Below are 54,577 nucleotides of genomic sequence, written 5' to 3'. Positions count from 1 at the left end.
CGGCCCGGCCCCGCCACATCCGGACCGAGCCCGGCATCGGCTACCGCCTCGAGCTCTGACCGCGTCAGCCTACGGTTGCCGATATGTCTCGGTAACCGTAAGCTCGCGCACATGGCCGCCATGCGGGAACCGACGTTTCTCATCCTGACCGCGCTCGCCGCGGGGACGCTGCACGGATACGGGCTGATCCAGGAGGTCAGCGAGCTGTCGCGGGGCGAGGTCGTGCTCGGCGCGGGGACGCTCTACGGGGCGCTGGACCGCCTCGCCGAGCAGGGCCTCATCGCCGTCGACCGCGACGAGGCGGTCGACGGCCGCCTGCGCCGGTACTACCGCCTGACCGACGAGGGCGCCGCGGCCCTGGCCACCGAGGCCGAGCGGCTGCGCCGGCACGCGGCGGCCGCCGTCGAGCGCCTCCGCGGCCGCTCGGGCCTCGCCTTCGGCGGGGCGAACGCATGAGGCCGCTGCAGCGCCGCTACGCGCGGCTGATGCTGGCCTACCCGCGCGCCTACCGCCGCACGCACGGCGCCGAGATCGTCACCACGCTCATGGACGCCGCCGGCCCCGATCGCTCCCGGCCCACCGCCGCCGAGGCCCGCGACCTGCTGCTCGGCGGCCTGCGGCAGCGCTTCCGGCTGCCGGTCGGCCGGCTGGTCGTCGTGGCCGCGGTGCTCGCCGCGCTCACCGTGGGCGCCCTCGGCGCGGGCGTCGGCTCGGCGCTGGGCTGGACCGCCGCCCGGCGCCCGCCCACCGACGCGGCCGTCGCCGAGATCGCCGAGCTGGCGCTGGGCACAACGGCGCGCCCCATCATCTCGCGGGAGGAGCACGGGCTGACCTACGAGGTCCTGGTGGGCACGGGGCGGGCCCCGATCGGGCCATGGTCGGCCGAGCAGGCCACGGACCGGCTCCAGGCCGCCGGCTGGGCGGTGCGGCCGGCCCGGAGTGTGCCGACCGACGTCACGTATCTGGACTCGGGCCGTGTCACCCACTGGACCGAAGAGTCGATCGACCTCGTCGCGCAGCGCGACGGCCTGGTGCTGGACGTGACCGTCAGCCGGCCTCCGATCGGCGGAAAGGTCGGGGTCCTGTCGATCCAGCCGGCCGCACCCGCGCCCGTGCTGCCGCTCACCCTCCTCGGCGCCGTGGCCGGCCTGATCGCCGGCTGGCTGCTCACCGCCCGGGTCGGCTACCGGCTGCGCCGCGTGGAGCCGTGGCCGCGGTTCGCGATCGCCGGCGTGGCGGTCGTCGCCGGGCTGCTGCTCGCGCCGTGCACGCTGCGCTCCTGGCTCATCAGCGGGTGGGCGGTCACCGCCGCGGCCGGGTCTGATTGGCACGGGCTCGGCGGGCGGCCGCTGCCGGGCGCGTACACGGGCTATCTGGGCCCCGTGGGCCCGCTCGCCGCGGGCGGCCTGCTGCTCGCGGCCCTCGCCGTGGTCCTGGCCCGGCTGACCCGCCCGGCCGAGGCCCGGGCCGACCCCGAGCCGGCCGGGTAGCTCAGGCGCGGGGCAGGGTCAGGGTCATCGTCAGGCCGCCGCCCGGGGTGGGCTCCGGGACCAGGCTGCCGCCCATGGCCTCGGCCAGGCCGCGGGACAGGGCCAGGCCGAGGCCGACCCCGGTGGCGTTGTCGCGGTCGCCGAAGCGCTGGAAGGGCTGGAAGACGCGGTCGTGGTCGGCGGCCGGCAGGCCCGGGCCGTGGTCGACGACCCGGACCTCGACCCGGCCGGCGTGCTCGCTCGCGCTGACCGTGGGCGGGCGGTCGGCCGGGCTGTAGCGCAGCGCGTTGGCGAGCACGTTGACCAGGATCCGCTCCAGCAGGCCCGGGTCGGCGCTCACCTCCGGCAGCGTCTCCGGCAGGCTGATCGCGACGACGGCGTCGAGGTCGTCGGCGGCCCGGGGCAGCGCGTCGGCCAGGTCGACCGGCTGCACCACCAGGGCCAGCGCGCCGGCCTGCAGCCGGGACATGTCGAGGAGGTTCTCCACCAGCCGGGCGAGCCGGTCCAGGGACTCCTCGGCGGTGGCCAGCAGCTCGGCCTCGTCCTCGACCGAGAACTGCACGTCGGGGCTGCGCAGGCTGCCGACCGCGGCCTTGGCCGAGGCGAGCGGGGTGCGCAGGTCGTGGCTGACCGCGGACAGCAGCGCGGTGCGCAGCCGGTCGACCTCGGCCAGGGTGCCGGCCTCCGCGGCCCGCTCGGCCAGCCGCCGCTGGCGCAGCGCGATCGCGGCGTGCGCGGCGAACGCCTCGACCAGCCGGCGGGCCTCGGCCGGCAGCGGGTGCCCGCGCAGCACCATGGCGACGTCGTCCTCGACCGGGACCTCCGTCTCGCCGTCGGACGGGCTGGCGCTCGGTTGCCCGCCGACGGACGCGGCCGTGCGCCACGGGGCGTGCTCCCCCTCGCGCTCCAGGAGCGTGACGGCGGTGAGCCCGAAGGACTCCCGGACCCGTTCGAGCAGCGCCTCGAGGGGGTTGTCGCCGTGCAGGACGCTGCCGGCGAGGGTGGCCAGGGTCTGGGCCTCGGCCGAGGCGCGGGCGGCGTCGCGGGCCCGGCGGGCCGCCCCGTCGACGACGGTGGCCACGGCGACGGCGACGAACACGAAGGCGACGAGGGCGAAGACGTTCTCGCGCTCGGCGATCGTGAACCGGTACAGCGGTGGCGTGAAGTACCAGTTGAGCACGACGAATCCGCCGATGGCGCAGATCAGGGCGGGCAGGAGGCCGCCGAGCAGCCCGGCGCCCACCGCCAGGACCAGGTACGCCAGGATGTCGCTGGGCAGCGACATGTCCCCGCGGGCGGCGCCGAGCGCGACGGTGAGCAGCGGCAGGCCGGCCAGCCCGAGGACCAGGCCGGCGAGGCGGCGGCGCAGGTCCAGGCCGCTGCGGCCGGCCCGCCAGGCGAACCGGCGGGCCTCCTCGTGGGTGACGAGGTGCACGTCGATCGAGCCCGACGCGGCGGTGGTGGTGACGCCGACGCCGGGCGAGAAGACCTGGGCGAGGCGGCCCCGGCGGCTGGCGCCGAGGACGAGCTGGGTGGCGTTGACGCCGCGGGCGAAGTCCAGCAGCGCCCGCGGCACGTCGGCGCCGAGCACCTGGTGGTAGGTGCCGCCGAGCGACTCGACCAGCAGCCGCTGGCGGGTCAGGTTGGCCGGGTCGGCGCCGGCCAGCCCGTCGCCGCGGACCACGTGCACGGCCAGCAGGTCGGCCGCCTTGGTGCGGGCCGCCACCCGGGCCGCCCGGCGGATCAGCGTGTCGCCCTCGGGCCCGCCGGTGAGCGCCACCACGACCCGCTCCCGGGTCTCCCACGTCTTGTCGATGGCGTGCTGGGCCCGGTAGCTCTCCAGCTGCTCGTCGACCTTGTCGGCCAGCCAGAGCAGGGCCAGCTCGCGCAGGGCGGTGAGGTTGCCGACCCGGAAGTAGTTGCCGAGCGCCGCGTCGACCTTCTCGGGCCGGTAGATGTTGCCGTGGGCCATCCGGCGGCGCAGGGCCTCCGGGGTCATGTCGACGAGCTCGATCTGTTCGGCGCGGCGCACGACGGCGTCGGGGAGGGTCTCGCGCTGGGGGACGCCGGTGATGGACTCGACGACGTCGTTGAGCGACTCGAGGTGCTGGATGTTGACGGTGGTGAGCACGTCGATGCCGGCGGCGAGCAGGGTGTCGACGTCCTGCCAGCGTTTGGCGTGCCGGCCGCCCGGGACGTTGGTGTGGGCGAGCTCGTCGACGAGGGCGACCTCGGGGTGGCGGGCCAGGACCGCGTCGAGGTCCATCTCGGTGAACTGGCTGCCGCGGTACTGCACCTGCTTGCGCGCCACGATCTCCAGCCCGTCGAGCATCGCCTCGGTGAAGGGGCGGTCGTGGGTCTCGACCAGGCCCACGACCACGTCGGTGCCGCGCTCCAGCCGGCGCCGCCCCTCCTCCAGCATCTTGTAGGTCTTGCCGACGCCGGGCGCAGCGCCGAGGTACACCCGCAGCGTCCCGCGCGTCGTCATCGTCAGCTCCTGTCCAGCGCCAGGTTGAGCTCCAGGACGTTGACCCCGGGCTCCCCCATGAATCCGAGCGTACGGCCGTCGGTGTGCTCCGCCACGAGCCTGCGCACCTGCGCCTGCGACAGGTGGCGGGCCGCCGCCACCCGCGGCACCTGCAGCTGCGCGTAGGCGACGCTGATGTGCGGGTCGAGGCCGCTGCCGCTGGCCGTCACCGCGTCGGCAGGCACGACCGGGTTGCCGGGCGCACCACCGCGCACGGGGGTGACGACTCCGCCGCTGTAGTCCTCGCCGTAGTTGGCGCACTCGACGGTGACGCCTTCCCAGGTGGTGACGAACGGCCTGGCCGGGCAGGCCTCGTTGAGGCTCACGGCGCGGGTCACCGGACCGGTGGCGCCGTCACGGTGGTAGACCGCCAGGACCGCCCCGACGCCGCCCGGGGTGCAGAAGGGCCGGGAGCCGTCGACGCCCTCCAGCTCGCCGACCGCCTTGCTGCGGGCGCACACCTGGGTCAGCAGGCCCTGCTTGCCCTTGTCCTGCTTGTCGGCCGGGTTGGGCAGGGTGTCCACGACGTACTCGGGGCCGAGGTTGCTGGCCGAGGTGGAGTCGGGGTCGTAGCCGGCGCCGGCCGCGGACGGGCGGGACTGGAAGTACTGCCGGAGCGGGTTGCCCTGCGCGTCGGTGAAGGACTGGCCGATGAGGGTGCTGCCGACGTGTCTGCCGTCCCTCGTGACGAGGGAGCCGTCGGCGTGGCCGGACAGGCCCGGGATGCGGGCGACGGCGACCATGAGCAGCGGGTAGGCGAGGCCGAGCACGACGGTCAGCACGACCAGGGCGCGCAGGGCGGCGAGGTGCTGGGCGATCCAGGCTGGGAGGCGCATCAGGAGATCCCCGGGATGTTCATGATGACGAGGTCGATGACTTTGATGCCGATGAACGGCACGATGATCCCGCCCAGGCCGTAGACCAGCAGGTTGCGGCGCAGCATCGCCGCCGCGCTGGACGGCCGGTAGCGCACGCCGCGCAGGGCGAGGGGCACCAGGGCGACGATGACCAGGGCGTTGAAGATGACCGCGGCCAGGATCGCCGAGGTCGGCGAGTGCAGCCGCATGATGTTGAGCGCGCCCAGGCCCGGGTAGATCGCGGCGAACATCGCCGGGATGATCGCGAAGTACTTGGCGATGTCGTTGGCGATGGAGAACGTGGTCAGCGCGCCGCGGGTGATGAGCAGCTGCTTGCCGATCTCCACGATCTCGATGAGCTTCGTCGGGTCCGAGTCCAGGTCGACCATGTTGCCGGCCTCCTTGGCCGCCGACGTGCCGGTGTTCATCGCCACCCCGACGTCGGCCTGGGCCAGGGCGGGGGCGTCGTTGGTGCCGTCGCCGGTCATCGCGACGAGCTTGCCGCCGGTCTGCTCCTGCTTGATGAGGGCCATCTTGTCCTCGGGGGTGGCCTCGGCGAGGAAGTCGTCGACCCCGGCCTCCTCGGCGATGGCCCTGGCCGTGAGCGGGTTGTCGCCGGTGATCATCACGGTGCGGATGCCCATCCGGCGCATGGCGTCGAAGCGTTCCCGCATGCCCCGCTTCACCACGTCCTTGAGGTGGATCACGCCGAGGGTGCGGGCCGGGCAGCCCTCGACGCGCTCGGCCACCACCAGCGGCGTGCCGCCCAGTGTCGACACGGCGTCCACGATGGACCCGACCTCGTTGGTCGGGTGGCCGCCGTGCTCGCGCACCCATTTCATCACCGCGGTCGCGGCGCCCTTGCGGACCTCGCGGCCGTCGATGTCCACCCCGGACATGCGGGTCTGTGCGGTGAACGGCACCCACGTGGCGCCGGTGACCTCCCGCTCGCGCAGCCCGTGGTGTTCCTTGGCGTAGACCACGATGCTGCGGCCCTCGGGGGTCTCGTCGGCGAGCGACGAGAGCTGCGCCGCCTCCGCCAGCTCGTCGATGCCGACGCCCTCGACCGGCAGCAGGTCGCCGGCCTGCCGGTTGCCCAGCGTGATCGTGCCGGTCTTGTCCAGCAGCAGCGTGTTCACGTCCCCGGCCGCCTCGACCGCGCGGCCGGACATCGCCAGGACGTTGCGCTGCACGAGCCGGTCCATGCCGGCGATGCCGATCGCGGACAGCAGCGCCCCGATCGTGGTCGGGATGAGGCAGACCAGCAGGGAGACCAGGACGATGCCGGTGACGCCGTCGGCGTTGAGCGCCGCGCTGTCGGGCGCGAACGCCTGCACCGCCTTGCTGTAGATGGCCAGGGGCTGCAGCGTCGCGACGGCCAGCAGGAAGATGATGGTCAGCGACGCCAGCAGGATGTTCAGCGCGATCTCGTTCGGCGTCTTCTGCCGGTTCGCGCCTTCGACCAGGGAGATCATCCGGTCGATGAAGGACTCCCCCGGCTTCTGGGTGATCCGCACGACGATCCGGTCGGAGAGCACCTTGGTGCCGCCGGTGACCGCGGACCGGTCGCCGCCGGACTCGCGGATGACCGGCGCGGACTCGCCGGTGATGGCCGACTCGTCGACGGAGGCGATGCCCTCGATGACGTCGCCGTCGCCCGGGATGATCTGACCGGCCTCGACGACCACGATGTCGCCCAGCCTGAGCTCGCTCGCCTGGACGGTGGTGCCGTCCTGGCGGTGCGCCACGGTTTCCTGCTTGGCCTTGCGCAGCGTGGCCGCCTGGGCCTTGCCCCGCCCCTCGGCGACCGCCTCGGCCATGTTGGCGAAGAGCACGGTCAGCCACAGCCACACGGTGATGACCCAGGCGAACACGCTCGGGTGGGCCACCGCGAGGACGGTGGTGAAGACCGAGCCGACCTCCACCAGGAACATGACCGGGTTGCGCCACAGCGTCGCCGGGTTGAGCTTGCGCAGCGCGTCCGGAGCGGACCGCCACATCTGTGCCGGGTCCAGCAGACCGCCGGCGATCCTGCGCGGCGTCGGGGTGGTCATCGGATTCCTTCCGCGAGCGGGCCGAGCGCGACGGCCGGCAGGTAGGTGAGCAGCACGACGACGACCGTGACGGCCACGACCATGCCGATGAAGAGGGGTTGGTACGTCCTGAGCGTCCCCGCCGACGCCGGCACCGGCTGCTGCCGGGCGAGCGAGCCGGCCAGGCCGAGGACGAACACCATCGGCAGGAACCGGCCCAGCAGCATGCACAGGCCCAGCGCGGTGTTGTAGAACTCGGTGTTCGCGCTGATGCCCGCGAACGCCGAACCGTTGTTGTTCGACGCCGAGGTGAAGGCGTAGAGCACCTCGGACAGGCCGTGGGCGCCCGGGTTGGCCATCGACGAGCGGGCCGCGGCGTTCCCCATCGCGATCGCCGTGCCGACCAGCACCAGCGCCGGGGTCGTCAGCAGGTACAGCGACGCGAACTTGATCTCCCGCGCGCCGATCTTCTTGCCCAGGTACTCGGGCGTGCGACCGACCATGAGCCCGGCCACGAAGACCGTGATGACGGCCAGGATCAGCATGCCGTACAGCCCGGAGCCCACGCCGCCGGGAGCGACCTCGCCGAGCATCATGTTCAGCATCGTCATCATGCCGCCGAGCGCGGTGTACGAGTCGTGGAACGAGTTGACCGCGCCGGTGGACGTGAGCGTCGTGGCCGCCGCGAACGTCGCCGACTGGGGCACGCCGAAGCGGGTCTCCACCCCCTCCGTGGCCGCGCCCGCCGCGGTCGGCACGGTGCCGGCGTGGTGCAGCTGCAGCGCGGTGAGCGCGACCACGCTGCCGATCGCGAGGATCGCCATGATGCCGGCGATGGCCAGGCCCTGCCGCTTGTCGCTGACCATGCGGCCGAAGACGCGGGGAAGGGAGAACGGGATCAGCAGGATCAGGAAGATCTCGAACCAGTTGGTCCACCCCGTCGGGTTCTCGAACGGATGGGCGCTGTTGACGTTGTAGAAGCCGCCGCCGTTGGTGCCGAGCTCCTTGATGACCTCCTGCGAGGCGACCGGGCCGCCGGTCACGTGCTGGGCGGCGCCCGCCAGGGTGGTCGCGTCGGTGCCGCCGGAGAGGTTCTGCACCACGCCGCCGGCGATCAGCACGATCGCGCCCAGCACCGCGACCGGCAGCAGAATCCGCACGCTGACGCGGACCAGGTCGACCCAGAAGTTGCCGAGCTGGTCCGTCTTCGCCCGCGCGAATCCCCGCACCAGCGCGAGCGCCACCGCGACGCCGACCGCGGCCGAGGTGAAGTTCTGCACCGCCAGGCCGGCCATCTGGACCAGGTGACCCATCGTGGCCTCGCCGGAGTACGACTGCCAGTTCGTGTTCGTCACGAAGCTCACGGCCGTGTTCCACGCCTGGTCCGGCTTCACCGGGTCGAACCCGAGGCTGAGCCACAAGTGGTTCTGGACCCGCTGGAAGAGGTACAGGAACAGGATCGACACCGCCGAGAAGGCCAGCACGCTGCGGGCGTAGACGCCCCACGACTGCTCGCCGTCCGGGTTCACCCCGGTCGCGCGGTACAGCACCTTCTCCGCGCGCAGGTGCCGGGCCGAGGTGACGGCCCGGTACATGAGGTCGCCGAAGGGCCGGTGTACCAGGACCAGGGCCGCGATCAGCGAGAGGATGAACAGCACGCCGGCTGTTGTCTGACTCATCAGAACCGTTCCGGGAAGAGGAGAGCGGCGATCAGGAAGACGGTCATCGCGACCGCGAGGACGAGGCCGGCGAGGTTCTCGGCGTTCACAGCCGCTCCACCGCCCGCACCGCCAGGCCGAGGACCGCGAAGGCCGCGATCGTCAGCAGCACGAACACCACATCAGCCACCGGGGGTGCCTCCTTCGTCGCGCACTGGGGACGCACGGCGTTCACCGGGACCCAGGGCCAGTGAAGGCCGGGCGGGTTCGGCCGCCCAGACGCGTTGACGAAATCCCTACGCGGGCCGGCGGTTTCTTGACGCGTTCTTTGCGCGGCCGGAGTCCTCCGTCACACGGGGCCGCCACTGCCCGGCCGCCGGTGATCGTCTTCGTTACGCTCGCCGCATGCTTCGCAGCGCCCGCCTACGGCGCGATCCCGGCCCGCCACCGCCGGACGCGCACGCGGTGGCGGCCGGCCACGACACCCGGCTGCTGTCCCACGGCGCCCGCCGCCCGCGCTCGATCCTGCTGCTGCACGGCTATACCCACTCCCCGGCCCAGCTCGACGGCCTGGCCGAGCGGTTCTTCGCCCGCGGCTACAACGTGCTGGTCCCCCGCGCCCCCGGCCACGGCCTGACCGACCCGGACGCGCACGCCACCGTGACCGCGCCCGCCCTGCTCGGCTACGCCACCGCGGCGCTGGACCGCATCGCCGAGATGGGCGAGGAGACCGGCGTCGTGGGCGTCTCCGCGGGCGCGGTGCTGGCCACCTGGCTGGCCGCGTTCCGCCCCGGCGTCGTGCGCCGCCTGCTCGTCCTCGCCCCGCTGTATGCCCCGCACCCGGGCCAGGTGCCGGCCGCGGTCCGCGTGCCGCTGCAGGTGCTCTACGGGCTGCGGGCGCTGCCGGACCGCCGCAACGCGCGCGGCTACTCCTACCGGGCCGTCGCCCAGTACCTGCGGATCGTGGCCAGCTACCCCTCCGTGTTCCCGGCGGATGGCGTGCGGCACGTGGCCGCGGTCCTCTCGCCCGGCGACACCACGGTCGACCCGCGGGCGGCCTTCGACCTGCCGACCCGGCTGGCCCGGCCGGCCGGCGCGACCCTGCGGCTGGACACCCTGCCGGCCGGCCTGGGCCTGGCGCACGACATCATCTCGGCCCACCGCCTTGGCCCGCACGCGCCGGTGCTCAACGAGCGCTACGTCGAGCTCTACGAGGACACCTACCGATGACCGGGGACACCTACCGGTAGCTCGGCCGCAGCGACGCCCACTGCTCGGCGTCGTGGTTGTGCACGACCAGGTCGACCGGCAGCCGCCGCGCCAGGTCCATGAGCCGCCGCTGGGCCTTGCGGGTCTCGCCCTCGTCGAGGTCGAACGGGCTCATCGGCCGGGTCTGCGCCTCGGTGCCCCGCGCCCAGGCGTCCCCGGCCAGCAGCACCGTCCCGGTCTCCGGCAGCCGCACGAGCACAGCCTGGTGCCCGGGCACGTGCCCGCCACACTCCAGCAGGGTGACCCCGGGCAGCAGCTCGGTGTCGCCGTCCACCAGCCGGTACCGCAGCCGCGGGTCGTCCCACTGCCCGCGGAACCACTCGTAGCGGTACAGCCCGGAGGTTCTCGCATGCTCGTACTGCGCCCGTTGCACGACGAACTCCGCGCCGGGGAACTCGTCGTTCGCGCCCGCGTGGTCGGGGTCGAAGTGGCTGACCACGACCGTACCGATGTCCGCGGGCGACAGCCCGAGCGCCCGCAGCCGGCCCACCACGTGCTCCTCCTCGGTGAGGACGAAGTGCGACTCGGGATCGCCGATGACGGCCCGCGCGCACCCGGTGTCGACGAGCGCGTGCCGCCCGCCGGTGAGCCGCAGCAGGTACACCGGGATCGGCACCCCGACCTCCCGCACCCGGCCTGTCTCGAGCGGTATCAGCTCCACAACGTCAGTCATGTACTCAATCTAAACATGAGTGACTTCAAGTTTTCGCCCCGTGCAGCGTTTATGCTGGTCTGTCGTGGATGGACTCCGCGAGCGCAAGAAGGCCCGCACCCGCCAGGCCCTGAGCGACGCCGCCACGCGACTGTTCGCCGAGCGCGGCTTCGAGGCCGTGACCGTCGCCGAGATCGCGGCCGCGGCGGACGTCGGCGTGGGCACGGTGTTCAACTACTTCCGCGCCAAGGAGGACCTCTTCTTCGACCGCGCCGACGCGATCGAGGCCGGGCTCGTCGACGCCGTCGCCACCCGGCCGCCGGGCCGGAGCGTGACGGCCGCCTTCCGCCGCTGGCACGAGGCCGAGCTGGACTTCATGCTGGACCCGCGCGCCGAGGAGCCGATCCGGCGGTACTTCACCGCCATCGCCGCCAGCCACTCCCTCCAGACCGCCGAGCACGCCCTCTTCTGCCGGCTGCAGTCCGCCCTCGCCGGCGCCGCCCGCGTGCCCACCCCGTCGCCGCCGGCCGACCCGATGCCGGACATCCTGGCCGCCCTGCTGATGGCCCTGCACCGCGCCGTCCTCGACGCGGTCCGCGACGCGCCCGCGACCGCCCGCCGGACCTCGCGGCTCGCCTTCGCCGCCCTGTCCCCCGCCGCCGAGGCCTGGGGCGGCACCCGGTGAGCCCGCGGTTCGCCGTCGGCAACGGCTACGCGGTGTACCGGGGCCCGACCGGGGACAGCACCCTGCACCGCCACGCCGCCTTCCAGGTCGCGATCGCCGTGCGGGGCGAGGTGACCATGGTGGACGCGGCGGCGGTCGGGCTGTCCGCCCAGCGCCTGCGCGCCCTGGCCCGCCGGCAGCTCGGCATGCCGCTGACCCGCTGGCGGGTGTGGGCGCGCCTGCGCCCGGTGATGGCGGCCCGCGGCTCGACGCGGGCCAGCAGCAGCGCGAGCGTGCCGGTGCCGCAGCCGACGTCGACGATCGCGTCGCCGGGCCCGGGCGCGACGTACATGGCGGCCAGGGCCCGCCACAGCCGTTCCCGCGTCAGCGCGACCACGCGGTCGTAGAGCCGGACGGGGCCCAGGCGCCCCAGGGCGGGCGGATAGACGTTCTCGGTCATGCCGACAGTCTCGGGCGCCCGCCGACCTCGGGTCTTGAACCAACCGCTCGCCGTTGACCGTTCGCCGGGCCACCCCCGATGTCATGCTTTGCCCTCAAATGATCACGTCGGCCCGCTCGTAACATCGGGTTCGTTCCACGAACTCTCCACCGCCCGGCACGCCACCGCGCCGCCACTGCGGCGCTTTCCGCGCGCCTTCTCACGACACCGCGGATCCGTGGGACAAGACCGGATTCGAACCACCCGGAGCGCTCATGACGTTGGCACGTACACTCTCCTCCCGCCTATCGGCCAGACTCATCGCCGCCGCCACCGTGGGCACGCTGCTCGCGCTGAGCGGCGGCGTCCAGGGGGCCTCCGCCGCCCCGCCCAAGAAGCAGCCCGACAAGCAGCACGACCACGCGCTCGTGCTCGGCGACCCGGCGGCCACGCAACGCAAGGCCACCAAGCCCCCCGCGCCGCTGCCGAAGATGACCGGCTCGGTGCCGATCAAGCCCGACCTGACCGTGCGGCCGGGCCAGAAGACACCGGCGACGACGCAGGGGCTGTCCACCCCCCAGGCCCAGGCCCAGGCGGACGGGGCGGCGACCGCCGCCGCGACCAGCGCCAAGGTGGGCCTGCGCGCGCTCGTCATCGGCGTGGACGGCACCGACTGGGGCGTCGACACGTGGAAGGCGACCCTCGACCGGGTCGGCGCCGCCTACGACGTGCTGCTCAGCAAGAGCCAGCCGCTCACCGCGGCGTCGCTGCTGCGCGCCGACGGCGCCGGGAAGTACAACGCGATCCTGCTCACCAGCAGCATGCTGCTCTACGACGCCGGCGGCGGCTCGTACGTCAGCGGCCTCGACGGCACCGAGTGGAACGTGCTGTGGGCCTACGAGCGCGACTACGCGGTGCGCCAGGCCGCGCTGTACACCAGCTACGGCACCTTTCCCGAGAACTACTGCCTGTCCGCCTCCAGCGAGACCTCCGTCGGTGACACCGCCCTGCCCGCCTCGCTGACGACGGCCGGCGCCGGGGTGTTCGACTACCTCAAGTCGACCGCGAAGGTCCCGATCGTGCAGTCCTACGTGTACCGCACGCGGGTCACCGCCGGCTGCGCCGCCGACCCGGTGCTCGTCAACGGCAGCGACGTGCTCGGCGTGCGCACCACCTCGAGCGACGGCCGCGAGCGGCTCGCGCTGACGTTCACGTCCAACCAGTACCTCATGCAGGCCAACCTGGTGACGTACGGCATGTTCCGCTGGGCCACCCGCGGGCTGTACCTCGGCGAGCAGCGGCACTTCATCAACGTCGACGTCGACGACTGGTTCAACAGCGCCGACCACTACTACCCCGACGGGCACATCGAGTCGGACCCGGGCTACCAGATGTCCGGCCACGACGCGTACAACGCCTACCTGCGCCAGACCGCGCTGCGCACCACCTACCCGCTCGCCTCGGGCCTGACGCTCAACCTGGCGTACAACGGCGGCGACGCGGACCTCAACGCCGGCAGCCTGTGCAGCCCGAACGGCGGCATCAGCACGCTGACCGCCACGACCCGGTGCCTGGCCACGAAGTTCCGGTGGCTCAACCACACGCTGACCCACCCGGAGCTCAACTTCACCGACTACGCCACGACGTCGAACGAGATCTCGGCGAACCGGACCGTCGCCACCCGCCTCGGGCTGTCCCAGCCGAACACGGTGCTCAAGACCGGCGAGTACTCCGGCCTCGGCGTCTACAACGACAACCCGGACGACGACGTCGACCCGCCGACCGACCACGGCCTCATGGCCTCCAACCCGCAGCTGCTCAACGCAGCCCGCGACCTCGGCGTGCGCTACCTGCACGGCAACATGTCCTTCCCGAGCCACGTGCCGTCCTGCTTCGACTGCGGCATCGTCCACCCGATGGAGCCCAGCATCACGGTGGTGCCCGACTGGCCGACGAACATCGCGTACTTCACGACGACGCCGGACGAGCAGATCGCCTTCTACAACGCGTACTACGGCCCGGCCGGCAAGTTCCCGTTCTGGCCATCGAACCTGACCTACGCGCAGATGCTCGACGCCGAGGCCCAGGTGGCGCTGACCCACCTGGCGACGGGGTCGGTGTACACGCACACGTTCCACATCGCGAACCTGCGCGACTACGGCTCCGGCAAGACGCTGCTGACCGACTGGCTGGACAAGGTCCTGTCGCAGTACAGCAGCTACTACTCGGTGCCGCTGCTCACCCCGGACTGGCCGACGCTGGCCGCGTACACGACCCAGCGCAACGCCCACTTCGCCGAGCTGCACGGCAACGTCGACGCGGTCTACGACCCGGCGGCCCGCACGGTGACCGTGACCTCGCCGCTGGCCGGGTCGCTGACGGTCAGCGGGGTCACGGCGAGCGGCACCGCCACCACCTACGGCGCGGAGGTCTCCTCCAAGCTCACGCTGAGCACCGGCACCGCGGTGACCGTCCCGGCGAGCCCGCGCTCGTGAAGGTGGCACTGGTGTCGGAGGGCACGTACCCGTTCGCGCTCGGCGGGGTCAGCGTCTGGTGCGACCAGCTCGTGCACGGCCTGGCCGAGTACCACTGGGAAGCGGTCGCGCTGACCGTCGACGGCACCGAGCAGGCCCGCTGGGCGCTGCCGGACAACCTCGACCGGGTCGTGTCCATTCCACTGTGGAGCGCCGGCGGCACGCGCCGCCGGCGCCCCCGGGCCCGCCCCGGCGCGCTGTTCCGCGCCTCCTACGACGCGTTCCTCACCGCCATCGCGTCGCCCCCGGACCCGGACCCGCACGGGGCGACCGTGCAGCGCAGCCGGTTCCTGCTCGCCCTGCGCGGGCTGTACCAGTACGCCGCCGACGGCGGCGACCTGGAGCGGGCGCTGCTGTCCAACGCCGCGCTCGGCGCGATGCAGCAGCGCTGGTGGGAGGTCGGCGAGGCGCTCGGGCCCGATCATCCGGCACTCGCCGGGCGGCCGCGGCGGCTGTCGCTCGCCGACGCCGCCCGGGCGGCCACGCTGATCGGCCACATGCTGCGACCGCTCGCGGTGCCGGCGGTGCGCGCCGACGTGGTGCACTGCGCGATGAACGGGCTGTCGGCGCTCGTCGGGATGGCGGCGAAGTGGGCGCACGACACGCCCATGATCATCTCCGAGCACGGGGTGTACCTGCGCGAGCGGTACCTCGAACAGATCGAGGGCGACCTGCCGCACCCGGTCGCCGTGCTGCTGCTGGCCTTCCAGCGCAGCCTCGCCGGGGCCGCCTACCATCTCGCCGACGCCCTCGCGCCGCACTCGGCGTACAACCGGCGCTGGCAGCTGCGCAACGGCGCCGACCCGGGTCGCATGTGGACGATGTACAACGGCATCTCCCCCGAGCAGTTCCCGAGCGCGAGCACCGAGCCGGACGAGCCGACCGTCGTCTTCGTCGGGCGGATCGACCCGCTCAAGGACATCCACACGCTGATCCGCTCCTTCGCCCTGGTGCGCCGGCAGGTGCCCGACGCCCGGCTGCGGATCTACGGGCACGCGATCGACCTGCGGTACCGCGACAGCTGCCTCGCCCTCATCGACCGGCTCGGGCTGACCGGCGCGGCCCGGATGGAGGGCAGCGCGCCCGACGCGGTCGCGGCGTACCACAGCGGCAACGTGGTCGCGCTGACCAGCATCTCCGAGGGGTTCCCGTACTCGGTCATCGAGGCGATGGCGTGCGGCCGGACCATGGTGTGCACCAACGTCGGCGGGGTCTCCGAGGCGGTCGGCGACGCCGGCTTCGTGGTGCCGCCGCGCGACGACAAGGCGATCGCCGACGCGTGCGTGACGCTGCTGCGCGACCCGCAGCTACGCGGACGGCTGGCCGCCCGGGCCCGCCAGCGGGTGCTCGACCGGTTCACGCTGGCCCAGTCGCTGGACGCCTACCGCGACCTGTACGAGCGGCTGGTCATCCCGCGGCTGCAGTCGCGCCCGGCCGGCGGCATGCGCAGCACCGGCCGGCTGCACGAGCTCGTCGCCCCGCGCGGCGCCGCCGTCGAGGCGGCGCCGTGATGCGCCACGCGCCGATGGCCGTCGCGGCGCGCGGATGGGCCACCGAGGACACCGTGGCGATGCCGATCACCGGGCAGGAGCCGTTGCTGGTGCGGCCCGCGCCGAGCACTGACCCGCTCGACGCGCTCGTCGCCGAGATCCACGCCGGAAGCGGCGGCCAGTTCGTCGACGGGCTGCAGCTGGCGGCGCTGCTGGAGGCGCAGGGCGTCACCGACCACACCGCGCGCGTGCAGTACGGCTTCCGCGACGTGTTCGAACTGGCCGCCGAGGCGCGCACCCGCCTGGCCGAGCTCGGGCACGAGGCGCCGCGGCGCCCCGCCCGCCCCCGCCGGCGCGGCCAGGCCGTGCGGGAGCTGCTGCACGGCGCGCTGTACCTGCTGCCGAGCGTGCTGTTCCCGGCGGTGCTCGCGATCGCGCGGCCGCACCCGCCGGTCCCCGCGATCGTCGCGGCCGGGCTGCTCGGCTGGGTGTGGGCCGGCGGGATGACGTGGATGGCGTACCAGTACCTCAACGCCGGTGAGGAGCGGGCCGCGGGCCGCTTCCTGGCGCTCGCCGCGGCGGTCGGCGTCGGGGTGGCCGGGCTGATCGGCGCGGGCAGCGCCGCGACCGGCGCCGGGGCGATCGCCGCGCTGCTGGTGCCCGCGGCGGTGGCCTACCAGCTGGCCAGCACCGTCCTGCTGTTCTTCGGCGACGAGGCGTGGCTGGTGGCGCTCATGGTGCCGGCGGTGCTCGCCGGTGGCGCGTTCCTGCTCGACCACCGGATGGCCCCGGCTGCGGCGATCGTGCCCGCGCTGGTCTGCGTCGCGGTCACCTTCGGCGTGGCGCTGAGCCGGGCGCTGCACGTGCCCGGCGAACGCACCCGGGCGCCGCTGCGGACGGTGATGCGGGGCCGCTGGGCGAGGCTCGCGCTCGTCGTCGCCTACACCGGGCTGCTGGCCGCCCTCGTGCTGCAGGCGCAGGTGCCGTACCTCGTGCACCACTTCGACATCCTGGTCACCGCGCTGCCGCTGGTGGTGTCGATGGGGTTCGTGGAGTGGCGGGCCCGCCGCTTCGACGAGCGCTCCCGGGACATGCTGCACGACCCGTGGGGGCCGCGACGCTTCCGGCGCCGGCTGTGGGGGCGGCTCGGCGCCGACGTCGCCGCCTGCTGGCTCGTCGCCGCGGCCGCGGCCGGGCTGCTGCTCGCGGCGCTGCGCCAGGCCGGCTCCCTCACGCCGTCCGTGGCGACGATGGCCGCCGCGAACGTGGTCCTCGCCGGCGCCTGCTTCCTCGTCTTCGTGCTGGCCGGCCACGGCGGCTACGGGCGGCTGTGCCTCGTGCTCGCCGTCGCGCTCGGCGCCTACTCGGTCGCGCCGGGGCCGTTCGCCGGCACCACCGCCTTCCTCGGCACCGTCACCCTCCTGTCCGCCCTGTTGGCCGTCGCGCTCACCCCGTCACTGGGCACCGTGCGGCACTACCGCTGACAACGGCTCTCACCGAAAGGCAACGCCAATGCACGCCGTCATCATGGCCGGCGGCCGGGGCGTCCGGCTCCGCCCGTACACCACCACCCTCCCCAAGCCGTTGATGCCGATCGGCGAGCGGCACGCGATCCTGGACATCGTCCTGGGCCAGCTGGCCTGCCGCGGCTTCACGTCGGTCATGCTCGCCATCAACCATCTCGGCCCGCTGATCCGCGCGTTCGTCGGCGACGGTTCCCGGTGGGGGCTGAGCGTGCGGTACGTCGAGGAGACCGCCCCGCTGTCCACGGCCGGCCCGCTGTTCACGATCAAGGACGACCTGCCCGAGCACTTCCTGGTGATGAACGGCGACCTGCTCACCGACCTCGACTACGCCGACCTGCTGGCCGGGCACCAGGTGTGCGGCGCGGCGCTGACCATCGCCACGGCGGCGCAGACCACCCGGTGCGAGTTCGGCGTGCTCGACGTCGCCGAGGGCCGGGTCATCGGCTTCACCGAGAAGCCCACGTACCGGCACCGGGTCTCGATGGGCGTCTACGGCATGTCGCGCAAGGCCCTGGAGCCGTACCCGCCGGGCCTGTCCATGGGCTTCGACCGGCTGGTGCAGGACATGCTGCGGCAGGGCTCGTTCCCCAACAGCTACGAGTTCGACGGCGTGTGGCTCGACATCGGCCGGCCCGAGGAGTACGACGAGGCGAACCGCCGCTTCGCCGAGCTCGAGGCCACCCTGCTGCCGGCGCGTGGGGCGGTGGCAGCATGACCGCCGCGGCGAAGCGGAGGCGGGCTAGCTGCGCTCTTGCCTTGGTTCCTGCTGCTGAAGGTAGGACGGCGTGAACCGGGCACGGGTGCTGCTCTTCGGCGCGAGCGGGTTCGTCGGCGCGGCCGTGCGCGCCGCGCTGGAGGCCGACCCGCGCATCGCCGCACTCACCTGCCCTCCGCGCAGCCGCCACGACCTGGTCGCCGGCGACCTCGCCGCGCTGAGCGCCCTCGTCCGCGAGGTCCGCCCCGACGTCGTCGTCAACTGCACCGGCCGGCTCACCGGCACCGGGCTGGACCTGATCGAGGCCAACACGCTGGTGACCGCCCGGCTCATCGAGGCCGTCGCGACGGCGGCGCCCGGCGCGCGGCTGGTGCGGCTCGGGTCGGCGTCGGAGTACGGCGTCGTCGCCCCCGGCGTCAGCGTCGGCGAGGACCATCCGTGCGCGCCCGTCGGCGAGTACGGCGTCACCCACCTCGCCGCCACCGGCCTGCTGCGGCTCGCCACCGCGGCCGGCCGGGTCGACGGGGTGACGCTGCGGGTGTTCAACCCGATCGGCGCCGGGCTGCACCGCGACAACCTGCTCGGCCGGGCCGCGGTGCTCATCCGCGACGCGATGTCCGGCGACGCGGACCGGGTGACGCTCGGTTCGCTGGGCGCCTACCGGGACTTCGTCGACGTCCGCGACGTCGCCGCCGCGGTGCTCGCCGCGGTGACGGCCCGCGAGCCCGGCGCCGGCGTGGTCAACATCGGCAGCGGCCGGGCGGTGACCGCCCGCGAGGCGGTGCGCCGGCTCGCCGAGGCCGCCGGGTACCAGGGCGCGGTCGTCGAGCAGGGCGCCGGCCCCGCCCGCTCGGCCGGCGTCGACTGGATCCGCGCCGACGTGGGCCGGGCCGAGGCCGTCCTCGGCTGGGTGCCCACCCACGAGCTGCCGGAGTCGGTGAAGGCGATCTGGGCCGCGCTCGACGCCGCCGTGCCGCGATGAGCCGGCCGGAGGCGGGCCGGCGCCGGATCGCGATCGCCGCGGCGCTGGTGCTCACCGTGTCGCCGGCGCTCGCGTGCACGGAGCCCGGCGCGCCTCCCGGCAGCGCGGCCGGGGACGGCTGGGTGTACCAGCTGCAGGGCTACGACCACGACGGGCTGGCGGCGCTCGCCCGCGCGCCGCAGCGGCTCGCCGTCATCGACCTGGCCCGGGACGCGGCCTCGGGCTGGTTCCGGCCGGACGAGATCGCCGCGCTGCGGGCGTCGGGCAAGCGGGTCCTCGCCTACTTCGAGATCGGCAGCATCGAGCAGTTCCGGCCGGAGTACGCCCCGTTGCGCGCCGGCGCCGGGGACCTCGTGCTCAACCGGTGGGCGGACTGGCCGAACGAGTACTTCGTCCGGTACTGGGACGAGCGCTGGTGGGACCGCGTGGTGCGGCCCCGCGTCGACCGGGCCCTCGCCGCCGGGTTCGACGGGGTGTACCTCGACACCCCGCTCGCCTACGAGGAGATCGACCTGAAGCTGGTCCCCGGCTGGACCCGCGACCGGCTGGGCCGCGCGATGACCGACCTCATCGCGCGGACCAGCCGGTACGCGAAGGCGCAACGGCCCGGGTTCTGGGTCGTGCCGCAGAACTCGCCCGAGCTGCGGCAGTACCCGGGCTACGTCGACGCGATCGACGGCATCGGGATGGAGGAGCTGTTCTACGAGGCCACCGACCGGCCCTGCAAGGAGGACTACTGCGCCGAGAACCTGGCCGGCGCACGGGCGCTGCGCGACGCCGGGAAGGTCGTGCTCGCCGTCGACTACGCCCGCAGGGCCGGCAACGTCCGCGCCGCCTGCGGGCGCTACCGCACCGAACGTTTCCTGGGGACCGTGACCACCCGGGAGCTCGACCGGGTCGCCGCGCCGTGCGGCTGACCCGCTCGTGCCGATTTACAACCGTGAAAGGATTCGCCAGCACATGGCAAGCACCGTTGGTGTCATCGGGATGGGCTACGTCGGCCTGACCCTGACCGCCGCCCTGGCCCGCAAGGGCTTCGTCGTCCACGGCGTGGACGTGCAGCCGGCCGTCGTCGAGTCGCTCAATCGTGGCCGCCCGCACATCTTCGAGCCCGGCGTGGCCGAGTCGTTCGCCGAGCACGCCGGCCGCAGCGTGTTCGTCGGCACCGCGCTGCCGCCCGGCGCCGTCGACGCGGCGGTGATCTGCGTGTCGACCCCCGTCGACGAGCACACCCGCCGGCCCAACCTGACCAACCTCGCCGCCGCGGCCCGCCAGGTCGCCGAGTCGTGCGGCCCCGACACCCTGGTCGTGGTGCGCAGCACCGTGCCGGTCGGCTCCAGCCGACGGGTGGTGCTGCCGCCGCTGCTGGAGGCGTGGGGCCGGGCCCGGCTCGTCATGGCGCCCGAGCGCACCATCCAGGGCCAGGCGCTGCGGGAGCTCGTCGAGCTGCCCCAGGTCGTCGGCGGCCTCGACCGGGAGAGCCTCGCCGCCGGCCTGCAACTGTTCGGCGGGCTGGCCAACCGGCTGGTGCCGGTCTCCAGCCTGGAGGCGGCCGAGCTGGTGAAGCTGTCCAACAACTGCCACACCGACCTCATCTACGCGTTCGGCAACGAGGTCGCGCTCATCGCCGAGCACCACGGCCTCGACCCGCTCGAGGTGATCCGGGCGGCCAACCTGGACTACCCGCGCCCCGACCTCGCCCGGCCCGGGTACGTCGGCGGCGGCTGCCTGTCGAAGGACCCGTACATCATGCTCAGCGAGAGCGGCGGGCGCCCGCCGTTCCTGGTCGAGCCGGCCCGCCAGCTCAACGAGTTCCTCCCGGTGCACGTGGCACGGACCGTCGTGGACCTGATCCGCCAGGAACGCGGCTCGACGCAGGGCGCGCGGCTGGCGGTGCTCGGCTGGGCGTACAAGGGCTGGCCGCCCACCGACGACATGCGCGGCACGCCGATCGCGGCGATGATGCCGATCTTCTCCGAGGCGGGCCTCACCGTGCTCGGCCACGACCCGCTGGTGACCGACGACGTGGTCCGCCAGTACGGCGGCGAGCCGACCAGCATCGACAAGGCGTTCAGCGACAGCGACGCGGTCCTCGTCATCAACGACCACCCCGACTACCGGGCGATCCGGACGGGCTCGGTCCTCGGCGCGCGGCGCCCGGCGGTCGTCTTCGACTCGTGGCGGATCCTCGACGAGGACGAGCTGACCGCGGCCGGCGTGCGCTACGCGGGCATCGGCTACCTCCCCGTGCGCGCGGAGGTGGCCGCGTGAAGACCCTGCTGCTCGGCGGGGCCGGGTTCATCGGCCTGCACCTCGCCCGCCGGCTCGTCGACGACGGGCACGAGGTGTCCATCGTGGACGACTTCTCCCGCGGCCGCAACGACGTCGAGCTCACCGAGCTGTCCCACGGGCCGCTGCTCGGGGTCCAGCACGGCGACCTGACCGACCCGGCGACGTGGCAGCGGCTGCCGCACGGCTGGGACCAGATCTACCTGCTGGCCGCGGTCGTCGGCGTGCGCAACGTCGAGGCCGACCCGGCCCGGGTGGTGCGGGTCAACACCCTGGCCGCACTGCACATGCTCGACTGGCTGGCCGGCGGCGAGCGGGTGTTCTTCGCCTCCACCAGCGAGGTGTACGCCGGTTCGGTGGACGCCGGCATCGCGCCGGTGCCCACCGGCGAGGCGGTCCCGGTGACGATCGGCGACGTCACGGCGCCCCGCTACGCCTACGCGGCCAGCAAGCTGCTCGGCGAGGCCGCGCTGCTGCACGGCGCCCGGGCCAAGGGGTTCGAGGCGGTCGTGGGCCGGTTCCACAACGTGTACGGGCCGCGGATGGGCGCCGACCACGCCATCCCGGAGATGACGCTGCGGGCGCTGCGCGGCGAGCACCCGTTCCGGGTCCCGGGGGCCGGCCAGACCCGGGCGTTCTGCTACGTCGACGACGCCGTCGAGGCGATGGTCCGGCTGATGGCGTGCCCGCAGGCGGCCGGGCGCATCGTGCACATCGGCGACGACACCGCCGAGACGAACATCGCCGATCTGGCCAAGCTCGTGCTGCGGGTCACCGGCTCGACCGCAGACCTCGAGCCGGCGCCGGGCGCGGCGGGCGCGGTCACCCGCCGCTGCCCTGACCTCTCGCTGCTGCGCGCACTGACCGGCTACCAGCCGGCCGTGCCGCTGGAGGAGGGCGTGCGGCGCACGGTGGAGTGGTACCGGTCGCGGGAGGCCCGATGAGCGGCCGGGACCCGATCGTCTTCTACTACGGCGCGGGCCGGCTCGACGACCTGCTCCGCTACCGGCAGGCGGTGCTGCAGCCGGAGTTCTACCCGCCGGAGGACCTGCGGCGGTTGCGGGCGGACGGCACCCAGCCGCTGGCCTACCTGTCGCTGTCGGAGGACCAGGGGCCGCCCGCCCCGTGGCAGCGGCCGGAGCGCAACCCGGACTGGGGCGGCGCGTTCGTCCACGTCGGACACCCGCAGTGGTCCGAGCACGTGCTGGGCCAGGCCCGGGCGGCGCTGGAGTCGGGCTTCGCCGGGCTGTTCCTCGACACGCTCAACGTCGAGCTGACCTACCCGGAGGACGTGCCGCCCCTGCTCGGCCTCGTCGCCGCGCTGCGCAAGGTGGCCGGACGGGCGTACATCCTGGCCAACCGCGGCTTCGGGATGCTGCCGCAGATGGCCGAGCACGTCGACGGCATCCTGTTCGAGTCGTTCTCGGCCCGCTGGACCGACGGCGGCTACGGCCCGTGGCCGCCGGACATCCTGGAGGGTCACGCCCGTGTCGCCGAGGAGCTGCCGCGCTACGACCTGGACCTGTACGCGCTCGACTACGCCGACACGCCGGGCCTCGCCGACTTCGCCCGCCGCCGCGCCGCCCTGTTCGGCATGCACTGCGTGGTGAGCGACCGCGCGTTGTCCCTGGTATGACCGGCGCCGGGGCGGGCACGGCCGCGCTCGCCCCGGCGCCGCCATCACCGTGACTGCTCGGCGAAGACCGTGCGCCACGCCTCCTCGTAGTCCGGCTCGCCGGCGCCGATCGGCGGGATGTCCCGGCCCCGCCGCAGGAGGCCGCCCGGGCCGAGCAGGTCCGCGCGCCACGTCACGAAGCGTCCGCGCAGGTCGTCGTGGCACAGGGCGCTCCAGGCCCACAGCCAGTCGACCATGTCGTCGGCGAGATGCAGGCGCCGGGCCGGCATGCCGCCGCGGGCGAAGTTGACCAGGAAGATCTCGAAGGTGGCCGGGTCGCGCAGCTGGGCGCAGTAGGCCGCGCCCTGGGTGCCGATCATGAAGGCGGCGCGCTCGACCAGCCGGGCCACGTTGCCGGGGGTGGGCGGGACGCCGCCGGTCGTGAGCAGCTCCATGAAGTAGTCCGGGTACAGCAGTGGCACGTCGCGCGGGGCCGGGTACGCCATGCCGCCCAATTATCGGCAGGGGCGATGCGGATCCGGGCGTACCAACGGGCCGACCGGTTCGCCGAACGACCGGTCGTGGTTCGGTACGGTGGTCTCCAACGAATCCGCCCCAGGACCGATGAGTCCGGCGCCGGGCGCCGGTATGTATCCCCGACAGGCTCGAAGCGACGACCTTCGCGGAGGTACACCGTGCACACCATCGACCAGACCGAAGTCCGTGACCTGATGTCCCGCATGGCCGCGGCCTGGGAAGCCAACGACCCCGACGCCCTCGCCGCGCTCTACACCGAGGACGCCGGTGTCGTCACCGCCGGCACGCACGCGCAGGGGCGCGACGCCATCCGCGCGTTCATGACCGCGGGATTCGCCGGACCCCTGAAGGACACGACGTTGTCGGAGGACTTCGAGCGGATCCGGTACGTCGGGCAGGACATCGCCATCGTCAACGGCGTCGGCGGTCTCGTCCTGCCGGGCGAGGACACGGTGCAGACCGGCCTGCGCCGCCGATCCACGTGGGTGCTGGCCCGCACCGGCGAGGGCTGGCTCGTCGAGGCGTTCCACAACTGCCCGGCCGGCGGCTGAGCGGCGCCATGACCACGTCCGTGCCGACCGGCTTCGAGAGCCGGACCGCGCCGCTGCGCGCCGAACTGCTGGCCCACTGCTACCGGATGCTCGGCTCGTTCCAGGACGCCGAGGATCTGGTGCAGGAGACGCTGCTGCGGGCCTGGCGCGCCTACGACCGGTTCGACGAGCGAAGGGCGTCGCTGCGGACCTGGCTGCACCGCATCGCCACCAACGCCTGCCTCAACGCGCTCGAGGGCAAGCGGCGCCGTCCGCTGCCCTCGGGCCTGGGCGAGCCCGGCGACGATCCGCGGTCGCCGTTCGTGTCGGACCGGGACGTACCGTGGCTGCAACCATTTCCCGACGCGCGCCTCGGCGATCCGGCGGCCGTGGTGCAGGCCCGCGGCGACCTGCGCCTGGCCCTCATCGCCGCGCTGCAGCTGCTCCCGCCCCGGCAGCGGGCCATCCTCATCCTGCGCGAGGTGCTGGAATGGCCGGCCGCCGAGGTGGCGGCGGTGCTGGACACGACGCCGGCGGCGGTCAACAGTGGCCTGCAGCGGGCCCGGGCGCGCCTCGAGTCGGCCGGCCTCGGCCCGGAGCGCGTCAGCGAGCCGGACTCGGCGGCGCAGCGGGCGCTGGTCGACCGGTACGTCGAGGCGTTCGTCGCGGCGGACCTCGCCGCGCTGGCCGGCCTGCTCACCGAGGACGCGGTGCTGGAGATGCCGCCGCTGCGCAACTGGTACCGCGGGCGGGACCGGTACGCCGGGTTCATCGCGCTCGTCCACGAGCTGCGCGGCCGCGACTGGCGAATGCTGCCGGTCGGCGCGAACGGGCAACCCGCCGTGGCGGCCTACGTGCGGGCCGGCGACGGGTACGAGCCGCACTCCGTGCAGGTGTTCACGGTGACCCCGGCGGGCATCGCGCACGCGATCGCCTTCGTCGACCCGGCGGTCTTCGTCGCCTTCGCCCTGCCGTCCCGGCTTCGCTGAGCGCCCCTTCACGCTGGATCGACACACCGGCCTCGAACTGGGCCGGCAGCGACGTGTTCCAGAACATCATCAACGGCACCGGCCCCCAGGGCGCGGGCGGCGGCTACAAGGCCGTGCTCGACAACCTGCGCAAGCACGACCCGCGGTTCCCCTCGGTCGAGCACCTCGACAGCCTCATCAAGGTCGGCAACATCAGCGCCCGAGTGGTGGTCACGGTCCGCTGATCGCGGAGACGGATGACACGCCGCCCGGCCCGCAGGCCGGGCGGCGTGGCCGTTTCAGGCGCCGCTCACGTGTCGGCGAGCTGCAGGACGCAGGTCACCAGGCGGTCGATGTACTCCGGGGTCAGGCCGTCGATGCCGAAGAGCGCCCGGACGTACAGCGGCGCCAGGATGTGGTCGACGACGTCCAAGGGGTGGGGCGGATGCTCCCCCCGCTCGGCCGCCCGGTCCACCATCGCCTGCAGCTGCGCGCCGCGGGCGGCCAGGAAGCGCTCGCGGGCCTCCAGGCCCGACGGTCCGGCCGTGGACAGGGCGAGCATCAGGCGCAGGACCGCCAGGCCGGACGGGCCGGTGACGTCGCGGAGCACGCCGGCGGCGTAGGCGTGCAGGTCGCCGCGCAGCGAGCCCGTGTCGGGAATCGGGGAATACGTGGTCAGCCAGGTCAGGGAGACCTCCGAGAACAGCGCCTCCAGGGTGCCCCAGCGCCGGTAGATGCTGCTGTCCGCGACCCCGGCCGCCGCCGCCACGTCGCCCACCGTGAAGTTGCCGTAGCCGCGCTCGGCGACGAGGGCCATCACCGCGCGGTGGACGTCCTCGCGCACCCGGGCACTGCGGCCGCCGGGCCGCCGGGTCTTCTCCTCGCTCACGGTCCGAAGCTTAACGCAGTTCACACTTGCGTTAAGACCCGCGGTCGGCCTACGGTCTTAACGCAATCAGCCACTGCGTTAGGGAGCCGTCGTGATCGACCGTATTGATGCCGCCATCGACATGACGACCGCGGTCGTCGCCGGACTCGGGCCGCAGCGACTCGGCGAGCCGTCGCTGTGCCCCGGCTGGAGCGTGCGCGACGAGCTCAACCACCTCGTCGGCGGAGTGCGCATCTTCGCCGCCCAGCTGTCCGGGGGCGAGGCCGGGCGCGACCACGAGGACGACTGGCTCGGCGACGACCCGGCCGGGGCGTTCAAGGTCGCCGCCGAGCTGGACCGGGCGGCGTGGCACCGGCCCGACGCCCTCGACGGGACCGTCCGGCTGGGCTTCGGCGAGGTGCCCCGGCCGATGGCCGCGAACATCCACCTGACCGAGGTGCTGGTGCACGGCGCCGACCTGGCCGTGGTCGGCGGCCGGGAGGACCTGGTGGACCAGCGCCTCTGCGAGGGGCTGCTGGCCACCATGCGGAGCATGGACATGACGCCGTTCCGGCGCCCGGGCATGTTCGGACCCGAACGACCGGCGCCCGCCGACGCCCCGGCGCACCGCCGCCTGCTCGCGTACCTGGGCCGCGAGCTGTAACCGGACCCCCTACAGCGGCAGGTCCAGGGCGCGCAGGCGGTCCGGGTCGGCCAGCACGTCGACGGCGACGATCCGCCCGCCCGTCACCGTGAACGCCATGACGAACAGCGGGCGGTCCGGCGCCGCGGCCACCACCACGCCCGCGGCGCCGTTGACCAGGACCGGGTAGACGAACGGCGAGAGCCGCGACGACGCCAGCGCCTGGGTGGCCACCTGCTCCGGGCCGTGCAGGGTGAACGTGAGCCGCGGGCGGGTCGGTCCGCCGTCGGAGTGCAGGATCACGTCCGGGTCGAGGACCTCGACCAGCGCGGCGAAGTCGCCGGTGCGCGAGGCCGCGAAGAACGCGTCGACGACCGCGCGCTGCCGGTTCACGTCCCGGTCGGGGGCGGTGGGCCGGCCCTGGACCCGACGCCGGGCCCGGCTGGCCAGCTGGCGCACGGCGGCGGGCGTGCGGTCCAGCATCGGCGCGATCTGCTCGAACGGGACCGCGAACATGTCGTGCAGTACGAAGGCCAGGCGCTCGGCCGGGGAGAGCGTCTCCAGCACGACGTGCAGTGCCAGGCCGACCGAGTCGGCCAGGAGCGCCTCGTGCTCCGGGTCCAGCCCCGACGCCGGGCTGACGATCGGGTCGGGCACGTGGATGTCGAGCGGGTCCTCACGGCGCTGGGCGCGGGCGCGCAGCAGGTTGAGGCAGACCCTGGCCACGATGGTGGTCAGCCACGCCTCGAGGCTGGTCACGCCCTCCGTGCCGGCCCTGCTCGCCCGCAGCCAGGTCTCCTGCACGGCGTCGTCGGCCTCCGCCGTGGAGCCCAGCATGCGGAAGGCGACGGCCCGCACCCGGCCCCGGTGCTGTGCCCAGTCCTGCTCGTTCACGCCCTATTCAGTACCGCATCAGCCCCCGCCGCTCGATGGCGACACCGGGCCCGTGGCCATCGTCACGACCGGTTCGCGCCTGCAACGGCCGCTACGCGCAGTGGCCCACGTCACGTCACATCGGTTCGCTCCCGCGGGTCTGCGTGATGACGAACCACCTGACGTGAACGGAGAAGGCCATGACCACCACCCCGATCCTGGTGACCGGCGGCACCGGAACCCTCGGCCGCCTGCTGCTGCCCCTGCTGCGCGAGGCGGGCCGGCCGGTGCGCGTGCTGAGCCGTAACCGCCCGGCCGAGCCGGTGCCCGGCGTCGAGTACGTCGCCGCCGACCTGGCCACCGGGGAGGGCGTCGCCGCGACCGTGGCCGGCGCGGGCACGATCGTGCACTGCGCCGGCTCGGCCAAGGGCGACGACGCGAAGGCCCGCACCCTGATCAGGGCGGCCGAGGGGGCCGAGCACCTGGTGTACATCTCGGTCGTCGGCGCCGACCGGGTGCCGGTGCGCAGCGCCGCCGACCGGGCGATGTTCGGCTACTTCGGCGCCAAGCGGGCCGCGGAGCTGCTCGTCGAGGAGTCGGGCATCCCGTGGACCACCCTGCGGGCGACCCAGTTCCACGAGCTGACCCTGACCACGATCCGCCAGATGGCGAAGATGCCGGTGGTCCCGGTCCCGGCGGGCGTGCGTTTCCAGCCCGTCGCCGGCGCCGAGGTGGCCGCCCGGATGGCCGAGCTGGCGCTGGGCGCCCCCGCGGGGCTCGTCCCGGACCTGGCCGGGCCGCGCGTCTACGGCATGGACGAGCTGGTCCGCTCGTACCTGCGGGCCGCGGGCAAGCGTCGGCCGGTGCTGCGCATGCGGATGGCCGGCGGCGCCTACCGGGCGGTGTGCGCGGGCGCGAACCTGGCCCCCGGCCGCGCCGTGGGCACGGGCACCTGGGAGGCCCACCTCGCCGCCAATGTGCGGCCCTGAACGGGTCAGCGGCGGGCGGCGTGGGCGTGTAACCTCCCGCGCGTGAACGGCAAGATCGCGGCCGGTGTGGCCGTGGCGCTGGTGGCGGGTTGCTGCGGTTTCGCGCTGTACCGCCACTTCGCCCCGAATCATCACGCGTCCGGCGACAAGGGGTGCGTGGTGGACGCGGCCAAGGCGGGCCAGCTGCAGCCCGGGCGGTGCGCCGACTCCCACCAGGCGGAGATCGTCGACTTCTTCTACCCGGACGGGGCGCAGGACGGCTGCCACAAGTCGGCCGAGGAGTTCCTCGGCGGGCCGCTCGCCGACTCCCAGGTCGAGCTGAGCCTGCTCGACTACGTGCGGGAGGACTACACGTCGCAGGCGTGCGCGCTCTTCGTGGTCAGCGACTCCGAGGGCACCCGGGCGCCGCACAGCGGCAGCCTGCAGGGCACCATGAGCGGCGACCGCCCGATGGCCGCCACCTGCGGGCGGTACACCGACGGCGTGCTGACGTACGTGGCGTGCACCGAGCCGCACGCGGCTGAGTACGTCGGATCCACTGTGGACGGCGGCGAGCACGAGGCGAGCTGCCGCCAGGCGGCCGCGGCGTACCTCGGGCTGAGCGCGGAGGAGTTCGCGGGCCGGCACGACCTGCAGTCGCACTGGCTGAAGACCCCGCGCGACGGCGGCCGGGTCGGCTGCGTCGTCGTGGAGACCTCCGGCAAGGACGTCATGACGAAGTCGGTCAAGGGCCTGCGCACCGGCCCGCTCCCGGTCTGACCCACGGCGGGCGTCGCGGGCGGTACCGTCGAGGCATGATCCGGAAAAGGGTGCTCGTGTCCGGGCAGGTGCAAGGGGTGTACTTCCGCGACACCTGCCGCCGGGTGGCTCAGGCACGCGGGGTGGCCGGGTGGGTGCGCAACCTCCCGGACGGGCGGGTCGAGGCCGTGTTCGAGGGCGGCGAGGAGCCGGTCGGGGACCTCGTCGCGTGGGCCGGGCAGGGGCCGGAGACGGCCGAGGTGACCGGCGTGGTCGTGCACGACGAGACGGCCGAGGGCCTGGCGGGCTTCGAGATCCGCAGGGGCCGATGACGACCGGGGTGTTCCCTCATAATGCCGTGATGGACCTGCTGTACCGCAACTTCCGGACCAACGGAGAGCTGACGCTGGTCATGCCGCAGCGCCTCCTCGCGGACGACGACCGCGGCGTGCTGACCTGGCGCCCGATCGGCACCCCGCACCTCTTCCTGCGCACCGTGGACGGCCGCGACCGCCGCGAGGTCCCGTTCGCGCAGCGCCACACGGTGCGGTGGCGGCTGACCCCGCTGGTCTGGTCGTCCCGGCACGTGCTGCACCTGTTCCGCCCGGGCCGCGCCCACTCGGTGTGGTGGATGTTCGACGAGGACTTCCGCCTGGACCGCTGGTACGTCAACCTGGAGGCCCCGCCGGCGCGCTGGAGCGGCGGCGTCGACACCTCCGACCACGCCCTGGACCTGGTCGTCGCCGCCGACCGCACCTGGCGCTGGAAGGACGAGGACGAGTTCGAGGAGCGCATCGGCCACCCGAGCTACTGGACCGCCGAGCAGGCCGCCGGGATCCGCGCCGAGGGCGAGCGGGTCGTCGCCGACGTGGAGGCCGCGGCCTTTCCCTTCGACGGCACGTGGTGCGACTTCCGCCCCGACCCGTCCTGGCCCCTGCCCGCCCTCCCCGACGAGGGCTGGGACCGCCCCCGGGCGACGAGCCCGTGAGCCGGCCCCGTAGGCCGGGTCAAAACGGTGGTCTTCACCCCCCACCGGCTGCACGCCATTCTGGGAGGCTCCTGATGGGCTCGTCCTCGTGGTCGTACTCCGTGCCCTACCAGGGCGACGTGAACGCCGCGCTGCAGCGGCTTCGGCAGGAGGTCTTCGAGTGCGGCGAGTACTACCGTGAGTCGCCCGGTGACGGCCTGAACAGGGCCCGGCCGACGGGCCCGGACACGTTGGTGGACGCCCAGCCGCACTCAGGCACGCACTCCGTCATCGACATGGTCAACGGGGTCTCGGCCGAGCCCGCCTTCGCGACGGTCTCGCCGCTGGCGCCGGACAACCTGGCGTACACCTTCGGCACCGAAACCCCGACAGCCGGGCAGGTCGAGACCGAACTGCTCATCGGCGACCTGCGCCACGAGCGGGACCGCTGGGTCGGGACGTACATCGTCAGCTACCACGACGGCCGGCCCGACCGCATCCACTTCTTCGGCAGCTCCGGAGACTGAGCCCGTCACGCCCGGGTCAGGCGGTCCCGGGCGAGGTGGTGGCCGCCGACCGGCTGATCGAGACCACCCGCCGAAATCTACCCCGCCGCCCGCGCCTCCCCGGCCGTCCAGGCGAACTGGCGGGCCGTCAGGCCGAACCAGCGATCGGTCAGGCCCTCGTCGGCCATGCCGAGCCGGCGCGCCACCGCCTGCGACGCGGCGTTGTCGGGATCGGTCAAGGCGAGCACCCGACCCATGCCGGCCGCCGCCGCGGCGTCGAGCAGCGCCCGCGCGGCCTCGGTGACCAGACCCCGCTTCTGGTGGTCGGGATGCAGATGCCAGCCGATCTCGATCTGATCGGTGGGACCGCCGGCGTCGTGCAGCGGCAGGAGCAGCACCGTCCCCACGGGCTCCGTGCCCTCGACGGGCACGAGCGCCCAGAGCCCCAGGGGCGCGTCGAGGCTCGCCTCCCGCTCGTGCCACCGGCCGAGCCGCTCACGCGCCTCCGCCAGGTCACGAACGGCGCGCCGCGGCGGTGCGCCGAGCCAGCGCATGACCTCCCAGCGCGAGTAGATGTCGAAGTACGCGGGCAGGTCGCCCTCGTCCCAGCGCCGCAACCGAATCCGTGCCGTCCGCAGCAGTTCCATCGCCACAAGCTAGCGGGCCCCCCGGCCGGCGGTCCGCACCTGGTCGTCGTTGGTACCCTCCGGGCATGTTCCGTGAGGCCCGGCCTGACGACTTCGAGCAGATCGTCCGGCTCTACCGCCAATTGCAGCCCGGCGATCCCGTGCTGACGGACGGATCCGACGCGGCGGTCTTCCATCAGATCCTGAGCGCTCCGGGATTGCACCTGTTCGTGCTCGAACTGGATGGGGTCGTCGTCGCCACGACGTACCTCAACGTGATCCCCAACATCACTCGCTCGGCGTCGCCCTACGCCGTCATCGAGAACGTCGTCGTCGAGGAGTCCCGGCGTGGCGCGGGTCTGGGCAAGCAGGTCATGGCCGGCACGCTCCAGGCCGCATGGAGCGCGGGCTGCTACAAGGCGATGCTGATGACGGGCTCGCGCAGGCCTGCGACCCACGCCTTCTACCGAGCCTGCGGCTTCTCAGCCGACGCCAAGACCGGCTACGTCGCCCGCCCCGTCCCCGCCGGGCGCGAGCACCCAGTCCCGGAACGTCAGGAGCAGTCGAACCGATAGTCGTGGGGCCGGTCCGGACATGAGACGCAGGTGAAGATGTAGATGCCGCCGGCGTCGCCGAGCATCAGCCCGGCCGGGTTCTGCAGCGCCCGCCACGGATGCTCGTCGGAGCTGTCGAAGCCCCAGCCGGCCATGGCGGCCCGGTCCTCCAGCGGAATCCACCGGCGCTCGTCGCCCCGGCTGAACTCCCAGCTCGCCACGGTGAGAAGGTGCTCCATCCGGGCGCCGCAGGCGCAGTCCGGCCAGTCCGGCGACTGCGTCCAGCCCGGGTAGCCGCCGACCTTGATCCTCGGGGCCACGGACAGGTCGTAGTCGTAGTCCCACCCGGTCTCGGCCCGAAGCCGGCGTACCGGTTCCTCGATCTCTGACCCCAGTTCCCACGGCAGGTCCATGGACGGGTATTCGACCACCCGCTCCGGGTCGACGACACACGCGCCGGGCACACGCCAAGGATCGGCGTCCTCGTGCGGAGCCGGCATCGTCGCCAGCGGACGCCCGATCGCCGAGCGCCGCCGCCACCGCAACTGCGGCACCGGTGCGCTCCAAGGATCGTGATCGAACGGGCACCACAGCACCTGCAGCACGTCCGAGCCCTTCGGAAACGGCACATCCGGTACGTCTTCGGCAAGCAACTGCAGGACCGGCACCAACGGCACCGCGGCACCGTCCGGGTGCTCCAGGAGCAGCGCATCCGCACACGTCGGCCACGGCTCGTCCGCCGGCCACAGCAGCGGCCCGCCCACGGAGCTGCCCTCGACCGACGGCCTGCCCCGGCGCGGATGCAGCCGGGTGGTGACCCGCGCCAAGGCCCGCAGCTGAGGGAGCACGGCCTCCACATCGACCGGACCTCGCGGAGTGGTGTGCACGGAAAGATCCTAAAGGCCGGCTACGCACGTAGGCTGCCGTGGTGATCAGCTGGGAGCGGGCCTTCCACGCGTTCGGGCCGGCGCGGGGCGGGCACGAGCTGCTCGACGTCCTGCGGCGAGGCGAGCTGGAGCGCTACGCCTGCGAGCATCCTCGCGAAGGGTTGGATCCCTACTCGTTCCTGTGGTCGGCGCTGTACTGCGCCGGCCGGATCACCCCGGCGACGGTTCTCGGCCTGAGATACCTCGCGTCGGCCCTCACGGCGGAGGACTTCGGCGGCGACGATCCGACGCTGCGCGAGGCCGTGGTGTGGTGGCTTCGGGAGGTGACCCGCGCCGTCGTCGACGGCACCTATCTCGACCAGGCGCGACGGATGGCTCGTCGCCGCGATGACCCGGCCGTGAACGAGTGGCTGGACGAGTACCTGCGACATGAACGGTCGGTCCACGACTGGGGTGAGGGCGACGAGCCCGGGCGCGTGCTGCTGGCCGCCGCCGAGGCGGACTGCTTCGACGCGCTGCCCGAGGTCTTCGAGCCGGTGGCGTCGCTGCTCGTGGCCCGGCAACCGGAGCGGCTGCGCACGGTCGCCGCGAGCGCCGCCGCGGCGCTGGTGCGCCACCCGGAGCTTCATCGCCGCCGCGAAGCGATCACGGCGTACCATCTCGCCGAGGCCGCCCGGGGAACGCCACTGCACCGTGCGTCGATGCTGCTGGGCCTCGGTGAGCTGGGCGGTCCGACGCTGCCCTGGCTGGACGATCCCGACCTCGGCGTCCGGGTCTGCGCGGCCCTGGCACCAGATCTCGCCGGCACCGCGGCGGCCACGCGGGTGCTGCGGTCAGCCGCGCTCGACCCGGCGGCGCTCCACCACGCCTTCGGCGACGTGCGGCTTCCCCAGCTGCTGTCACTGAACGAGGCCGTCGCGGAAGCACTGTGCGAACGCGTCGAGGACCTCGGCCCGCTGCTGGACGGCGCCACCGCCGCGGTCGCCTACGACGGGCCGGCCGGCGATGGGGTGTTGTGCGAGCCGTACCTGCGCAAGGCCTTCCCGCGAGGCGTCCTGCACGGCGGCACCGACGCGCATCGAGCCCTCGCCCGCGCGGTCGCGGCCAGCGACAACCCCTGGCGTGACGACAAGCGTTGGACCGCCGTGTTCGCCCGGACCGGACTGCCCGCCGAGCGCGAAGCCTGGCTCGCGGCAGCCCGCTCGGATGGTTGAGGTCACCGCGGCCGGGCGGCTTCTCTGGCGTCGGGCGGCTGACGCGGCTGCGTCAGGAGGCGAGCACGACCGGGACCACGTCGGGGGCCTCGCGGCGGATCAGCTCCGCGGTGCTGTCATCCGGCTGGTCCTGGGAGGCCACCTCCGCCTCCACGCGCAGCCGGTAGCTGTCCACCTCGCGGTCGATCTGCTCGTCGGTCCAGCCGAGGACGTCGGCCATCAGGGTGGCGACGGGCCGTACCGCGGTCATGCCCCGGTCGAACGTCTCGATCGAGATGCGGGTCCGGCGGGTGAGCACGTCCTCGACGTGGCGGGCGCCCTCGGCCTCGACGGCGTAGCGCGCCTCCGCCCGCAGGTAGTCGTCGGCGCCGGGCACCGGCCGGGCCAGGCCCGGGTCGGCTTGGATCAGCTCCAGCACCTCGGGGACGAGGGTGCCGTACCGGCTGAGAAGGTGCTCGACCCGGGCGACGTGCAGGCCGCTCTCGGCGGCGAGGGTGGCGCGCCGGTTCCACAGGGCCGCGTACCCGTCGGCGCCGACGAGCGGGACCTGGTCGGTGCACGACGGGGGTACCGCCGCGCCCAGGTTGTGGACCGCGGCGTCGACCGCGTCGGCGGCCATCACCCGGTACGTGGTGTACTTGCCGCCCGCGACCGCGACGACGCCGGGCACCGGCGTGGCGACGAGGTGCTCGCGGGACAGCTTCGACGTGAGCTCCGACTCGCCGGCCAGCAGCGGGCGCAGGCCGGCGTAGATGCCCTCGACGTCGTCGCGGCGCAGCGGCGTGGCGAGGACCTTGTTGACCTCGCGCAGCAGGTAGTCGATGTCGGTGCTCGTCGCGGCCGGGTGCGCCTTGTCCAGGGTCCAGTCGGTGTCGGTCGTGCCGACGATCCAGTGTCGGCCCCACGGGATGACGAACAGCACGCTGGTCGCGGTGCGCAGGATCATGCCGGTGGCGGAGCGGATGCGGTCGCGGGGCACGACCAGGTGGATGCCCTTGGAGGCGCGGACGCGGAACTGGCCGCGTTCGCCGATCATCGCCTGGGTGTCGTCGGTCCAGGCGCCGGTCGCGTTGACGACCTGCCGGGCGCGGACCTCGAACTCCCGGTCGTCCTCCAGATCGCGCACCCGCACGCCGGTGATCCGTCCGCCCTCGCGCAGGAAGCCGATGACCTGCGCGCGGGTCAGCACGTGCGCGCCGTAGGCGGCGGCGGTGCGGGCCACGAACATCGTGTGCCGGGCGTCGTCGACCTGCGCGTCCCAGTACTGGATGGCACCGACGAGGCTGTCCGGGCGCAGCGCCGGGCAGATCCGCAGCGCGGCGCGCCGGGTCAGCTGGCGGTGGCGCGGCAGTGCGCCCTGGCCGCGGCCGGCCATGATGTCGTACAGCGTGACGCCGGCGCCGACGTAGCCGCGCTCCCACACGCGGCGGGTGAGCGGGTACAGGAAGCGCACCGGCCGGACCAGGTGCGGGGCCAGGCGGCGCAGGAGGAGGTTCCGCTCGCGCAACGCCTCGCGGACCAGCCGGAAGTCGAGCATCTCGAGGTAGCGCAGGCCGCCGTGGATGAGCTTGCTCGACCGGCTCGAGGTCCCGCTGGCGAAGTCGCGCATCTCCAGCAGGCCGGTGGACAGGCCGCGGGTGGTGGCGTCGAGGGCGCAGCCGGCCCCGACCACGCCGCCGCCGATGACGACGACGTCGAGCTCGGCGGCGGTGAGGGCCACGAGGGCCTCGTCCCGGGCGGTGGGCGACAAGGTGCCGGTGTGATCCACGGTCAGGCCCCGATCTCGATCCAGTCCAGGCTTCGGCGGACGGCGTCGTGCCAGCGCTGGTACCCCTCGGCGCGCTGCTGCGGGGACCAGGTGGGCTTCCAGCGGTGCGACTCGTGCCAGTTGGCCCGCAGCTCGTCCGTGTCGTTCCAGTAGCCGGCCGCGAGGCCGGCGGCGTAGGCGGCGCCGAGCGCGGTGGTCTCGGCGACCATGGGCCGGCTCACCGGCACGCCGAGGATGTCGGCCTGCAGCTGCATGCACAGGTCGTTGGCGGTGACGCCGCCGTCGACCTTGAGCACGTCGAGGGTCACGCCGGAGTCCTGCTGCATCGCCTCGACGACGTCGCGGGACTGGTAGCAGATCGCCTCCAGGGTGGCGCGGGCGAGATGCGCGTCGGTGTCGTACTGCGACATCCCCACGATCGCGCCGCGCGCGTCCGCCCGCCAGTAGGGCGCGAACAGGCCGGAGAAGGCGGGCACGAAGTACATGCCGCCGTTGTCCGGCACCCGGGCCGCGAGGGTTTCGCACTCGGCCGCGGTGCCGATGATGTGCAGGCGGTCGCGCAGCCACTGCACGGCCGCGCCGGTGACGGCGATCGAGCCTTCCAGGGCGTACACCGGCGGCGCGGAACCGAACCGGTACGCGACCGTGGTGAGCAGGCCGTGTTCGGAGCGGACCGGTTCGGTGCCGGTGTTGAGCAGCAGGAAGTTGCCGGTGCCGTACGTGTTCTTGGCCTCGCCGGGCGTGAAGCAGACCTGCCCGACGGTGGCGGCGTGCTGGTCGCCGAGCGCGGCGGTGAGCGCGATCCCCTCCGTGGTGTGGCCGTAGCTGCTGGGATCGGACGACGGGCAGATCCGCGGCAGCATCGCGCGGGGCACGCCGAAGCACGCCAGCAGCTCGTCGTCCCAGTCCAGCGTCTCCAGGTCCATGAGCATGGTCCGGCTGGCGTTGGTCACGTCGGTCGCGTGGACCCGGCCGCCGGTGAGGTTCCACAGCAGCCAGGTGTCGATGGTGCCGAAGAGCGCGTCGCCCCGCTCGGCCGCGTCCCGGGCGCCGTCGACGTGCTCGAGGATCCACTGCAGCTTGCCGCCGGAGAAGTACGTGGCCGGGCGCAGTCCGCTCTTGTGGCGGATGAGCTCGCCGCGCCCGTCGCGGTTGAGGGCCTCGGCGATCCGGTCGGTGCGGGTGTCCTGCCACACGATCGCGTTGCCGAAGGGCGTGCCGGTGCGCCGGTCCCACACCACGGTGGTCTCGCGCTGGTTGGCGACGCCGAGGGCGCGGATCTGGTACCCCTGGAAGGCCTCGCCGGCGACGAGGAGCGCGTTGCGCAGGATCTCGTCCGGGTCGTGCTCCACCCAGCCGGCCCGCGGCAGGATCTGGCGGTGCTCGACCTGATGCCGGGCCACGACGCTGCCGTCGTGGTCGAACACCATCGCGCGGGTGCTCGTGGTGCCCTGGTCGATCGCCCCGATGTAGTCAGCCACTGGTCTGGTCCACCCTTCCCGGCTCGCGCTGATCGATCGGCAGGTACCGCGAGACGGCGAGGCGGTACGCGCCGGCACCGATGACGCCGCCGATGACCGGCGCGACGATCGGCACCCAGAAGTACGGGTAGCCGGTCTGGTCCACGAACGCGCCGCCGTACCCGGTGAAGAACGACGCGACCCGGGGCCCGAAGTCGCGCGCCGGGTTGATGGCGTACCCGGCGGCGGAGCCCCAGGCCATGCCGATCGCGACGACGATGAGCCCCACGATCAACGCGGTCAGGTTGGCCCGCGGCGCGACGTTGAGGACGTCGGTGACGGCCAGGATGAGAAACAGCAGGATGGCCGTGCCGATGATCTGGTCGAGGAACGCGTTGCGCACGTCGACCGGCAGGGTGCCGTTGCCCGGCAGGGTGGAGAAGACGATCTGGGTCTTGACGGTGTGCCGCGGGTCGACGGCGTGCAGCATCGAGCCGTAGTTCCAGCGCACGAGCAGGGCGCCGATGAACGCGCCAAGGGTCTGCGCCAGGGAGTACGGCAGCACCTTGCGCCACTCGAAGCCGCTGAACATGGCGAACGCCACGCTCACGGCCGGGTTGAGGTGGCCGCCGCTGATGCGCCCGGCGACGTACACGCCGAACGTCACCCCGAATCCCCACGCCCATGCGATGCTGTCGTGCCCGCCGAGCCCGCCGGCGAGGACCTGCGCGACAGAGCCACACCCGAACAGGACGAGAATCATCGTCCCGGCGAACTCCACCGAGAGTTCTGCGGCCAGTCTGTCTTCGCGCAACCAGCGCAACACAGCCATCGCCGCGAACTACCCTGCCGCAGTGCTCCTACACCCACGGCAAAACGCAGAGGGCCCCCGACACGTCGGGGACCCTCCTTTATGCAATTGTCGTTCCGCCGTCATGAAATGACAAAAATGACAGTTTCGTGACGGCCGCGGTTATCAGTTGAACATGAAATCCGCGGTGTGGGTGGTGCCGTCGATCAGCGTGACAACGAGCCGCCCGCACGTCTTCGCCTGGTCCTTCTGCGTCTTCCAGACGTAGGTGTACTGGTCGGATGCCGCGTCGTAGGTCAGCGAGCTCGACCCGGCCGTGACCGTCGACTCCACCTGGTCCTGCGGGGCCGACGTGTCGCACGCGACCGTCCGCACCGCCGGGGTACCGCCGGAGAAGACGTTCAGGCCCTGGTTGCCGGAGAGACCGAACTTCACCGGAACCGCGCTGCCGGCCTTGACGACGTTGAGCTTGCCGACGTTGATCGGCGAGCCGAAGTCGCGCCAGCCGAACACCACCTGGTAGGTGACGCTGACCGGAGCGGCCGTGTTGCCGGCGCGGTCACGGCCACCCGAGCAGGTGGCGGTGAAGTAGCCGACCTTCGGACCGCCGGTGACGGACAGGGTCGCGGCCTTCGCCACGCCGCTGCCGGCGTCGGTCGTCGTGCAACCGGGCGTGACGGGCACACCCAGCGTGATCTGCTGGCCCTGGGTGACGCCGGTGACCGCCACGGTCGGCGCGGTCACGTCCTCGGCCTCGGTGACGGCCTTGTACGCGTTGACCAGCCCGTATCCGAAGAAGCCGTTGACGTTCGGGTTCGCGGGGTCCACCTTGCACCGGCCCTGGGTGTAGTCAGTGCCGGAGGTGGGGCAGGCAAGCGGGATCGCCTGCTTGCGCAGCAGTTCCGCGATGTAGTCCGGGGTCGCCCCCGGGTGCTTGGACACCAGCAGCGCGGCGACGCCCGCCACGTGCGGCGACGCCATCGAGGTGCCCGAGAGCGTGCGGTAGCTGCTGACCCCGGTCGAGGGGGACGTGGAGTAGATACTCGAGCCGGGTGCGGCCACGTCCACGGCCCCGAGGCCGAAGCTCGAGAAGGACGACCGCGCCGGCTGCGTGGTCAGGCCCGGGGCCCACGGCCCGACGGCCGTCGCGGGGACGGTCGGCTGGGTCGTGGAGGAGACCGTCACCACGCCGGGCAGTTCGGCCGGCAGGTCGAGGCAGCTCGGGTCGAGCGTGCGGCGCACCGGGTTGGTGTCGTCGGGGCTCGTCGTGTCCACCGTCTTGTTGGCGAGGTCCTGGTTCTCGTTACCCGCCGCCGCCACGTTGAGGATCCCGTGCTCGGTGGTGTAGCCCACCGCCCGGCGGACAGCCTCGACGACCGGCGCCTGGTCGGCCTGGCTCTCGCACCAGTACAGCCAGGGGTCGATGTAGTAGCTGTTGTTCGTGACCTGGATGCCGTGCTCCGCCGCCCAGACGAAGCCGCAGATCGCGTACTCGGGGTAGATGAAACCGTCGGAGTTGACCACCTTGATGGAGGCCAGCTTCACGCCGGGCGCGACGCCGACGATGCCGACGCCGTTCTTGGCCGAGGCGATGGTCCCGGCCACGTGCGTGCCGTGGTAGTCGGCGGTGAGGCTGGTGGGCCGCCACGCGCCCGGCGTGGTGTCGGGAGCGCCGGTACCCACGCAGTTCACGGACTTCGACTGGTCGACGACCGGCGCGAGGTCCTGGTGGTTGGCGTCGATGCCGTCGTCGAGCACACCGACCGTGACGCTGGAGCTACCGAGGCTGACCTCGTGCGCCGCACGAGCGCCGATGAGCACCATGTCGCTCTGACGCGTCGCGTTCTCCATCGCGTCCGGCGTGTAGTCGTCGACGGCCTCGGTGTCCTCGGCCATGGCAGGCAGGGCCGCGGTCCGGGTCGCGCCAACGGACAGAACGGCGTCGCCGTGGGCGGCGCCCTTCACCGCCTGGACGAACGACGGGTTGGTGGAGCGAGCGATGACCACGCCGATCTGGGCGTACGACATGGTCACCGTGCCGCCCGCCGCGGTGACAGCAGCGGCGGCTTCCGCCGTGCGCTCCTTGCTCACCGCGTTGACGACATAGCTGAGATTGGGGCCGGTGGTGTCGGCCATCGCGGGCAGTGGCACGAGTGCTGCGCCCGCCACGACGGCCGTCGCCGCTGTCGCGGCGAATAGGGCGTACCTGGGCAACCGGGAGTTCAAATCCTGGCCTCCTGCGAATGGGGGGTGACCCCACGATCTGATTGGGGCCAGATGATCGTATTGGCGCCCTCGGCCGAATTTCACTCGTCTGTACGGCCGATAGTCTCCATCGGTCAGGAACGCCTATTTTTCCGTTCACCGATGACCGCTAGCCCTGCGCGCAAGAACGAGGCCGCAGGGCTTTTTGCCATGTCAATTGGCCCTTTCGCCGCGGCGAACACCGCCGTTCGGTGACATAACGCCAGATGGCGATTTCGGCACTTCGAACCGACGATCCCTGCCCGCAGTAACGCCCTGGCGCCCCGATTCGCTTCTTGCTCGGGCACCACAATTGTCAGGGGCGGCCGAGGCGGGTCCGAGCCACTTCGGCGGCCTGGCGGGTGGCGTCGTCGAAGAGGACGAGGCGTACGAGCCCGATGCCCGCCGGGGCATTCCGCAGCACGGTCAGCGCCTGGGTCGCGGCGTCCTCCTTCGGCCAGCGGTACACCCCGGAGGAGATCAGCGGGAAGGCGACCGACGCCGCGCCGAGGCCGGCCGCGACGGTGAGCGACTGCTCGTAGCACTGGCGCAGCAGTGGCGAGCGGTCCTCGGTGGCGCTCCACACCGGGCCGACGGTGTGGATGACCCAGCGGGCCGGGAGGCGCCCGGCGGTGGTCGCCACCGCCTGGCCGACCGGCAGCCCCCGGCCGTACCGGCTGGCCCGCAGCGCCCGGCACTCCTCCAGGATCGCGGGGCCACCCCTGCGGTGGATCGCGCCGTCCACCCCGCCCCCGCCCAGCAGCGACGAGTTCGCGGCGTTGACGATCGCGTCCACCCGCTCGGCCGTGATGTCGCCGGTGACCAGCTCGATTTCCACGCTCGACATCATCGCCCACGGGCAGTGGGGCCGCGGTGTCCCAGCGCCAGTGCCCGCGCCGAGCCCATCGGCACCCATGGCGATCTCCGGCCGCGTCCCGGAGCGGCGGCAAGGGTCAGCGCTCGTCGAAGAGATGCGGCTGGAACCTCTCCAGAAAGGCTCGCGGCTCGGGAAATAGCGCGGAGAGGCGGGGCAGCCGCGACGAAGCGCGCGGCGCCGGCGCGGCCGCGATCTCGGCGGCGAGGTCATCCGCGTACGCGCAGGAGAAGGCGTCCTCCTCGCCGGCAATGCGCTCGTACGCCTGCGATGCAGCGTATTGAAACCCCTCCATTCCGAAGACTTCCACAGCGACCGTGCCGGCGAGGATGCCGTGGACGGCCGGATGGTCGGCCAGGCTGTCCGGGTCTGCCAGCACCCGGTGGTACCAGTCCCGGCCCAGGCCGACCATGCCCGCACAGAAGTCGCTGAACGCGTCGTCGCCGCACCCGTTGCGGATGAGGAACGCCGCCACGTAGGTCGCGTCGGAGGACATCGCGCCCTGCAGCGCGCCGAACCGCAGCTCGTACGCGATCACCTCAGCCGCCGACAGGGCCGCGAGCCGGTCGACCATGGCCTCCTCCATCGCGTCGCAGAGGTCGTCCCACGGGGTGTCCTCGGGGACCGCGGCGCGCGCCGACTCGATGAGCTCCCAACACCGCTCGACGTCCATCGCCGCCATGCCGTCCTCCCCCATCCTGTCGCCGGACTCGCGCAGAACTAAGCCAAACTTAAGCGAAAAACGGTAATCGAGGGGGCCCCGCCACCCTGCCTGCGGGTCCGGCAGAGTGCTTTCCTAAGTCTTCCTTTGTCTCTTGAATAAAGCCTCTGAGCTGCGCATGCTTGCCTGGCGAATACGGAAGCAAGACGACCCGACAAAGGATCGAAATGCGAACAGCAAAGCGCGTGATCATCGGAGCCGCGGTCGTCGCGGCCGTCGCGGCGGCGAGCGGGATCTACCTCGCCACCGCCAGCGCGGACGAGATCGGGGCGGGCACCAAGCTCGAGGCCGAGGCGTGGTCGGCCCAGTCCGGTGCGCAGACCGAGAACACCGCCGACGCCGGAGGCGGCAAGAACGTGGGCTGGCTGGCCAACGGCGACTGGATGCGGTACGACAACGTAACCCTCGGCGGCACGGACCTCACCGCCCGCATCGCGGCGCAGAGCCAGGCCGGCGGATCGATCGAGCTCCACCTCGGCTCCCCTACGGGCGAGCTGCTGGCCACGTTCCCGGTCGCGTACACGGGCGGATGGCAGAAGTGGACGACCGTGGCGGCGAAGGCGAGCCGGCTGCCGTCGGGGCCGCAGAGCGTGGTCGCGGTCATGAAGAGCGCCCAGCAGTGGGACTTCGTCAACATCAACTACTTCACCCTGGGCGCCAACGGGTCGCACGGCCCGGCCACGGCAACGGTCGCCCCGCCGTCGCCCACCGCAACGGTGGCGCCACCGTCGCCCACGGCTTCCGCCAGTGCCCCGAGCGCGGGATGGGTCGACGTCGACAAGGCCAAGTGGCAGCAGGAACTGGCCGCCTTCAACGCCGTCAAGCAGCTGCCGGTGCCGGCCGGCACGACGCGGGTGGCCGAGTTCCACACCGACTGCTCGGTGTCCAACGAGGCCAAGGACGACCCGATCGTCCTGCCGGGCCTGCCGGGGGCCTCGCACATGCACACCTTCTTCGGCCCGACCGTTGACGCGACCACGAAGCCGGCCGACCTGTTCGCCCGCAGCACGACCTGCAACGCCAAGGGCGACAACAGCGCCTACTGGGTGCCGCAGCTGATGCTGAACGGCCAGCCGGTCAAGATGAAGAGCTTCCGGGTGTACTACGGGTCGCGCCTCGCCGACCCGTCGGTCACGGCCCCGTTCCCGCCCGGCCTGGTCATGGTGCAGGGCGACGCCAAGCGGCAGGTGACCACGCCGAAGGGGGCCAGCGGCCAGTTCTGGTGCGCCGGCAGCGCGGAGACCGGCCGCAGCGACGACGGCAACTGGCCGGTCTGCGCCCCGGGCGGCAACCTCATCTTCCAGCTGACGTTCCAGGACTGCTGGGACGGCCAGCACATCGACTCGCCGGACCACAAGTCGCACATGGGCCCGATGCAGAACGGCCAGTGCACCGGCAAGTACCCGGTCGCCATCCCCAACCTGTCGTTCATGGTCAACTACGAGTCCCTCGGCGGCAACGGCCTGTCGCTGTCCTCGGGCATGGCCTCGTCGATGCACGGCGACTTCATGAACGCCTGGAACCCCGAGAACCTCGGCCCGCTGGTGAAGATCTGCCTCGACGCCAAGGCCAAGTGCGGCACCACCCCGTCCTTCACGGGCGGCTGATCCCGGCTCACCCGAACGGGGCTGCGCCGCGCACCCGCGCGGCGTAGCCTCGTCGGCGATGGCCTCGATACGGGTGGAGACGGTCGTCGCGGCGCCGCCGGACGAGGTATGGGCGGCGATCGCGGACGTCGGTGCCGTCCACCGCAGACTCCTGCCGGACCGGGTGACCGATGCCCGCATCGAAGGGGACGTGCGGGTGCTCACCATGCCGGACGGCGCCGAGGTGCGCGAGCTCATCGTCGCGATCGACCACGCCGAGCGCCGCCTCGCCTACTCGGTCCAGGGCCCCGGCCGGATGGCCCTCGTGCACCACCACGCGGCGTTTCAGGTGTTCGACCACGACGGCGGCCGCAGCCGGCTGGTGTGGGTGACCGACGTCCTGCCCCACGCCGTCGCCCCGGCCGTGCGGGCCCGGGTCTCGGTCGGCATCGAGGAGATGCGCGCGGCCCTCGAGTCAGCGGTGCGGCGCCTCCCGTAGCCGCACCGGCGGGTGGCTCAGCCAGCGGTGCCGGCGCCGGGCCTCGACCGCCCGGAAGGCGGCCGCCCAGGCCCGCGCGACCGGAGCCCGAGCCGGGCCAGCAGCGGCCGGGCCGTCTCCGGCGTCGATATCACCCGCGGCGCGGGCCCGAGCTGCCGGCGCAGGTGCTGCCGGCCGCGTACCAGCCCGACGGTCAAGGCGATCACGACACTGAAGGCGGCGAACGCCAGAATCGTCTCCGGCCCGGCGTTGTCCCACGAAATCGCGAGGACCGCCGCGTAGAGCGCTACGATCGGCACGAGGTCACCGACCCGGCCGAGCAGCGCACGCCAACGGCCGGGCAGCGCCGGCTGGTCGACCAGCAGCGCCCGGATCGGGCTGGCCCCGGACTCGCCGCAGCAGGCCGTGTGGTCGGCCCGCAGCGCCTCGGCGTCGGCGTCGAAGGCCGGCCGGTCCGGCTCCTCGCGCACGGCGAGCAGCAGTGCGGCGGTGGTCACCTGGTCGCGCCCGGCGGTGAGGGCGTGCCGCACGGAGCGCTCGAGCGCGGCCTTGAGCTCGTCGCCCATCGGCACGCGCGCGCCGTCGCCGGGTGCCGGGCCCGGGAACGGGAACGATGCCTCGCCCAACGCGTGCCGGGCGCCGCCCCCGGCCGCGGCAAGACCGAGCAGCAGGTGCCGGGGGCTCATCCGCTCGGCCCGCTCGGCGATCGCCGCCTCGGGCGCCAGCACGACCGCCCGCTGAGCCTGATCGGTCAACAGCACGCCGCACCGCATCATCCCAGTGGCCCATGTCACAATATGTAGTGTGGCTACATAACCGAAGGGCAGCATCGATCCCATGACCAGATCTGTAGCGGGGCTCATCGCCGGGCGGTGGGTGAAGTACGTCTTCGTGGTCTTCTGGCTCGCCGTCGTGGTGGTGGCGGCGCCGCTGTCGCAGAAACTCTCGGACGCCGAGAAGAACGACACGAAGTCGTGGCTGCCAGGCGGGGCAGAGTCGGTGCAGGTGCTCACCGTGCAGGCGGGCTTCACCTCGCCCGACACCCTCCCGGCGGTCGTGGTGTACGAGCGCCCGGCCGGCCTGACCGACGCCGACAAGGGCAAGCTCGCCGACGACGCCAAGGCGTTCGCCGCGCTGCCGGAGCTCGACGGCAAGGTCTCCGAGCCGCGGGTGACGGCCGACGGCAAGGCCGCGCAGCTCGTCGTTCCGCTGAACATCGGCAAGGACGGCTGGAAGAAGGCCGGCGACATCGCCGACCGGCTGCGCGCCACCGCCGAGTCCGGCGCCGGTGGCATGGCGGTGCACATCACCGGGCCGCTGGGCAACGCGGCCGACTCCGGCAAGGCCTTCGCCGGCATCGACACGAACCTCCTCGCCAGCACCGTGGTCGTGGTGGTGGTGATCCTGCTGGTGACGTACCGGAGCCCGATCCTGTGGCTGCTGCCGGTCGTCTCCTCCGGCGTCGCGCTGCTCGCCGCGCAGGCCGTCATCTACCTCCTGGCGCGGCACGCCGGCCTGGTGGTCAACGCGCAGAGCGCCGGCATCCTGACCGTGCTCGTCTTCGGCGCCGGCACCGACTACGCGCTGCTGCTCATCGCCCGCTACCGCGAGGAGCTGCGCCGCCACGAGGACCGGCACGAGGCGATGACGGAGGCGCTGCACCGGGCCGGCCCGGCCATCGTCGCCAGCGCGGCCACGGTCGTGCTCGGCATGCTGTGCCTGACCTTCGCCGATACCAACGCGACGAAGGGCCTCGGACCGGTCGCCGCGATCGGCATCGCGGTCGGCCTGGCTGTCATGCTGACCCTGCTGCCGGTGCTGCTGACCATCTGCGGCCGCTGGATCTTCTGGCCGCTGCGCCCGAAGGTGGGCTCGCCGGAGCCGACGACGACCGGCCTGTGGGCCCGCATCGGGGCCCGCATCGGCCGCCGCCCGCGCTCCGTCTGGCTGGTCACGGCCGCGATCCTGGCGCTGGCCACGGTCGGCGTGGTCCAGCTCGGCGCGACCGGGCTGACCAACAAGGAGTCGTTCCGCGGCACCCAGGACTCGGTCGTGGGCGAGGAGGTCCTGGCCCGCCACGGCGCCGCCGCGGCCGGCACCCCGGTCGTGGTCATCGGCGCCGCCGCGAAGTCCGGCGAGATCGAGTCCGCGGTCGCCGCGACGGAGGGCCTGGACCCCAGGACGGTCCTGGCCGTCCCGCCGATCGGCGGCCACGCGTACGTGACCGCCTTCCTCACCTCCCAGCCGGACAGCGACGCCGCGAACGCGACGATCGACCGCCTCCGCGACCGCGTCCACGCCATCCCGGGCGCCGAGGCGAAGGTCGGCGGCACCACGGCGATCAACCTGGACGTCCAGCGCGCCGCCGCCCGCGACCGCAACCTCATCATCCCGATCGTCCTGGCCGTGGTGCTGCTCATCCTGGTGCTGCTGCTGCGCTCGATCGTCGCCCCGCTCGTCCTCATCGCGACCGTGGTGCTGTCCTTCGGCGCCGCCCTGGGCATCAGCGCGCTGGTGTTCCGGCACGTCTTCGGCTACCACGGCGCCGACACGTCGTTCCCGCTGTACGTCTTCGTGTTCCTCGTCGCCCTGGGCATCGACTACAACATCTTCCTGATGACCCGGGTCCGCGAGGAGTCCGCGAAGCACGGCACCCGCCGCGCCGCCCTGGTCGGCCTGGCCGCCACCGGCGGCGTCATCACCAGCGCCGGGCTGGTGCTGGCCGGCACGTTCGCGGTCCTGGCCACGCTGCCGCTGACCGCCTTCGCCGAGATCGGCTTCGCGGTGGCGTTCGGCGTGCTGCTCGACACGATCATCGTGCGCTCGGTCCTGGTGACGGCGCTGAACCTGGACGTCGGCCGGCACATGTGGTGGCCGAGCGCACTGTCCAAGGCGGCCGATCAGCCCGTGGAAGCCCAAGAACTCGTGCATTCGTAAGATCTATTGAGGCTCCGGTCCGCGCAACTTGCGGTCCGTTGCTCCCGTCAGCGCCTGGTCTGGGTCGATTCTCGCGAAGCCCTATCGAGCCAGACCGGGCGAACCGGTCGGCCCTGGCGGGCCTCCCTGCCAGGGCCGCGGTGCCAAGAACATCAGCGGCCGACCCGGCAAGTAGTGCGTGCATATTGACGGGTCTCGGGTGCACAGTGGACGCATGCGGTTGCCCTATCCGGACCGCCTGAAAGCATGGCTGGTCGCCGGCGTCATCTTCGGCCACGCGTGGGCCGGTTACTCCACGTTCCAGGGCGCCTGGGTCTACACGGACGTCCGCGAGGCCACCCTGCGCCCGTCCTCGCAGGCCTTCCTGGAGGCCCTGCTGGGGCCCTTCGCCCTCTTCGCCATGGGCATGTTCTTCCTCATCGCCGGCCTGCTGACCCCGCCGTCACTGGCCCGCAAGACCCCGCCCCGCTTCGCCCTCGACCGCCTGCTCCGTCTGGGCCTGCCGCTGGCCGCCTTCACGTTCGTCCTGTGGCCCCCGATGCGCTACGCCCTGGGGGATGCCTCGTGGTGGTCCTCCCCCGACCCGGTACAGCTCTGGTTCGCCGAGGTCCTGCTGCTGTTCTCCCTCGCCTACGCCCTCGTGCACCGCCGTTCGCTGCCCCTGCCCCACCCGCTGACCCTGTCCGCCGTGGTGGCCGTCGCGTCCTTCGTCGTGCGGGGCTGGTACCCCTTGAACACCGACGGCCCGTGGTTCCTGCACCTGTGCCAGTGGCCGCAGTACGTGGCCCTCTTCTACCTGGGCGTGGCCGCCAACCGGCACGGCTGGCTGACCGCCGTCCCCGACCAGGTCCGCCGCTCCTGCGCCCGCGCCGCCGTCCTGGGCACCCTGGCCATCGCGGCCTTCGCCCTGATCGTGGCCGTCACCGGCGCCTCGCCGGACGACTTCCTCGGCGGCTGGCACCCGGCCGCGCTTGCCACCGCCGCCGCCGAGGGCCTGCTGTCGGTCAACCTGGCGGTGTGGCTGCTCGCCACGGCCCAGCGCCACCTGAACCGCCCGCTGCGCTCCCCCACCGTCGCGAGCGACGCCTTCGCCGCCTTCATCGTCCAGGCCCACGTCCTGGTGACCTTGGCGCTGCTGGCCCGCCCGGTCCCCGTCCCGGCCGAGCTGAAGGCCCTGTTCGTGAGCGTCGCCGGCGTGCTGCTGTCCTTCGCCCTGGGCCACCTGGTGACGATCGCGACGACCCGCCGTGCGCCCGTCACCCACCCCACCGCCACCTAGGTACTCGCGCACACCGTGACGACGACGTTGCCCCGCTTGTGTCCCGTCTCGACGTACCGGTGCGCCTCGACGATCTCGTCCAGGCGGTACTGGCGATCGATCACGATCCGCAGCCCGTCCCGCTCGAGCAGCTCCCGCAGGTACCCCAGCGCCTCGTGCTTGCGCACCGACATGCCGGCGCGGACCCGCGGCCCGGGCCGCAGTCGCGTCAGGATGGCCAGCACGACGTTCCACAGCCCGGTGGTCGACAGGTAGCAGCCGGTCGGGGTGAGCACCCGCCGGGCCTTGCGGAACGAGCTCTTGCCGACCGCAACGTGGTCACACCCCGGCCGACGGCGGCGATCTCCCCGGCCAGTTCCATCCCGAGCACCCGGGTCCGCCGCCGCGGCCGCAGCACCCCGATGACCGGCCGCCCCCAGGCCGGCCGCCCGCGCCGCATGAGGCACTCCGCGGTGGTGACGGTGGTGGCATGCACCCTGACCAGCACCTGCCCCGGTCCCGGCTCGGGGCGGGGAACCTGCCGGACCTGCAACACCTCGGGCGGGCCGTACCTGGTGAAGATCGCTGCTCGCACCCGATCCATGCTCGCGGCACGCCCTGTGCCGAGCCTGAGCCCAGCTGTGCCGACGCTCAGGCGCGGAGGAGTATCGACGGCATGCAGGTGACGTTGTGGTACTTCGCGGACTGCCCGAACTGGCGTCTGGCCGACGACCGGTTGCGCCGGGCGCTGCACGAGACCGGGAACACCGACGCCGAGGTGCGGCTGGTGGCGGTGGAGACGGAGGAGGAGGCCGGCGCGGTCGGCTTCGCCGGCTCCCCGTCGTTCACGGTCGACGGCGTCGACCTGTTCGGCGGGGCCCGGCCCGCGGGCACCCTGGCCTGCCGGGTCTACCACACGCCAACCGGCCTGGCCGGCGTGCCCGAGGTGGCCGACCTCGTCGCCGCGCTCGCGGCGAGACGATCCTGAGGTCAGCGGAGCCGCGCGGCCCGCGACTCCAGATAGCGCTGCTCGGGCCGGCTGAGCGTGAGCCGCGCCGCCAGCCGGTACTGCTCCTGCGCCCCGGCCCGGTCGCCGGCCAGCTCCAGCAGGTGGGCCCGCACCGCCGCGGTCCGGTGGTGCCGGGCCAGCACCGGGTCCTCGTCGATCTTGTCCAGCGCGGCGAGCCCGGCTTCCGGGCCGCCGACCATGGCACGCGCCACGATCCGGTTCAGCGTGACCATCGGGCTCGGGGCGAGTGCGTGCAGCATGCCGTACAGGCCGAGGATCTGCGGCCAGTCGGTGTCCTCGGCGCGCGCCGCCTCGTCGTGCACCGCCGCGATCGCGGCCTGCAGCTGGAACGGGCCGATGGGGGCCCGCGCCAGCGTGTGGGTGATGATCGCGACGCCCTCGGCGATCGCGGCCGCGTCCCAGCGCCGCCGGTCCTGCTCGGCGAGCGGGACCAGGGTGCCGTCCGGCCCGGTACGCGAGGGCCGGCGCGCGTCGGTGAGCAGCATCAACGCGAGCAGCCCGGCCACCTCGCCGTCGTCCGGCAGGCGCCGGTGCAGCTGCCGGGTCAGCCGGATCGCCTCCCGGGTCAGCTCCACCCGGTGCAGGGCGTCGCCGGAGCTGGCCGTGTAGCCCTCGTTGAAGATCAGGTAGAGCACGTGGCGGACCGCGGTGAGACGCTCGCCGAACTCGTCCGGAATGTCGAACCGGGTGCCGGTGTCGCGGATCCGCTGCTTGGCCCGGCTGATCCGCTGGCCAACGGTGGCCTCCGGCAGCAGCAGCGCCCGGGCGACCTCCGCGGTGGTAAGCCCGCCGACCGCCCGCAGGGTGAGCGTGACCTGCGCCGGCACGCTCAGCTCGGGATGGCAGCAGAGCAGCAGCAACGCCAGCTCGTCGTCGCCGCGGACCTGCGGCGCGGGCTCGTGCCCGACCGCCTCCTCGCGGCGCCGGCGGGCCGTCTCGTTGCGCAGCAGCTCCACCCGCCGGCGGCTCGCCACGGTGATCAGCCAGTTGCGCGGCTGCTCCGGGACGCCGGTCTCCGGCCACTGCCGGGCGGCCGCGATCAGCGCCTCCTGCACCGCGTCCTCGCAGGCCTCGAAGTCGCCGTAGCGGCGCACCACGGCGGCCAGGACCTGCGGCGCGCATTCGCGCAGCAGGTCCGGCAGCCCGGTCACAGCTCCCATGTGCGCATATCGAGGATCGGGCGCACCTCGACCCGGGTGTACGCCGCGTCCGGCGCCTTCGCGGCCCAGGCGACCGCCTCGTCGAGATCCGCGACGTCGATCAGGTAGAAGCCGGCCAGGTGCTCCTTGACCTCGGCGTACGGGCCGTCGGAGGTGATCGTCCGGCCGTCGCGCACCGAGACCTGGGTGGCCAGGGCCGGGTCGCCCAGCCCTTCGCTGACCACCAGCACGCCGGCCTCGCGCATCTCCTCGGTCAGCCGCAGGTGACCGCGGCCGAAGTCGATCCGCTGCTGATCGGTCAGCGTCTCCCAGACGGCCAGCGACTGCGGGTTCGACTGGATCAGGATCAGGTACTTCATCACTTCTCTCCTTCGCTCTTGCCCGGATGTCGAAACCGGCCGGCCCGGCTTCGACATCCCGGGCAAGAGCGAAAGGAAGGACCCGTCATGGACGAGATCCGGGAAGTCATCGAGGGCAAGGCCGCGCTGCTGCAGAAGGGTGACGCCAAGGCCATCATGTCGTACTACGCGCCCAGCTTCGTCGAATACAGCCTCGCCCCGCCGCTGCGCCAGCCCGGCGACGGCCGCAATCCGGCCGCGCTGGAGGCCTGGATGGCCACCTTCGAGGCGCCGCCGCGCCGCGAGGTCACCCGGTTGGAGATCACCACGGACGGCGACGTGGCGTTCGCGACCAGCCTCGACTGCCTGACCGCCGTGCCGCGCGGCTCGACCGGGAGCTTCAGCCTGTGGTTCCGGGTGACGCTGGGGCTGCGCCGCATCGACGGGCGCTGGCTGGTGACGCACGAGCACGAGTCGGTGCCGTTCGAGATGGACGGCTCGTTCCGCGCCTCGATCGGGCTGACCCCCACCGACTGAGGGGCGCTGGGCCCGCCGCCGATGTCCCTCGGCGGCGGGCCCCGGCCGGGAGCCTTCAGGCCGCGGTGGGCTTCGCCGCGGCGAGTGCCTCGCGGACGACCTGCGCGCTCGCCGGCGTGCCGGGAAGTACCCCATACGCGCCGTAGGGAGTCACGTAGACCGGAGTGTCCCGCTGGGCGCGCCAGTTCTCGGCGAGCGGGCCGGCGTCCACGGTGTCGAAGCCGAGGCTGTCGAAGAGCTCGGTGACCGCCTGCTTGGCGGCCGCGTCGTCACCGGCGATCGGCAGCGCCGACCGGTCCGCGCTGCCCGCCGGGCGGGCCAGGGACCGCAGGTGCTCGGACCAGATGTTGTTGAACCCCTTCACCACGCGGGCCTGCGAAAGGTGCCGCTGCAGCAGCTCACCGGTGGTGCTGGAGCCGTCCTCCAGCTCGTCGAAGACGCCGTCGCGCTCCGGGTAGTAGTTGTTGGTGTCGATGACCACCTTGCCCGCCAGGGGCTCCGCCGGGACGTCCCGGTAGGCCCGCAGCGGCACGGTCACCACCACGATGTCGCCGGCCGCGGCCGCCTCCGCGGGCGTCGCGGCGCGCGCCTTCGGCCCCAGCTCGGACACCAGGTCCTGGAGGGTCTGCGGGCCGCGCGAGTTGCTCAGCACCACGTCGTGACCGGCGGCGACCGCCAGCCGCGCCACTGTGCTTCCGATGTTGCCGCTACCGATGAGTCCGATCGTCGTCATATCAGCGCGAACCTCGGCGGCCCTCAACCGATTCCGGCCGTCGGCACACCGTGACCGGTGGCACACCGGCGCCAGCGGCACGGTGCGCACGCCCGCGGTCGCGGGCTACCGGGCCGCTCGCGCCCGGTTGAACCAGCGCAGCACCTCGTGGGCGTGGGTCGACGGGGCCGGGATCGGGTGGAAGACGTGCTCGATCCGGCCGTCGGAGATGATCAGGGTCAGGCGGTCGTAGAGGGTCATGCCACCGGCCGCGAACGTCGGCAGGCCCAGGGCCCCCGCCAGGGCCAGCCGCGGGTCCGGGATCAGCGGGTACGGCAGCCGCAGCCGATGCGCCAGCTCCCGCTGGTAGCTCGCGGACTGCGCCGACAGGCCGTAGACCCGCGCGGCGCCCGCGCCCAGCAGCTCGCCGTGGTGGTCGCGGAACCAGCGGGCCTGCTCGGTGCCGCCGCGCGCCCCGGGGATCTCCAGCAGCCCGTCCGGCAGGTCCACGCCCGGCCGCCCGGTCAGCGGGTAGACGAACAGCACGGTCCGCCCAGGTCCGAAATTCCGGAAAGACACCATCTCGCCGTCGGTTGCGAACACCTCCAGCGCCGGCAAGGGCCGGCCCACCAGCGCGGAGGGGGCGACGGCCACCGGGGGCGAGAACGCGGCGACGTCCACCGCGGCGAGGCGGGCCTCCAGCGCGTCGCGCTGGGCCGAGAGCTGGTCGATCCTCGACTCGAGGCCGCCGATCGCGCTGCGGTAGGTGGCCAGGGCAGCGGCGCAGACGGACGACTCGTCGCCGCCCGCCGCCAGGCTCTCCACGAAGGGCCGGGTCTCCTCCACGGTCAGGCCCAGCGCGGTCAGCTCGCGGATCTGCACGACCAGCCGCACGGCGATCGGGTCGTACTCGCGGTAACCGTTGCCCGACCGGCTGCGCGGCACGACCAGGCCGACCTCCTCGTAGTACCGCAGCGCCCGTATCGTGCTCCCCGAGCGCCGCGCCAGCTCGCCCACGCGCATGGCCACCCCCATTCCGGCAGACCCTAAACCCGCACCCCAGGGTACGGGTCAAGGTGAGCATCAACGCGTCGAGGAGAACGGCCCTGAGCTGCCAGGATCGGCGTCATGACAGCAATCGAAGCGGTGCGCGCCCGGCAGATCCTCGACAGCCGCGGCAACCCGACCATCGAGGTCGACGTGCGACTCGCGAACGACGCACTGGGCAGGGCCGCGGTACCGTCCGGGGCGTCGACCGGCGACGCCGAGGCGGTGGAGCTGCGCGACGGCGACCCGCGGCGGTTCCACGGCAAGGGGGTGGCAACGGCGGTGGCCAACGTCGCCGGGCCGCTCGCCGACGCCGTGCGCGGCCTGGACGCCGAGGATCAGGCGGCGGTCGACGCCGCCCTCATCGCCGCCGACGGCAGCGCGGACAAGCGCCGCCTCGGCGCCAACGCGATCCTCGGGGTGTCCCTGGCCACGGCCAAGGCCGCCGCGGCCGCCGCCGGGAAGCCCCTCTACCGCTACCTGAACGACGACGCGGCCCGGCTGCCCCTGCCGATGATCAACATCGTGAACGGCGGGGCGCACGCCGACAATCCGCTGGACTTCCAGGAGTTCATGATCGCGCCGATCCGGGCGACGACCTTCTTCGACGCGGTCCGCTTGGGCTCCGAGGTCTTCCACACGCTGAAGAAGAGCCTGGCCAAGGCGGGCCACAACACCAACGTCGGCGACGAGGGCGGCTTCGCGCCGGCGTTCACCACCGCCGACGAGGCCCTGCGGTTCATCACCGACGCGATCGCGGCCACCGGCTACGCGCCCGGCACCGACGTGGCGATCTGCCTCGACCCGGCCGCGTCGGAGTTCTACCGTGACGGCGCGTACGCCTACGCCGGCGAGGGCGTGGTCCGCCGCCCCGCCGAACACGTGGACTACCTGGCCGGGCTCCTGCAGCGGTACCCCATCGTCTCCATCGAGGACGGCATGGCCCAGGACGACCTCGACGGCTGGCGCGCCCTGACCGACCGCCTGGGCGCCTCCACCCAGCTCGTCGGCGACGACGTCTTCTGCACCGACGCGGCCCGCCTCGCGAAGGGCATCGACGGCGGGTACGCCAACGCCGTGCTCGTCAAGGTGAACCAGGTCGGCACACTCACCGAGACACTGTCCACGGTGGACACCGCCCGCCGGGCCGGCTACCGGGTGGTGATGTCGCACCGTTCGGGCGAGACCGAGGACACGACGATCGCCGACCTGGCGGTGGCGACCGGCTGCGGGCAGATCAAGACCGGGTCGGTGTCGCGGTCGGACCGCACCGCGAAGTACAACCGGCTCATCAGGATCGAGGAGGAGCTCAGCGGGCAGTCGCAGTTCCGCGGCGACCTGGCCTGGTAGGGCTCAGGCGGCCTGCCAGACCCGCGCGTCGCGGAAGACGATCTCGCCGCCGTCGGCGAACATGCCGACGCGGCCCGACGCGAGCCGGTCGTCGCTGCCGGACGCGACGAGCTGCCGGTCCACGTAGAACCGGAAGGAGGTCCCGACCGCCACCACGGCGAGCGTGTGCACGGCGCCGTCACCGGACGTCGGCCCGCTCCCGGTGACGAACATCGTGACCGGCCCGAACAGCGCGACGCTGCCGTCGCGGCCGAGCTGGGCGGTGTACCGGTTCGCGGCATCGCTCTGCCGGAAGCACAGCCCGGCCGACGCGCCCGTGGCGAAGCGGAACGTCACCTCGAACGTGAAGTCCACGACGGGCACCCCGCCGAAGCACTCGTAGAAGGAGGCCCCGGTCACGTGCAGCCCGTCGGCCGCGATCAGGCAGGTGCCATCGCCCAGGCCCGGGTTCACCCACGTCCCCCTGTCGCTGGTCAGCGGGTCGTCGAGCACGAGACTGCCCTGGCCCGGCTCGTACACGTTGGGCCGCCGCGGCGACGGCGCGTCCCCGAGCGGCGCGGCCGCCCTCGCCGCCGGGGCGGGCGGCGTCTGCGCCGGCTCGGCCG

General features: G+C 73.1%; 59 protein-coding genes (1 of these 59 cut by a window edge). 32 read left to right on the top strand and 27 right to left on the bottom strand.

The window, feature by feature from the left end:
- The 3 genes from ABD352_RS55120 to ABD352_RS55110 form a co-directional block, all read left to right on the top strand.
- Positions 1 to 59, top strand: partial view of a response regulator gene (locus tag ABD352_RS55120; protein WP_344620708.1) — the 3' portion only. The gene continues 619 nt to the left of window position 1, outside the view; the window shows 59 of its 678 coding nt (coding positions 620-678); its start codon lies beyond the left edge, outside the window; its stop codon occupies positions 57 to 59.
- Between the two features lie 61 nt (positions 60 to 120).
- A complete protein-coding gene (locus tag ABD352_RS55115) occupies positions 121 to 456 on the top strand; it encodes a PadR family transcriptional regulator (RefSeq protein WP_344620725.1) in 336 nt (111 codons plus the stop codon).
- Positions 453 to 1,490 carry a hypothetical protein gene (locus tag ABD352_RS55110; RefSeq protein ID WP_344620707.1) on the top strand — a complete coding sequence of 346 codons (1,038 nt, stop codon included), beginning with the start codon at positions 453 to 455 and terminating at the stop codon, positions 1,488 to 1,490. The genes ABD352_RS55115 and ABD352_RS55110 overlap by 4 nt, the downstream gene beginning before the upstream one ends.
- A gap of 1 nt (position 1,491) precedes the next feature.
- On the opposite strand, the gene ABD352_RS55105 is transcribed toward ABD352_RS55110, so the two are convergent.
- Genes ABD352_RS55105 through ABD352_RS55080 form a run of 6 tightly spaced genes read right to left on the bottom strand, consistent with a single transcriptional unit; the run spans position 1,492 to position 8,800 of the window.
- Positions 1,492 to 3,978: a sensor histidine kinase gene (locus tag ABD352_RS55105; protein WP_344620706.1), complete on the bottom strand. Its 2,487-nt coding sequence runs from the start codon at positions 3,976 to 3,978 to the stop codon at positions 1,492 to 1,494.
- 2 nt (positions 3,979 to 3,980) lie between these two features.
- Positions 3,981 to 4,853 carry a potassium-transporting ATPase subunit C gene (locus ABD352_RS55100; protein WP_344620705.1) on the bottom strand — a complete coding sequence of 291 codons (873 nt, stop codon included), beginning with the start codon at positions 4,851 to 4,853 and terminating at the stop codon, positions 3,981 to 3,983.
- Entirely contained in the window at positions 4,853 to 6,928 is a 2,076-nt protein-coding gene (kdpB, locus tag ABD352_RS55095) for a potassium-transporting ATPase subunit KdpB (RefSeq protein WP_344620704.1), read from the bottom strand. Before kdpB ends, ABD352_RS55100 begins: the two co-directional genes overlap by 1 nt.
- On the bottom strand, positions 6,925 to 8,586 hold the full coding sequence (gene kdpA, locus ABD352_RS55090) for a potassium-transporting ATPase subunit KdpA (protein ID WP_344620703.1): 1,662 nt from the start codon (positions 8,584 to 8,586) through the stop codon (positions 6,925 to 6,927). Before kdpA ends, kdpB begins: the two co-directional genes overlap by 4 nt.
- Positions 8,586 to 8,675 (bottom strand): K(+)-transporting ATPase subunit F, encoded by a 90-nt coding sequence (gene kdpF, locus ABD352_RS55085; protein ID WP_344620702.1) that lies wholly within the window; start codon positions 8,673 to 8,675, stop codon positions 8,586 to 8,588. Before kdpF ends, kdpA begins: the two co-directional genes overlap by 1 nt.
- Positions 8,672 to 8,800 carry a hypothetical protein gene (locus ABD352_RS55080; protein ID WP_344620701.1) on the bottom strand — a complete coding sequence of 43 codons (129 nt, stop codon included), beginning with the start codon at positions 8,798 to 8,800 and terminating at the stop codon, positions 8,672 to 8,674. Before ABD352_RS55080 ends, kdpF begins: the two co-directional genes overlap by 4 nt.
- Positions 8,801 to 8,970: 170 nt before the next feature.
- On the opposite strand from ABD352_RS55080, the gene ABD352_RS55075 reads away from it, so the two are divergent.
- A complete protein-coding gene (locus tag ABD352_RS55075; RefSeq protein ID WP_344620700.1) occupies positions 8,971 to 9,795 on the top strand; it encodes an alpha/beta hydrolase in 825 nt (274 codons plus the stop codon).
- A 10-nt stretch (positions 9,796 to 9,805) separates the two neighbouring features.
- Here the strand turns inward: ABD352_RS55075 and ABD352_RS55070 are convergent, their stop codons facing one another.
- The gene (locus ABD352_RS55070) at positions 9,806 to 10,507 is read right to left on the bottom strand and encodes an N-acyl homoserine lactonase family protein (protein ID WP_344620699.1); all 702 of its coding nucleotides are present in this window, start codon (positions 10,505 to 10,507) and stop codon (positions 9,806 to 9,808) included.
- A 64-nt stretch (positions 10,508 to 10,571) separates the two neighbouring features.
- Between ABD352_RS55070 and ABD352_RS55065 the strand changes: the two genes are divergently transcribed.
- Positions 10,572 to 11,171 carry a TetR/AcrR family transcriptional regulator gene (locus tag ABD352_RS55065; protein ID WP_344620698.1) on the top strand — a complete coding sequence of 200 codons (600 nt, stop codon included), beginning with the start codon at positions 10,572 to 10,574 and terminating at the stop codon, positions 11,169 to 11,171.
- Between the two features lie 25 nt (positions 11,172 to 11,196).
- Here ABD352_RS55065 and ABD352_RS55060 read toward each other — a convergent pair whose 3' ends face one another.
- On the bottom strand, positions 11,197 to 11,610 hold the full coding sequence (locus ABD352_RS55060; protein WP_344620697.1) for a class I SAM-dependent methyltransferase: 414 nt from the start codon (positions 11,608 to 11,610) through the stop codon (positions 11,197 to 11,199).
- Positions 11,611 to 11,864: 254 nt separating this feature from the next.
- Here ABD352_RS55060 and ABD352_RS55055 point away from each other — a divergent pair, with 254 nt between their 5' ends.
- The 9 genes from ABD352_RS55055 (at position 11,865) to ABD352_RS55015 (ending at position 22,761) form a co-directional block, all read left to right on the top strand.
- Complete coding sequence (locus ABD352_RS55055) at positions 11,865 to 14,084, top strand: Agd3-related carbohydrate deacetylase (protein ID WP_344620696.1); 2,220 nt, start codon at positions 11,865 to 11,867, stop codon at positions 14,082 to 14,084.
- 11 nt (positions 14,085 to 14,095) lie between these two features.
- Positions 14,096 to 15,634, top strand: coding sequence for a GT4 family glycosyltransferase PelF (pelF, locus tag ABD352_RS55050; RefSeq protein WP_344620695.1), 1,539 nt, complete (start codon positions 14,096 to 14,098; stop codon positions 15,632 to 15,634).
- Entirely contained in the window at positions 15,631 to 17,097 is a 1,467-nt protein-coding gene (locus ABD352_RS55045) for a hypothetical protein (RefSeq protein WP_344620694.1), read from the top strand. The genes pelF and ABD352_RS55045 overlap by 4 nt, the downstream gene beginning before the upstream one ends.
- Positions 17,098 to 17,125: 28 nt before the next feature.
- Complete coding sequence (locus ABD352_RS55040; RefSeq protein WP_344620693.1) at positions 17,126 to 17,854, top strand: nucleotidyltransferase family protein; 729 nt, start codon at positions 17,126 to 17,128, stop codon at positions 17,852 to 17,854.
- 70 nt (positions 17,855 to 17,924) lie between these two features.
- Positions 17,925 to 18,836, top strand: a complete 912-nt coding sequence (locus tag ABD352_RS55035; RefSeq protein WP_344620692.1) for an NAD-dependent epimerase/dehydratase family protein — start codon at positions 17,925 to 17,927, stop codon at positions 18,834 to 18,836.
- Positions 18,833 to 19,753, top strand: a complete 921-nt coding sequence (locus ABD352_RS55030) for a glycoside hydrolase family 191 protein (RefSeq protein WP_344620691.1) — start codon at positions 18,833 to 18,835, stop codon at positions 19,751 to 19,753. Before ABD352_RS55035 ends, ABD352_RS55030 begins: the two co-directional genes overlap by 4 nt.
- Positions 19,754 to 19,796: 43 nt before the next feature.
- On the top strand, positions 19,797 to 21,107 hold the full coding sequence (locus ABD352_RS55025) for a nucleotide sugar dehydrogenase (RefSeq protein ID WP_344620690.1): 1,311 nt from the start codon (positions 19,797 to 19,799) through the stop codon (positions 21,105 to 21,107).
- Positions 21,104 to 22,069, top strand: a complete 966-nt coding sequence (locus tag ABD352_RS55020; RefSeq protein ID WP_344620689.1) for an NAD-dependent epimerase/dehydratase family protein — start codon at positions 21,104 to 21,106, stop codon at positions 22,067 to 22,069. The genes ABD352_RS55025 and ABD352_RS55020 overlap by 4 nt, the downstream gene beginning before the upstream one ends.
- Positions 22,066 to 22,761: a hypothetical protein gene (locus tag ABD352_RS55015; RefSeq protein ID WP_344620688.1), complete on the top strand. Its 696-nt coding sequence runs from the start codon at positions 22,066 to 22,068 to the stop codon at positions 22,759 to 22,761. The genes ABD352_RS55020 and ABD352_RS55015 overlap by 4 nt, the downstream gene beginning before the upstream one ends.
- Positions 22,762 to 22,805: 44 nt before the next feature.
- Here ABD352_RS55015 and ABD352_RS55010 read toward each other — a convergent pair whose 3' ends face one another.
- Positions 22,806 to 23,246 (bottom strand): hypothetical protein, encoded by a 441-nt coding sequence (locus ABD352_RS55010; protein WP_344620687.1) that lies wholly within the window; start codon positions 23,244 to 23,246, stop codon positions 22,806 to 22,808.
- A gap of 189 nt (positions 23,247 to 23,435) precedes the next feature.
- Here ABD352_RS55010 and ABD352_RS55005 point away from each other — a divergent pair, with 189 nt between their 5' ends.
- Genes ABD352_RS55005 through ABD352_RS54995 form a run of 3 tightly spaced genes read left to right on the top strand, consistent with a single transcriptional unit; the run spans position 23,436 to position 25,020 of the window.
- On the top strand, positions 23,436 to 23,828 hold the full coding sequence (locus ABD352_RS55005) for an SgcJ/EcaC family oxidoreductase (protein WP_344620686.1): 393 nt from the start codon (positions 23,436 to 23,438) through the stop codon (positions 23,826 to 23,828).
- An 8-nt stretch (positions 23,829 to 23,836) separates the two neighbouring features.
- Positions 23,837 to 24,796, top strand: a complete 960-nt coding sequence (locus tag ABD352_RS55000; RefSeq protein WP_344620685.1) for an RNA polymerase subunit sigma-70 — start codon at positions 23,837 to 23,839, stop codon at positions 24,794 to 24,796.
- 53 nt (positions 24,797 to 24,849) lie between these two features.
- Positions 24,850 to 25,020, top strand: a complete 171-nt coding sequence (locus tag ABD352_RS54995) for a hypothetical protein (protein ID WP_344620684.1) — start codon at positions 24,850 to 24,852, stop codon at positions 25,018 to 25,020.
- Positions 25,021 to 25,085: 65 nt separating this feature from the next.
- On the opposite strand, the gene ABD352_RS54990 is transcribed toward ABD352_RS54995, so the two are convergent.
- Positions 25,086 to 25,664, bottom strand: a complete 579-nt coding sequence (locus tag ABD352_RS54990; protein WP_344620683.1) for a TetR-like C-terminal domain-containing protein — start codon at positions 25,662 to 25,664, stop codon at positions 25,086 to 25,088.
- Between the two features lie 91 nt (positions 25,665 to 25,755).
- Between ABD352_RS54990 and ABD352_RS54985 the strand changes: the two genes are divergently transcribed.
- Complete coding sequence (locus ABD352_RS54985) at positions 25,756 to 26,307, top strand: TIGR03086 family metal-binding protein (protein WP_344620682.1); 552 nt, start codon at positions 25,756 to 25,758, stop codon at positions 26,305 to 26,307.
- Positions 26,308 to 26,316: 9 nt separating this feature from the next.
- On the opposite strand, the gene ABD352_RS54980 is transcribed toward ABD352_RS54985, so the two are convergent.
- On the bottom strand, positions 26,317 to 27,180 hold the full coding sequence (locus ABD352_RS54980; protein WP_344620681.1) for a sigma-70 family RNA polymerase sigma factor: 864 nt from the start codon (positions 27,178 to 27,180) through the stop codon (positions 26,317 to 26,319).
- A gap of 179 nt (positions 27,181 to 27,359) precedes the next feature.
- Between ABD352_RS54980 and ABD352_RS54975 the strand changes: the two genes are divergently transcribed.
- The 5 genes from ABD352_RS54975 (at position 27,360) to ABD352_RS54955 (ending at position 30,380) form a co-directional block, all read left to right on the top strand.
- Positions 27,360 to 28,148 carry an SDR family oxidoreductase gene (locus ABD352_RS54975; protein ID WP_344620680.1) on the top strand — a complete coding sequence of 263 codons (789 nt, stop codon included), beginning with the start codon at positions 27,360 to 27,362 and terminating at the stop codon, positions 28,146 to 28,148.
- Positions 28,149 to 28,190: 42 nt separating this feature from the next.
- Positions 28,191 to 28,907, top strand: a complete 717-nt coding sequence (locus ABD352_RS54970; RefSeq protein ID WP_344620679.1) for a septum formation family protein — start codon at positions 28,191 to 28,193, stop codon at positions 28,905 to 28,907.
- A 35-nt stretch (positions 28,908 to 28,942) separates the two neighbouring features.
- Complete coding sequence (locus tag ABD352_RS54965) at positions 28,943 to 29,218, top strand: acylphosphatase (RefSeq protein WP_344620678.1); 276 nt, start codon at positions 28,943 to 28,945, stop codon at positions 29,216 to 29,218.
- A gap of 29 nt (positions 29,219 to 29,247) precedes the next feature.
- The gene (locus ABD352_RS54960; RefSeq protein ID WP_344620677.1) at positions 29,248 to 29,874 is read left to right on the top strand and encodes a ribonuclease FAU-1 family protein; all 627 of its coding nucleotides are present in this window, start codon (positions 29,248 to 29,250) and stop codon (positions 29,872 to 29,874) included.
- A gap of 74 nt (positions 29,875 to 29,948) precedes the next feature.
- Positions 29,949 to 30,380, top strand: a complete 432-nt coding sequence (locus tag ABD352_RS54955) for a hypothetical protein (RefSeq protein ID WP_344620676.1) — start codon at positions 29,949 to 29,951, stop codon at positions 30,378 to 30,380.
- Between the two features lie 77 nt (positions 30,381 to 30,457).
- Here the strand turns inward: ABD352_RS54955 and ABD352_RS54950 are convergent, their stop codons facing one another.
- Positions 30,458 to 31,006, bottom strand: a complete 549-nt coding sequence (locus ABD352_RS54950; RefSeq protein ID WP_344620675.1) for a GNAT family N-acetyltransferase — start codon at positions 31,004 to 31,006, stop codon at positions 30,458 to 30,460.
- Positions 31,007 to 31,071: 65 nt separating this feature from the next.
- On the opposite strand from ABD352_RS54950, the gene ABD352_RS54945 reads away from it, so the two are divergent.
- On the top strand, positions 31,072 to 31,560 hold the full coding sequence (locus ABD352_RS54945; protein ID WP_344620674.1) for a GNAT family N-acetyltransferase: 489 nt from the start codon (positions 31,072 to 31,074) through the stop codon (positions 31,558 to 31,560).
- On the opposite strand, the gene ABD352_RS54940 is transcribed toward ABD352_RS54945, so the two are convergent.
- On the bottom strand, positions 31,539 to 32,426 hold the full coding sequence (locus tag ABD352_RS54940) for a YwqG family protein (RefSeq protein WP_344620673.1): 888 nt from the start codon (positions 32,424 to 32,426) through the stop codon (positions 31,539 to 31,541). The genes ABD352_RS54945 and ABD352_RS54940 overlap by 22 nt on opposite strands.
- Positions 32,427 to 32,467: 41 nt before the next feature.
- On the opposite strand from ABD352_RS54940, the gene ABD352_RS54935 reads away from it, so the two are divergent.
- Positions 32,468 to 33,640: a hypothetical protein gene (locus ABD352_RS54935; protein ID WP_344620672.1), complete on the top strand. Its 1,173-nt coding sequence runs from the start codon at positions 32,468 to 32,470 to the stop codon at positions 33,638 to 33,640.
- Between the two features lie 52 nt (positions 33,641 to 33,692).
- Here ABD352_RS54935 and ABD352_RS54930 read toward each other — a convergent pair whose 3' ends face one another.
- The 6 genes from ABD352_RS54930 to ABD352_RS54905 all read right to left on the bottom strand — a co-directional run bounded on the left by ABD352_RS54930 (position 33,693) and on the right by ABD352_RS54905 (position 41,479).
- Entirely contained in the window at positions 33,693 to 35,408 is a 1,716-nt protein-coding gene (locus tag ABD352_RS54930; RefSeq protein WP_344620671.1) for a glycerol-3-phosphate dehydrogenase/oxidase, read from the bottom strand.
- A gap of 2 nt (positions 35,409 to 35,410) precedes the next feature.
- On the bottom strand, positions 35,411 to 36,889 hold the full coding sequence (gene glpK / locus ABD352_RS54925) for a glycerol kinase GlpK (RefSeq protein WP_344620670.1): 1,479 nt from the start codon (positions 36,887 to 36,889) through the stop codon (positions 35,411 to 35,413).
- Entirely contained in the window at positions 36,882 to 37,694 is an 813-nt protein-coding gene (locus ABD352_RS54920) for an MIP/aquaporin family protein (RefSeq protein WP_425554000.1), read from the bottom strand. The genes glpK and ABD352_RS54920 overlap by 8 nt, the downstream gene beginning before the upstream one ends.
- Positions 37,695 to 37,844: 150 nt before the next feature.
- On the bottom strand, positions 37,845 to 39,830 hold the full coding sequence (locus ABD352_RS54915; RefSeq protein ID WP_344620668.1) for a S8 family serine peptidase: 1,986 nt from the start codon (positions 39,828 to 39,830) through the stop codon (positions 37,845 to 37,847).
- Positions 39,831 to 40,239: 409 nt separating this feature from the next.
- Positions 40,240 to 40,761 (bottom strand): O-acetyl-ADP-ribose deacetylase, encoded by a 522-nt coding sequence (locus ABD352_RS54910; protein WP_344620667.1) that lies wholly within the window; start codon positions 40,759 to 40,761, stop codon positions 40,240 to 40,242.
- A 115-nt stretch (positions 40,762 to 40,876) separates the two neighbouring features.
- Positions 40,877 to 41,479: a DUF4240 domain-containing protein gene (locus ABD352_RS54905; protein ID WP_344620666.1), complete on the bottom strand. Its 603-nt coding sequence runs from the start codon at positions 41,477 to 41,479 to the stop codon at positions 40,877 to 40,879.
- Positions 41,480 to 41,685: 206 nt separating this feature from the next.
- Here ABD352_RS54905 and ABD352_RS54900 point away from each other — a divergent pair, with 206 nt between their 5' ends.
- Together ABD352_RS54900 and ABD352_RS54895 are read left to right on the top strand one after the other, a co-directional pair.
- Complete coding sequence (locus tag ABD352_RS54900) at positions 41,686 to 43,125, top strand: DUF1996 domain-containing protein (protein ID WP_344620665.1); 1,440 nt, start codon at positions 41,686 to 41,688, stop codon at positions 43,123 to 43,125.
- Between the two features lie 58 nt (positions 43,126 to 43,183).
- Entirely contained in the window at positions 43,184 to 43,603 is a 420-nt protein-coding gene (locus tag ABD352_RS54895; RefSeq protein ID WP_344620664.1) for an SRPBCC family protein, read from the top strand.
- A 17-nt stretch (positions 43,604 to 43,620) separates the two neighbouring features.
- Here ABD352_RS54895 and ABD352_RS54890 read toward each other — a convergent pair whose 3' ends face one another.
- Positions 43,621 to 44,364: a Clp protease N-terminal domain-containing protein gene (locus ABD352_RS54890; RefSeq protein ID WP_344620663.1), complete on the bottom strand. Its 744-nt coding sequence runs from the start codon at positions 44,362 to 44,364 to the stop codon at positions 43,621 to 43,623.
- A 76-nt stretch (positions 44,365 to 44,440) separates the two neighbouring features.
- Here ABD352_RS54890 and ABD352_RS54885 point away from each other — a divergent pair, with 76 nt between their 5' ends.
- Together ABD352_RS54885 and ABD352_RS54880 are read left to right on the top strand one after the other, a co-directional pair.
- Positions 44,441 to 46,540, top strand: coding sequence for an MMPL family transporter (locus tag ABD352_RS54885; protein ID WP_344620662.1), 2,100 nt, complete (start codon positions 44,441 to 44,443; stop codon positions 46,538 to 46,540).
- 214 nt (positions 46,541 to 46,754) lie between these two features.
- Positions 46,755 to 47,819: an acyltransferase family protein gene (locus ABD352_RS54880; protein ID WP_344620661.1), complete on the top strand. Its 1,065-nt coding sequence runs from the start codon at positions 46,755 to 46,757 to the stop codon at positions 47,817 to 47,819.
- On the opposite strand, the gene ABD352_RS54875 is transcribed toward ABD352_RS54880, so the two are convergent.
- Both ABD352_RS54875 and ABD352_RS57995 read right to left on the bottom strand, forming a co-directional pair.
- Entirely contained in the window at positions 47,816 to 48,094 is a 279-nt protein-coding gene (locus tag ABD352_RS54875; RefSeq protein WP_344620660.1) for a zinc-binding dehydrogenase, read from the bottom strand. The genes ABD352_RS54880 and ABD352_RS54875 overlap by 4 nt on opposite strands.
- Positions 48,028 to 48,258: a hypothetical protein gene (locus ABD352_RS57995; RefSeq protein ID WP_425553999.1), complete on the bottom strand. Its 231-nt coding sequence runs from the start codon at positions 48,256 to 48,258 to the stop codon at positions 48,028 to 48,030. The genes ABD352_RS54875 and ABD352_RS57995 overlap by 67 nt, the downstream gene beginning before the upstream one ends.
- A gap of 216 nt (positions 48,259 to 48,474) precedes the next feature.
- Between ABD352_RS57995 and ABD352_RS54870 the strand changes: the two genes are divergently transcribed.
- The gene (locus ABD352_RS54870) at positions 48,475 to 48,786 is read left to right on the top strand and encodes a thioredoxin family protein (RefSeq protein ID WP_344620659.1); all 312 of its coding nucleotides are present in this window, start codon (positions 48,475 to 48,477) and stop codon (positions 48,784 to 48,786) included.
- A 2-nt stretch (positions 48,787 to 48,788) separates the two neighbouring features.
- Here ABD352_RS54870 and ABD352_RS54865 read toward each other — a convergent pair whose 3' ends face one another.
- The gene (locus tag ABD352_RS54865) at positions 48,789 to 49,988 is read right to left on the bottom strand and encodes an RNA polymerase sigma factor (protein ID WP_344620658.1); all 1,200 of its coding nucleotides are present in this window, start codon (positions 49,986 to 49,988) and stop codon (positions 48,789 to 48,791) included.
- Positions 49,976 to 50,347, bottom strand: a complete 372-nt coding sequence (locus tag ABD352_RS54860) for a YciI family protein (protein WP_344620657.1) — start codon at positions 50,345 to 50,347, stop codon at positions 49,976 to 49,978. Before ABD352_RS54860 ends, ABD352_RS54865 begins: the two co-directional genes overlap by 13 nt.
- Positions 50,348 to 50,434: 87 nt before the next feature.
- Here ABD352_RS54860 and ABD352_RS54855 point away from each other — a divergent pair, with 87 nt between their 5' ends.
- Entirely contained in the window at positions 50,435 to 50,863 is a 429-nt protein-coding gene (locus ABD352_RS54855) for a YybH family protein (protein ID WP_344620656.1), read from the top strand.
- Between the two features lie 55 nt (positions 50,864 to 50,918).
- On the opposite strand, the gene ABD352_RS54850 is transcribed toward ABD352_RS54855, so the two are convergent.
- Complete coding sequence (locus ABD352_RS54850; protein ID WP_344620655.1) at positions 50,919 to 51,623, bottom strand: NADPH-dependent F420 reductase; 705 nt, start codon at positions 51,621 to 51,623, stop codon at positions 50,919 to 50,921.
- Between the two features lie 78 nt (positions 51,624 to 51,701).
- Positions 51,702 to 52,598, bottom strand: a complete 897-nt coding sequence (locus ABD352_RS54845; RefSeq protein ID WP_344620654.1) for a MerR family transcriptional regulator — start codon at positions 52,596 to 52,598, stop codon at positions 51,702 to 51,704.
- A gap of 105 nt (positions 52,599 to 52,703) precedes the next feature.
- Between ABD352_RS54845 and eno the strand changes: the two genes are divergently transcribed.
- Positions 52,704 to 53,972: a phosphopyruvate hydratase gene (gene eno / locus ABD352_RS54840; RefSeq protein ID WP_344620653.1), complete on the top strand. Its 1,269-nt coding sequence runs from the start codon at positions 52,704 to 52,706 to the stop codon at positions 53,970 to 53,972.
- A 3-nt stretch (positions 53,973 to 53,975) separates the two neighbouring features.
- Here the strand turns inward: eno and ABD352_RS54835 are convergent.
- Positions 53,976 to 54,577 (bottom strand): LamG domain-containing protein (locus ABD352_RS54835; RefSeq protein WP_344620652.1); only part of this gene is annotated, 602 nt, incomplete at its 5' end.

It is taken from the genome of Dactylosporangium salmoneum (assembly GCF_039532525.1).
In the GTDB taxonomy this organism is placed as follows: domain Bacteria; phylum Actinomycetota; class Actinomycetes; order Mycobacteriales; family Micromonosporaceae; genus Dactylosporangium; species Dactylosporangium salmoneum.
Note: the sequence above shows the minus strand (reverse complement) of the source record. Positions and strands in the feature narration are given on the sequence as shown.

What these genes read in the sequence shown, in the direction of transcription:
- ABD352_RS55115 (WP_344620725.1), top strand. Translation starts at nt 121, where the DNA reads ATGCGGGAACCGACGTTTCTCATCCTGACCGCGCTCGCCGCGGGGACG.
- ABD352_RS55110 (WP_344620707.1), top strand. Translation starts at nt 453, where the DNA reads ATGAGGCCGCTGCAGCGCCGCTACGCGCGGCTGATGCTGGCCTACCCG.
- ABD352_RS55105 (WP_344620706.1), bottom strand. Translation starts at nt 3,978, where the DNA reads ATGACGACGCGCGGGACGCTGCGGGTGTACCTCGGCGCTGCGCCCGGC.
- ABD352_RS55100 (WP_344620705.1), bottom strand. Translation starts at nt 4,853, where the DNA reads ATGCGCCTCCCAGCCTGGATCGCCCAGCACCTCGCCGCCCTGCGCGCC.
- kdpB (WP_344620704.1), bottom strand. Translation starts at nt 6,928, where the DNA reads ATGACCACCCCGACGCCGCGCAGGATCGCCGGCGGTCTGCTGGACCCG.
- kdpA (WP_344620703.1), bottom strand. Translation starts at nt 8,586, where the DNA reads ATGAGTCAGACAACAGCCGGCGTGCTGTTCATCCTCTCGCTGATCGCG.
- ABD352_RS55075 (WP_344620700.1), top strand. Translation starts at nt 8,971, where the DNA reads ATGCTTCGCAGCGCCCGCCTACGGCGCGATCCCGGCCCGCCACCGCCG.
- ABD352_RS55070 (WP_344620699.1), bottom strand. Translation starts at nt 10,507, where the DNA reads ATGACTGACGTTGTGGAGCTGATACCGCTCGAGACAGGCCGGGTGCGG.
- ABD352_RS55060 (WP_344620697.1), bottom strand. Translation starts at nt 11,610, where the DNA reads ATGACCGAGAACGTCTATCCGCCCGCCCTGGGGCGCCTGGGCCCCGTC.
- ABD352_RS55055 (WP_344620696.1), top strand. Translation starts at nt 11,865, where the DNA reads ATGACGTTGGCACGTACACTCTCCTCCCGCCTATCGGCCAGACTCATC.
- ABD352_RS55040 (WP_344620693.1), top strand. Translation starts at nt 17,126, where the DNA reads ATGCACGCCGTCATCATGGCCGGCGGCCGGGGCGTCCGGCTCCGCCCG.
- ABD352_RS55030 (WP_344620691.1), top strand. Translation starts at nt 18,833, where the DNA reads ATGAGCCGGCCGGAGGCGGGCCGGCGCCGGATCGCGATCGCCGCGGCG.
- ABD352_RS55025 (WP_344620690.1), top strand. Translation starts at nt 19,797, where the DNA reads ATGGCAAGCACCGTTGGTGTCATCGGGATGGGCTACGTCGGCCTGACC.
- ABD352_RS55015 (WP_344620688.1), top strand. Translation starts at nt 22,066, where the DNA reads ATGAGCGGCCGGGACCCGATCGTCTTCTACTACGGCGCGGGCCGGCTC.
- ABD352_RS55010 (WP_344620687.1), bottom strand. Translation starts at nt 23,246, where the DNA reads ATGGCGTACCCGGCCCCGCGCGACGTGCCACTGCTGTACCCGGACTAC.
- ABD352_RS55000 (WP_344620685.1), top strand. Translation starts at nt 23,837, where the DNA reads ATGACCACGTCCGTGCCGACCGGCTTCGAGAGCCGGACCGCGCCGCTG.
- ABD352_RS54975 (WP_344620680.1), top strand. Translation starts at nt 27,360, where the DNA reads ATGACCACCACCCCGATCCTGGTGACCGGCGGCACCGGAACCCTCGGC.
- ABD352_RS54965 (WP_344620678.1), top strand. Translation starts at nt 28,943, where the DNA reads ATGATCCGGAAAAGGGTGCTCGTGTCCGGGCAGGTGCAAGGGGTGTAC.
- ABD352_RS54960 (WP_344620677.1), top strand. Translation starts at nt 29,248, where the DNA reads ATGGACCTGCTGTACCGCAACTTCCGGACCAACGGAGAGCTGACGCTG.
- ABD352_RS54955 (WP_344620676.1), top strand. Translation starts at nt 29,949, where the DNA reads ATGGGCTCGTCCTCGTGGTCGTACTCCGTGCCCTACCAGGGCGACGTG.
- ABD352_RS54950 (WP_344620675.1), bottom strand. Translation starts at nt 31,006, where the DNA reads ATGGAACTGCTGCGGACGGCACGGATTCGGTTGCGGCGCTGGGACGAG.
- ABD352_RS54945 (WP_344620674.1), top strand. Translation starts at nt 31,072, where the DNA reads ATGTTCCGTGAGGCCCGGCCTGACGACTTCGAGCAGATCGTCCGGCTC.
- ABD352_RS54905 (WP_344620666.1), bottom strand. Translation starts at nt 41,479, where the DNA reads ATGGCGGCGATGGACGTCGAGCGGTGTTGGGAGCTCATCGAGTCGGCG.
- ABD352_RS54900 (WP_344620665.1), top strand. Translation starts at nt 41,686, where the DNA reads ATGCGAACAGCAAAGCGCGTGATCATCGGAGCCGCGGTCGTCGCGGCC.
- ABD352_RS54895 (WP_344620664.1), top strand. Translation starts at nt 43,184, where the DNA reads ATGGCCTCGATACGGGTGGAGACGGTCGTCGCGGCGCCGCCGGACGAG.
- ABD352_RS54885 (WP_344620662.1), top strand. Translation starts at nt 44,441, where the DNA reads ATGACCAGATCTGTAGCGGGGCTCATCGCCGGGCGGTGGGTGAAGTAC.
- ABD352_RS54880 (WP_344620661.1), top strand. Translation starts at nt 46,755, where the DNA reads ATGCGGTTGCCCTATCCGGACCGCCTGAAAGCATGGCTGGTCGCCGGC.
- ABD352_RS57995 (WP_425553999.1), bottom strand. Translation starts at nt 48,258, where the DNA reads ATGCGGCGCGGGCGGCCGGCCTGGGGGCGGCCGGTCATCGGGGTGCTG.
- ABD352_RS54870 (WP_344620659.1), top strand. Translation starts at nt 48,475, where the DNA reads ATGCAGGTGACGTTGTGGTACTTCGCGGACTGCCCGAACTGGCGTCTG.
- ABD352_RS54865 (WP_344620658.1), bottom strand. Translation starts at nt 49,988, where the DNA reads ATGGGAGCTGTGACCGGGCTGCCGGACCTGCTGCGCGAATGCGCGCCG.
- ABD352_RS54860 (WP_344620657.1), bottom strand. Translation starts at nt 50,347, where the DNA reads ATGAAGTACCTGATCCTGATCCAGTCGAACCCGCAGTCGCTGGCCGTC.
- ABD352_RS54855 (WP_344620656.1), top strand. Translation starts at nt 50,435, where the DNA reads ATGGACGAGATCCGGGAAGTCATCGAGGGCAAGGCCGCGCTGCTGCAG.
- ABD352_RS54845 (WP_344620654.1), bottom strand. Translation starts at nt 52,598, where the DNA reads ATGCGCGTGGGCGAGCTGGCGCGGCGCTCGGGGAGCACGATACGGGCG.
- eno (WP_344620653.1), top strand. Translation starts at nt 52,704, where the DNA reads ATGACAGCAATCGAAGCGGTGCGCGCCCGGCAGATCCTCGACAGCCGC.